General features: G+C 64.8%; 49 protein-coding genes and 1 pseudogene. 26 read left to right on the forward strand and 24 right to left on the reverse strand.

What is annotated here, in order from left to right:
- Window positions 1–198: 198 nt before the first annotated feature.
- Both greA and ACIQTZ_RS09150 read right to left on the reverse strand, forming a co-directional pair.
- Window positions 199–693 (reverse strand): transcription elongation factor GreA, encoded by a 495-nt coding sequence (gene greA, locus ACIQTZ_RS09145; protein WP_400330791.1) that lies wholly within the window; start codon window positions 691–693, stop codon window positions 199–201.
- A gap of 153 nt (window positions 694–846) precedes the next feature.
- Window positions 847–1,305 carry a DUF4307 domain-containing protein gene (locus ACIQTZ_RS09150; RefSeq protein WP_400330794.1) on the reverse strand — a complete coding sequence of 153 codons (459 nt, stop codon included), beginning with the start codon at window positions 1,303–1,305 and terminating at the stop codon, window positions 847–849.
- 66 nt (window positions 1,306–1,371) lie between these two features.
- On the opposite strand from ACIQTZ_RS09150, the gene mca reads away from it, so the two are divergent.
- The 3 genes from mca to ACIQTZ_RS09165 all read left to right on the forward strand — a co-directional run bounded on the left by mca (window position 1,372) and on the right by ACIQTZ_RS09165 (window position 4,792).
- On the forward strand, window positions 1,372–2,274 hold the full coding sequence (gene mca, locus ACIQTZ_RS09155; protein ID WP_402946965.1) for a mycothiol conjugate amidase Mca: 903 nt from the start codon (window positions 1,372–1,374) through the stop codon (window positions 2,272–2,274).
- Window positions 2,275–2,373: 99 nt separating this feature from the next.
- Window positions 2,374–2,655, forward strand: coding sequence for a hypothetical protein (locus tag ACIQTZ_RS09160; RefSeq protein WP_397324735.1), 282 nt, complete (start codon window positions 2,374–2,376; stop codon window positions 2,653–2,655).
- Window positions 2,633–4,792, forward strand: coding sequence for a thioredoxin domain-containing protein (locus ACIQTZ_RS09165; protein WP_402979727.1), 2,160 nt, complete (start codon window positions 2,633–2,635; stop codon window positions 4,790–4,792). The genes ACIQTZ_RS09160 and ACIQTZ_RS09165 overlap by 23 nt, the downstream gene beginning before the upstream one ends.
- 11 nt (window positions 4,793–4,803) lie before the next feature.
- Here ACIQTZ_RS09165 and ACIQTZ_RS09170 read toward each other — a convergent pair whose 3' ends face one another.
- On the reverse strand, window positions 4,804–5,445 hold the full coding sequence (locus ACIQTZ_RS09170) for a hemolysin III family protein (protein WP_400330802.1): 642 nt from the start codon (window positions 5,443–5,445) through the stop codon (window positions 4,804–4,806).
- Between the two features lie 158 nt (window positions 5,446–5,603).
- On the opposite strand from ACIQTZ_RS09170, the gene ACIQTZ_RS09175 reads away from it, so the two are divergent.
- Window positions 5,604–6,365, forward strand: a complete 762-nt coding sequence (locus ACIQTZ_RS09175) for an isoprenyl transferase (protein WP_397324740.1) — start codon at window positions 5,604–5,606, stop codon at window positions 6,363–6,365.
- 274 nt (window positions 6,366–6,639) lie between these two features.
- The gene (locus ACIQTZ_RS09180; protein ID WP_400330805.1) at window positions 6,640–8,034 is read left to right on the forward strand and encodes a PhoH family protein; all 1,395 of its coding nucleotides are present in this window, start codon (window positions 6,640–6,642) and stop codon (window positions 8,032–8,034) included.
- 240 nt (window positions 8,035–8,274) lie between these two features.
- Here ACIQTZ_RS09180 and ACIQTZ_RS09185 read toward each other — a convergent pair whose 3' ends face one another.
- On the reverse strand, window positions 8,275–8,919 hold the full coding sequence (locus ACIQTZ_RS09185) for a GNAT family N-acetyltransferase (RefSeq protein WP_402979731.1): 645 nt from the start codon (window positions 8,917–8,919) through the stop codon (window positions 8,275–8,277).
- A 66-nt stretch (window positions 8,920–8,985) separates the two neighbouring features.
- A complete protein-coding gene (locus ACIQTZ_RS09190; RefSeq protein ID WP_402979734.1) occupies window positions 8,986–9,792 on the reverse strand; it encodes a hypothetical protein in 807 nt (268 codons plus the stop codon).
- A gap of 61 nt (window positions 9,793–9,853) precedes the next feature.
- Here ACIQTZ_RS09190 and ACIQTZ_RS09195 point away from each other — a divergent pair, with 61 nt between their 5' ends.
- Together ACIQTZ_RS09195 and ACIQTZ_RS09200 are read left to right on the forward strand one after the other, a co-directional pair.
- The gene (locus ACIQTZ_RS09195; protein WP_402979737.1) at window positions 9,854–10,384 is read left to right on the forward strand and encodes a prepilin peptidase; all 531 of its coding nucleotides are present in this window, start codon (window positions 9,854–9,856) and stop codon (window positions 10,382–10,384) included.
- 17 nt (window positions 10,385–10,401) lie between these two features.
- Window positions 10,402–10,875, forward strand: coding sequence for an NUDIX hydrolase (locus tag ACIQTZ_RS09200; protein ID WP_402979740.1), 474 nt, complete (start codon window positions 10,402–10,404; stop codon window positions 10,873–10,875).
- A 4-nt stretch (window positions 10,876–10,879) separates the two neighbouring features.
- Here the strand turns inward: ACIQTZ_RS09200 and ACIQTZ_RS09205 are convergent.
- From ACIQTZ_RS09205 to ACIQTZ_RS09225, 5 genes and pseudogenes are all read right to left on the reverse strand, one after another.
- Window positions 10,880–12,475 (reverse strand): annotated as a pseudogene (locus ACIQTZ_RS09205) (MDR family MFS transporter).
- The gene (locus ACIQTZ_RS09210) at window positions 12,472–13,140 is read right to left on the reverse strand and encodes a TetR/AcrR family transcriptional regulator (protein ID WP_402979743.1); all 669 of its coding nucleotides are present in this window, start codon (window positions 13,138–13,140) and stop codon (window positions 12,472–12,474) included. Before ACIQTZ_RS09210 ends, ACIQTZ_RS09205 begins: the two are co-directional and overlap by 4 nt.
- Window positions 13,141–13,294: 154 nt before the next feature.
- Entirely contained in the window at window positions 13,295–14,722 is a 1,428-nt protein-coding gene (locus ACIQTZ_RS09215) for a class II fumarate hydratase (protein ID WP_400330822.1), read from the reverse strand.
- Between the two features lie 87 nt (window positions 14,723–14,809).
- Entirely contained in the window at window positions 14,810–15,424 is a 615-nt protein-coding gene (locus ACIQTZ_RS09220) for a carbonic anhydrase (protein WP_400270509.1), read from the reverse strand.
- Between the two features lie 9 nt (window positions 15,425–15,433).
- Window positions 15,434–16,141: a DUF4245 domain-containing protein gene (locus ACIQTZ_RS09225; protein WP_402979746.1), complete on the reverse strand. Its 708-nt coding sequence runs from the start codon at window positions 16,139–16,141 to the stop codon at window positions 15,434–15,436.
- Window positions 16,142–16,340: 199 nt separating this feature from the next.
- Here ACIQTZ_RS09225 and glpX point away from each other — a divergent pair, with 199 nt between their 5' ends.
- Complete coding sequence (gene glpX, locus ACIQTZ_RS09230; RefSeq protein WP_397324760.1) at window positions 16,341–17,360, forward strand: class II fructose-bisphosphatase; 1,020 nt, start codon at window positions 16,341–16,343, stop codon at window positions 17,358–17,360.
- 154 nt (window positions 17,361–17,514) lie between these two features.
- Here glpX and ACIQTZ_RS09235 read toward each other — a convergent pair whose 3' ends face one another.
- From ACIQTZ_RS09235 to ACIQTZ_RS09255, 5 genes are read right to left on the reverse strand one after another with little or no spacing between them, the layout of a single operon-like run.
- A complete protein-coding gene (locus tag ACIQTZ_RS09235; protein WP_402979749.1) occupies window positions 17,515–18,450 on the reverse strand; it encodes a lipid II:glycine glycyltransferase FemX in 936 nt (311 codons plus the stop codon).
- A 2-nt stretch (window positions 18,451–18,452) separates the two neighbouring features.
- Window positions 18,453–19,718 carry a mannose-6-phosphate isomerase, class I gene (gene manA / locus ACIQTZ_RS09240; RefSeq protein ID WP_402979752.1) on the reverse strand — a complete coding sequence of 422 codons (1,266 nt, stop codon included), beginning with the start codon at window positions 19,716–19,718 and terminating at the stop codon, window positions 18,453–18,455.
- Window positions 19,719–19,766: 48 nt separating this feature from the next.
- Entirely contained in the window at window positions 19,767–21,407 is a 1,641-nt protein-coding gene (locus ACIQTZ_RS09245; RefSeq protein WP_400330837.1) for an LCP family protein, read from the reverse strand.
- A gap of 11 nt (window positions 21,408–21,418) precedes the next feature.
- On the reverse strand, window positions 21,419–21,982 hold the full coding sequence (purE, locus tag ACIQTZ_RS09250) for a 5-(carboxyamino)imidazole ribonucleotide mutase (RefSeq protein ID WP_400330840.1): 564 nt from the start codon (window positions 21,980–21,982) through the stop codon (window positions 21,419–21,421).
- Entirely contained in the window at window positions 21,979–23,166 is a 1,188-nt protein-coding gene (locus ACIQTZ_RS09255; RefSeq protein WP_402979755.1) for a 5-(carboxyamino)imidazole ribonucleotide synthase, read from the reverse strand. The genes purE and ACIQTZ_RS09255 overlap by 4 nt, the downstream gene beginning before the upstream one ends.
- A 191-nt stretch (window positions 23,167–23,357) precedes the next feature.
- On the opposite strand from ACIQTZ_RS09255, the gene ACIQTZ_RS09260 reads away from it, so the two are divergent.
- Window positions 23,358–23,930, forward strand: coding sequence for a GtrA family protein (locus ACIQTZ_RS09260; RefSeq protein ID WP_402979758.1), 573 nt, complete (start codon window positions 23,358–23,360; stop codon window positions 23,928–23,930).
- A 4-nt stretch (window positions 23,931–23,934) separates the two neighbouring features.
- Here ACIQTZ_RS09260 and ACIQTZ_RS09265 read toward each other — a convergent pair whose 3' ends face one another.
- Window positions 23,935–24,630: a TIGR03089 family protein gene (locus ACIQTZ_RS09265; protein ID WP_402979761.1), complete on the reverse strand. Its 696-nt coding sequence runs from the start codon at window positions 24,628–24,630 to the stop codon at window positions 23,935–23,937.
- Between the two features lie 366 nt (window positions 24,631–24,996).
- Here ACIQTZ_RS09265 and ACIQTZ_RS09270 point away from each other — a divergent pair, with 366 nt between their 5' ends.
- The 3 genes from ACIQTZ_RS09270 to ACIQTZ_RS09280 are packed head-to-tail and all read left to right on the forward strand — an operon-like array spanning window position 24,997 to window position 30,570.
- On the forward strand, window positions 24,997–25,542 hold the full coding sequence (locus tag ACIQTZ_RS09270; RefSeq protein ID WP_400330851.1) for a WhiB family transcriptional regulator: 546 nt from the start codon (window positions 24,997–24,999) through the stop codon (window positions 25,540–25,542).
- A gap of 29 nt (window positions 25,543–25,571) precedes the next feature.
- Complete coding sequence (locus ACIQTZ_RS09275; RefSeq protein ID WP_402979764.1) at window positions 25,572–28,895, forward strand: glycosyltransferase; 3,324 nt, start codon at window positions 25,572–25,574, stop codon at window positions 28,893–28,895.
- A complete protein-coding gene (locus tag ACIQTZ_RS09280) occupies window positions 28,888–30,570 on the forward strand; it encodes a DUF5719 family protein (protein ID WP_402979767.1) in 1,683 nt (560 codons plus the stop codon). The genes ACIQTZ_RS09275 and ACIQTZ_RS09280 overlap by 8 nt, the downstream gene beginning before the upstream one ends.
- Window positions 30,571–30,592: 22 nt before the next feature.
- Here the strand turns inward: ACIQTZ_RS09280 and ACIQTZ_RS09285 are convergent, their stop codons facing one another.
- On the reverse strand, window positions 30,593–31,111 hold the full coding sequence (locus ACIQTZ_RS09285; RefSeq protein ID WP_400330860.1) for a metallopeptidase family protein: 519 nt from the start codon (window positions 31,109–31,111) through the stop codon (window positions 30,593–30,595).
- A gap of 121 nt (window positions 31,112–31,232) precedes the next feature.
- Between ACIQTZ_RS09285 and ACIQTZ_RS09290 the strand changes: the two genes are divergently transcribed.
- From ACIQTZ_RS09290 to ACIQTZ_RS09310, 5 genes are all read left to right on the forward strand, one after another.
- Entirely contained in the window at window positions 31,233–31,640 is a 408-nt protein-coding gene (locus ACIQTZ_RS09290) for a DUF3499 domain-containing protein (RefSeq protein WP_402944339.1), read from the forward strand.
- Window positions 31,641–31,753: 113 nt separating this feature from the next.
- Window positions 31,754–31,942 (forward strand): Trm112 family protein, encoded by a 189-nt coding sequence (locus ACIQTZ_RS09295; protein WP_402944336.1) that lies wholly within the window; start codon window positions 31,754–31,756, stop codon window positions 31,940–31,942.
- 45 nt (window positions 31,943–31,987) lie between these two features.
- Window positions 31,988–33,466, forward strand: a complete 1,479-nt coding sequence (gene ahcY, locus ACIQTZ_RS09300; RefSeq protein WP_402979770.1) for an adenosylhomocysteinase — start codon at window positions 31,988–31,990, stop codon at window positions 33,464–33,466.
- A 113-nt stretch (window positions 33,467–33,579) separates the two neighbouring features.
- Window positions 33,580–34,800 carry an Ig-like domain-containing protein gene (locus ACIQTZ_RS09305; protein ID WP_402979773.1) on the forward strand — a complete coding sequence of 407 codons (1,221 nt, stop codon included), beginning with the start codon at window positions 33,580–33,582 and terminating at the stop codon, window positions 34,798–34,800.
- 187 nt (window positions 34,801–34,987) lie between these two features.
- A complete protein-coding gene (locus ACIQTZ_RS09310) occupies window positions 34,988–35,812 on the forward strand; it encodes a pentapeptide repeat-containing protein (RefSeq protein WP_402979776.1) in 825 nt (274 codons plus the stop codon).
- Between the two features lie 3 nt (window positions 35,813–35,815).
- Here the strand turns inward: ACIQTZ_RS09310 and ACIQTZ_RS09315 are convergent, their stop codons facing one another.
- A complete protein-coding gene (locus ACIQTZ_RS09315) occupies window positions 35,816–36,619 on the reverse strand; it encodes an RDD family protein (RefSeq protein ID WP_400330878.1) in 804 nt (267 codons plus the stop codon).
- 118 nt (window positions 36,620–36,737) lie between these two features.
- Here ACIQTZ_RS09315 and ACIQTZ_RS09320 point away from each other — a divergent pair, with 118 nt between their 5' ends.
- Together ACIQTZ_RS09320 and ACIQTZ_RS09325 are read left to right on the forward strand one after the other, a co-directional pair.
- A complete protein-coding gene (locus tag ACIQTZ_RS09320; RefSeq protein ID WP_402979779.1) occupies window positions 36,738–37,733 on the forward strand; it encodes a stage II sporulation protein M in 996 nt (331 codons plus the stop codon).
- Window positions 37,734–37,872: 139 nt separating this feature from the next.
- Entirely contained in the window at window positions 37,873–39,057 is a 1,185-nt protein-coding gene (locus ACIQTZ_RS09325) for a TIGR01906 family membrane protein (protein ID WP_402979782.1), read from the forward strand.
- A gap of 25 nt (window positions 39,058–39,082) precedes the next feature.
- On the opposite strand, the gene ACIQTZ_RS09330 is transcribed toward ACIQTZ_RS09325, so the two are convergent.
- Both ACIQTZ_RS09330 and ACIQTZ_RS09335 read right to left on the reverse strand, forming a co-directional pair.
- Entirely contained in the window at window positions 39,083–40,915 is a 1,833-nt protein-coding gene (locus ACIQTZ_RS09330; RefSeq protein ID WP_402979785.1) for an AMP-dependent synthetase/ligase, read from the reverse strand.
- 82 nt (window positions 40,916–40,997) lie between these two features.
- The gene (locus ACIQTZ_RS09335; RefSeq protein WP_402980125.1) at window positions 40,998–42,752 is read right to left on the reverse strand and encodes a dolichyl-phosphate-mannose--protein mannosyltransferase; all 1,755 of its coding nucleotides are present in this window, start codon (window positions 42,750–42,752) and stop codon (window positions 40,998–41,000) included.
- Window positions 42,753–42,908: 156 nt separating this feature from the next.
- Between ACIQTZ_RS09335 and rsmI the strand changes: the two genes are divergently transcribed.
- Window positions 42,909–43,799, forward strand: coding sequence for a 16S rRNA (cytidine(1402)-2'-O)-methyltransferase (rsmI, locus tag ACIQTZ_RS09340; RefSeq protein WP_400331629.1), 891 nt, complete (start codon window positions 42,909–42,911; stop codon window positions 43,797–43,799).
- A gap of 162 nt (window positions 43,800–43,961) precedes the next feature.
- The gene (locus ACIQTZ_RS09345; RefSeq protein ID WP_402979788.1) at window positions 43,962–45,443 is read left to right on the forward strand and encodes an NAD-dependent succinate-semialdehyde dehydrogenase; all 1,482 of its coding nucleotides are present in this window, start codon (window positions 43,962–43,964) and stop codon (window positions 45,441–45,443) included.
- A 112-nt stretch (window positions 45,444–45,555) separates the two neighbouring features.
- On the opposite strand, the gene ACIQTZ_RS09350 is transcribed toward ACIQTZ_RS09345, so the two are convergent.
- The 3 genes from ACIQTZ_RS09350 to ACIQTZ_RS09360 all read right to left on the reverse strand — a co-directional run bounded on the left by ACIQTZ_RS09350 (window position 45,556) and on the right by ACIQTZ_RS09360 (window position 50,625).
- Window positions 45,556–47,928: a DUF3488 and DUF4129 domain-containing transglutaminase family protein gene (locus ACIQTZ_RS09350; protein ID WP_402979791.1), complete on the reverse strand. Its 2,373-nt coding sequence runs from the start codon at window positions 47,926–47,928 to the stop codon at window positions 45,556–45,558.
- Between the two features lie 113 nt (window positions 47,929–48,041).
- Window positions 48,042–49,514, reverse strand: coding sequence for a DUF58 domain-containing protein (locus tag ACIQTZ_RS09355; protein ID WP_402979794.1), 1,473 nt, complete (start codon window positions 49,512–49,514; stop codon window positions 48,042–48,044).
- Window positions 49,515–49,539: 25 nt separating this feature from the next.
- Window positions 49,540–50,625, reverse strand: a complete 1,086-nt coding sequence (locus tag ACIQTZ_RS09360; RefSeq protein WP_402979797.1) for an AAA family ATPase — start codon at window positions 50,623–50,625, stop codon at window positions 49,540–49,542.
- 173 nt (window positions 50,626–50,798) lie between these two features.
- Between ACIQTZ_RS09360 and ACIQTZ_RS09365 the strand changes: the two genes are divergently transcribed.
- The 5 genes from ACIQTZ_RS09365 to ACIQTZ_RS09385 all read left to right on the forward strand — a co-directional run bounded on the left by ACIQTZ_RS09365 (window position 50,799) and on the right by ACIQTZ_RS09385 (window position 56,883).
- On the forward strand, window positions 50,799–51,695 hold the full coding sequence (locus ACIQTZ_RS09365) for a TatD family hydrolase (RefSeq protein WP_402979800.1): 897 nt from the start codon (window positions 50,799–50,801) through the stop codon (window positions 51,693–51,695).
- Between the two features lie 292 nt (window positions 51,696–51,987).
- On the forward strand, window positions 51,988–53,133 hold the full coding sequence (locus tag ACIQTZ_RS09370; RefSeq protein ID WP_400330904.1) for a transglycosylase family protein: 1,146 nt from the start codon (window positions 51,988–51,990) through the stop codon (window positions 53,131–53,133).
- A 26-nt stretch (window positions 53,134–53,159) separates the two neighbouring features.
- Complete coding sequence (gene rsmA, locus ACIQTZ_RS09375; protein ID WP_402944305.1) at window positions 53,160–54,041, forward strand: 16S rRNA (adenine(1518)-N(6)/adenine(1519)-N(6))-dimethyltransferase RsmA; 882 nt, start codon at window positions 53,160–53,162, stop codon at window positions 54,039–54,041.
- Window positions 54,038–55,021, forward strand: a complete 984-nt coding sequence (locus tag ACIQTZ_RS09380) for a 4-(cytidine 5'-diphospho)-2-C-methyl-D-erythritol kinase (protein ID WP_402979803.1) — start codon at window positions 54,038–54,040, stop codon at window positions 55,019–55,021. The genes rsmA and ACIQTZ_RS09380 overlap by 4 nt, the downstream gene beginning before the upstream one ends.
- Before the next feature lie 32 nt (window positions 55,022–55,053).
- Complete coding sequence (locus ACIQTZ_RS09385; RefSeq protein ID WP_402979806.1) at window positions 55,054–56,883, forward strand: ABC-F family ATP-binding cassette domain-containing protein; 1,830 nt, start codon at window positions 55,054–55,056, stop codon at window positions 56,881–56,883.
- A gap of 153 nt (window positions 56,884–57,036) precedes the next feature.
- On the opposite strand, the gene ACIQTZ_RS09390 is transcribed toward ACIQTZ_RS09385, so the two are convergent.
- Window positions 57,037–57,435, reverse strand: coding sequence for a VOC family protein (locus ACIQTZ_RS09390; RefSeq protein ID WP_402979809.1), 399 nt, complete (start codon window positions 57,433–57,435; stop codon window positions 57,037–57,039).
- Window positions 57,436–57,671 lie beyond the last annotated feature (236 nt).

Raw genomic sequence — 57,671 nt, forward strand, 5'->3', positions numbered from 1 at the left:
CAAATCAACAAACTCCCGCCGGGCGTCCAACGAAAAATTCCTGACCACAACACGCTCCATCAATCAGAGCGTTGCAACGACCCTATGACTCCGCCGGTTCAAAACGCGCACTAATGCGACGCAGTTGGGTGGGGCGGGACGAAAAAACGCCGGCCCTTCCGCGAAACGGAGGGGCCGGCGTTGGTCGTCTAATAAGTGTTAGCCTGCGTACGGCTTGGCGGAAACGATCTCCACGGAGATTTCCTTGCCGTTGGGGGCGGTGTAGCTGAGCTTGTCGCCCTCCTTGTGGCCGATGATCGCAGCACCAAGCGGGGACTTTTCGGAGAAGACGTCGATGTCCGAGTCGCCGGCGATCTCGCGGGAGCCGAGGAGGAACTTCTCCTCGTCTCCGGCGATCCTGGCAACCACCAGCATGCCGGGCTCAACAATTCCGTCGTCGGCGGGGGCTTCGCCAACCTGGGCATCGCGCAGGAGCACGGTGAGCTGGCGGATGCGGGCCTCGATCTTGCCCTGCTCCTCCTTGGCTGCGTGGTAGCCGCCGTTTTCCTTGAGGTCGCCTTCCTGGCGCGCGGCTTCGATCTTCTGGACGATATCCGCCCGGCCGGCGCCGGAAAGGTGGTCCAGCTCAGCCTTCAAGCGGTCGAAAGCTTCCTGGGTAAGCCAAGCTGCTGTGGCGCTGTTGGTGGTAGACACGGATTTCTCCTCTTGATCTGACAAAACAAAAGACCCCGCCGAGGTGGCCACTCGTGAAACTCAGTAACCAACTAAACGGGGGTGAAGGTTCTATCCATTGTAGTAAATCCTTTGGATGAACCCAAACCGGTTGAGTGCTGCGTCACATGATTGTTATTTGCCGCTGTCGGTGATCCAGCAATTGTCAACCACGCCGGACACAGCCGCGGATTCGGTGATGAGGACCGTCCGCTGGGCGGTTGTCCGCCCGCCGTCGGCGTCCTGTTGGGGATCATTCGGTCCGATCTCCACCACTTTCCACCCCACGACGGCGAACTTGGAGTCCATGGCCTTGATGGCGCATTTCGCTGTGGCTGTGGGGGACTTGGTGACCTGGTAATCCACCTCGGCCTGGGTGTCATCCACGGTGCTGTAGCCGATGTCCTTGAAGGTGACGGGAGCCGTGGCGGAGCCGGTGGCGACGTAGGCGGCAAAACCGATGCCCACCACGAGGGCTCCGATGATGATGTTCCTCTTGGACTTCCGGGTCAATCCGCGCTTTTGGCCACCGTAGCGATTGGCTAGGCTGTTGTCTGCCGGAAGTTTGGTGGCCGATGCGTCCTCTGAAGTCACCCATCCAGTTTAGTGCGGATCCCGGCAGTCCCTAATTTGCACCATCCATGAAAGAGGAGCCGTCCCGTGACTGCGTCCACCGAGACAGAGCAGCTTCGCCTGCTTGCCGTCCATGCCCATCCGGATGATGAGTCCAGCAAGGGTGCGGCAACCATGGCGATGTATGCCGCGGCCGGAGTTGAGGTCATGGTGGCCACGTGCACCGATGGATCGCGAGGAGACATCCAGAACCCTGCCATGGAGGATGCTCCGCACCCCAAGCGGGACATGGCGGGTGCACGCAGGTTGGAGATGGCGAACGCCGCGGCAGTCCTCGGCATCCAGCAGAGGTGGTTGGGATTCGTGGATTCGGGTCTTCCTGAGGGTGATCCGCTGCCTGCGCTGCCCGCGGGTTGCTTCGCCCTGCAGCCCTTGGAACGAGCCGCTGCGCCACTGGTACGTTTGGTGCGCGACTTCAAGCCGCACGTGATCATCAGCTACGACGAAAATGGCGGCTATCCGCACCCGGACCACATCATGGCGCACAAAGTGGCCGTGGAAGCGTTCGAGGCAGCCGGAGACCCCGGGCGGTATCCGGGCATCGGCGAACCGTGGGCGCCCAGCAAGCTGTACTACGACCGCGCCTTCAGTCCCGAACGTTTCCGTGCACTGCATTTCGCGCTGGAAGAAGCCGGATTGCAGTCACCGTACGCCGAGCGGCTTGCAGCCTGGCTCGAAGCGGACGCCGAGGGCCACACGCTGCCTGTGCCGGCACACCAGACCACCACGCAGATTGATTGCGGCGACTTCTTCGAGGCGAGGGACGATGCCCTCAGGGCGCACCGGACCCAGATCGACCCGGTGGGTTTCTTCTTCGCCGTTTCTCCGGACCTGCAGCGCACCGCATGGCCGTGGGAGGACTACACGCTGGTCCAGTCCAAGGTCACGTCCGAGCTGCCGGAAAAGGACCTCTTCGCAGGGATAAGATAGGGAAGGCCCGGGTTTCTATCGCTCGTAGAAGTCTCCCGGGGCCAACCAGATCCCAGCCCCCTGGACCGGCATGCATCAGCTCCCATAGAAGGTTTGAACGTGCACCACTTGATCCTCGCCCTGACCGTCAGCCCGTCGCCCGACCCCACCGGCACGCTGCGTCCGGGCCTGTCCGAGGACCAGGTGACGCCGGGTACGTGGGGCTTTGTCCTGACCGCCTTCATCGTGATCCTTACCACTTTCCTTATTGTGGACATGGTCCGGCGCATCCGCCGCGTCCGGTACCGCGCACAGGTGGAGGAAGCGCGACTGGCCGCCGAGTCAGGATCGGCTGACGCTCCGACGGATGAGAACGGCGATGCCGCTCCCGGGCCCCGCTGACCCGCAGGAAAACACGTGGCCCGGGGCGTCCAATGCCTTGGGCTTGGAGCCGAGCGCCTACTTGCGCCAGCATGCCGGCAATCCGGTGTTCTGGCGGCCTTTCGGCGATGAAGCCTTTGCCTTTGCGGCGGAACGCGACGTTCCGGTCTTCCTCTCGATCGGCTACGCGGCATGCCACTGGTGCCACGTCATGGCCCATGAGTCCTTCGAGGACCAGGCCACGGCCGACTACTTGAACGCACACTTCGTTCCCGTCAAGGTGGACCGCGAAGAGCGCCCGGACGTCGATTCGGTGTACATGGCAGCCACCCAGGCCATCAGCGGCGAGGGCGGCTGGCCCATGTCCGTCTTCCTCACTCCGGATGGGCTCGCCTTCCATGCCGGCACTTATTTCCCGCCCACACCCTTGCCCGGCAGGCCCTCCTTCCTCAACGTCCTTGAAGCAGTCCACGAAGCCTGGGCGGAGCGGCGCGAAGCCGTTGAGCAGAACGCCCGCGGTTTGGCGTCGAACATGGCCAACGCCCAGATGTCCGCCGCGGTACGGCTTGATGGGCCGCCCGAAGTTCTTGATGCCGGGTTGCTGTCCGATGCCGTCGGCCTGTTGGCACGGTCCGAGGACATGGCCGCCGGTGGCTTTGGCACCGCCCCCAAGTTCCCGCCGTCGGCCGTCGCGGAATTCTTGATCCGGCACGCGGCGGCACCCTCCGAAACAGCCGAAGCAGCGCGGGACATGGCCGGCCGGACCCTGGCAGGCATGGCACGTTCCGCCTTGCGGGACCAGCTCGACGGCGGTTTCGCCCGGTATTCGGTGGCGGCGGACTGGTCCGTTCCCCACTTCGAAAAAATGCTCTACGACAACGCCCAGCTCCTGCGTGCCTATACGCACTGGATCAGGCTGGGCGGAAATGCCGTGTTCCCTGTTGAGGAAGCCGCTGCCGTTGCGTCGGACTGCGCCGACTGGATGGTGTCTGCCCTTGCCGTGGAAGGGGGCGCCCTGGCATCTTCCCTCGACGCGGATACCGTGGTGGACGGCGTCCATCACGAGGGGGCGGCCTATCTCTGGACGCCTGGCTCGCTGCAGGAGGTGCTGGGCACCGGCGATTCCGAGGCCGTTGCGCGGATCATGAACGTACGTAGTGAGGGCACCGTTTCCGCACTCGGCTCGCCGCTGCATCCCGGGAAGCTGCCGACCGGCCCCGAATCCAGGATGTGGGAACGCGTGCGCCCGGCCCTTCTGGCCGCGAGGAACAAGCGCAACCAGCCCGCACGGGACAACAAGGTGGTGGCCGGATGGAACGGCTTGGCGGTAGCAGCCCTGGCAGAAGCCGGAGCCGTCCTGGAACGGCCGGGACTGGTCACGGCTGCTGAGGGCATCGCCGGCTACCTTGAACGTGTCCATTGGAATTCCGGCGAAAGCCTGCTGACACGCGTCTCGCACGATGCCGCGCCGAGGGGGATCGGTGGACTCCTGGAGGACTACGCCTTCTGCGCGGACGGCTTCTTTGCGCTCTACGCCGTGACAGGCAAGAAACGTTGGTTCGGCCTGGGCGAAAGCCTGGTCCTGGCCGCCAGCGAACGATTTGTGGCAAACGGCCGGCTCGCAGACTCGGCCGGTGAATCTGCCCAGGTCTTCAATGCCCAGGGGCAGCATGCCGCGCTGGATCCGTTCGACAACGCCACGCCCAGTGGTGCCGCCGCGTTCGCCGGTGCGTTGCTGACCTACTCGGCCTACTCGGGATCCCACGATCACCGCCTCATGGCCGGCAATATCCTGGGCTTGCTTCCGCCGATCGCCAGCCGCGCGCCCCGGGTGGCTGGCTGGCTCCTGGCCACGGCGCAGGCCGCCCTTGCCGGGCCGGTGGAGGCCGCCGTCGCCGGTCCGGACACGCCGTCGCGGCGCGAACTCCACCTAGCGTTGCTGGCTTCGGCCAGCCCGGGTCTGGTGGTCGCCGTGCAAACCGCGGACGACGGCGGGTCCCCGGCAGCCGCCGTCGACGTTCCGTTGCTGCGGCACCGCTCAGGCGGCGCTGACGGCTCGGCGCAGGTGTACTTGTGCCGCGGGATGGTGTGTGAAAGGCCCGTGGGGACAGTGGCCGAGGTGGAGGCCAGGCTGGCCGCGATGGTTTCCAGCGACTGAGCCGCGGGGCCCTAGCTTAGGACGGCGATCATGATCGCTACGAAGTGAGCCGCAAAAGCGAACACCGTGAAGGCGTGGAACAGTTCATGGAAACCGAAGTGCTTCGCGCTGAAATTTGGCTTCTTGATTCCGTAGAACACGGCTCCGGCGATGTAGAGGGCGCCGCCAACGCAGATGAGCACGGCGGAGGCCGCGTTGGCGGCGAAGAACTGCGGCAGGTAGAACAGTGCACCGCAGCCGAGGGCAACATAGATGGGCACGTACAGCCACCGCGGTGCGTGGGTCCAGAGCACCCTGAAGAGCACGCCGGCTATGGCTGCGGACCAAATGGTCCACAGCAGCGTGACCGCCGCGGGCCTGTCCAGCAGTGACCAGGCGAGGGGCGTGTAGCTGCCCGCGATGACCAGCATGATGTTGGTGTGGTCCAGCCGCTTGAGCACAATCCGGACCCTGTCATTCCAGTTACCACGGTGGTAAACAGCGCTGACCCCGAACAACATGACTCCCGTCAGGGCATAAATGGCCGAGGTGACCTTGCGGTCCGCGGTGGGCGCAAGAGCTACCAGGACAATCCCGGCCGCAAGCGCAAACGGCGTTGCCACCGCGTGGATCCAGCCGCGCCACAAGGGCTTGATGTTGAGCGTGTCAGCCATTGTTAAAGGGTAACCTACGGTCCGGTAAGTTACTTGCGGGTAATATTGCTTCGCCTTGTTCCTGGGCACCTGCTGCACCAGCCTGCCAGCTCGGGCAGGTAGCCTTGGATGTGCGCGTCGTTCGATTGATCAGAGCAAGGAAGTCAGGTGAGAGTCCGGTGGAGCTGCCCGGTTTCCTCTACGGCTTCTACGAACGCAGGCTCCTCAGATCGCTCGACCACCAGAAGATTCCGCGCCACGTCGGCGTCATGGTGGACGGCAACCGCCGGTGGGCGCGCCAGTTCAACGCACCCACCAGCGAAGGGCACCAAGCGGGAGCGGACAAGATCCACGAGTTCCTGGGATGGTGCCAGGAACTGGGCGTCAAAGTAGTGACCCTGTACATGCTCTCCACGGACAACATGAGCCGCTCCGGCGAGGAGCTGGACCTGCTGATGGGCATCATTGCCAACACCATGGACCGCCTGGATGAGAACGAGGATATTTCAGTCCATGCCATGGGGGCGCCGGAACTCCTTCCCGACTACCTTGCCGAGCGGCTCAACAAGCTCACTGCCCGGACGCCGGTCCACGAGAAGATCCACGTCAACGTGGCCGTGGGCTACGGTGGGCGACGGGAAATCGTTGATGCCGTCCGGGAACTCCTCCAGGACGCCGCTGCCAAGGGCCGTAACATGTCCGAGGTTGCAGATGAACTCTCGGTGGACGACATTTCACGTTTCCTCTACACCAGGGGCCAGCCTGATCCCGACCTCGTCATCCGCACCTCCGGTGAACAGCGGCTCTCCGGCTTCCTGATGTGGCAGAGCGCCTACAGCGAGTTCTACTTCTGCGAGGCCCTGTGGCCGGCTTTCCGCAAGGTCGACTTCCTGAGGGCACTCCGCGATTATGCGGGACGCCAACGCCGCTTCGGTTCCTGAGGCGCCCGATTCCTCATGCTCTTTGCAACCGCCGCTGGGTGAACTTCCGTTAATACCGAATTCACTCGTGGAGAAACGACTTGCCGACGCCACAAAGAGGAATTTCCTGTGGCGGGGATTACGTTAAACCCATCAGCAGGCAAAACCGCCCGCTGATCGGGGAGGCCAGTAGATGGAGCGGATCATCGCACCAGTTACAGGGGAGGCCACGCCCGGCCTTCCGGCCGAGCCGCTTCACCATAAGGCCGGGCGAACGCCCGGGGCTGGAGTCGATGTGGCTATTTCAGAGCAACTGCCCGCAATGGTTTCCGACGGGGAAAGTGCGGCTACCTCTCGCGCCAAGCGCGCCACCAAAGGGACAAAGAAAACCGCGGCTCCCACAGGCCACAGCTACGTCATAGATACCTCCGTCCTGCTCTCCGATCCGCACGCACTGCTGCGCTTCGCCGAGCACGAGGTCATTGTCCCGATCGTGGTCATCAGCGAACTTGAGGGCAAACGCCACGATCCGGAACTGGGCTATTTTGCCCGGAAAGCCTTGCGGCTGCTGGACGACCTGCGGATTGAGCATGGCGGCCTGGACCACCCCATTCCTTTGGGAAACGATGGTGGCCTGCTCAGGGTGGAAATGAACCACATTTCGCCGGACGTCCTCCCAGCGGGCTTCCGCGGCGGCGACAACGACAGCCGGATCCTGGCCGTCGCGAAGAACCTTGCCAACGAGGGCCACAACGTCACCGTGGTCTCCAAGGACCTTCCCATGCGCGTCAAGGCTTCGGCCATGGGCTTGCATGCCGATGAGTACCGGAACGAGCTGGTCAAGGACTCCGGCTGGACCGGTCTTGCAGAAATCGAAGCCAGCGAACAGGAAGTCAGCACCCTTTACGGCCACGAACCGGTCTTCATCCCGGCCGCGGCCGAACTTCCCGTGAATACCGGCCTGGTGGTCCTCTCCAACCGCGGCTCGGCGCTGGGCCGGGTGGGTTCGGACAAGCAGGTCCGGTTGGTCAAGGGAGACCGGGATGTCTTCGGCCTCCACGGCCGCTCGGCAGAACAGCGGCTCGCCATCGACCTTCTCATGGACCCGTCCGTGGGCATCGTTTCCATTGGCGGGCGTGCGGGCACCGGTAAGTCCGCCCTAGCCCTCTGCGCGGGCCTCGAAGCCGTCCTCGAACGCCGCGAGCACCGCAAGGTAGTGGTCTTCCGTCCCCTGTACGCAGTAGGTGGACAGGAGCTCGGCTACCTGCCCGGCTCCGAATCCGAGAAAATGAACCCGTGGGCGCAAGCGGTGTTCGATACCCTCGGTGCGTTGGTCAGCCAGGAAGTAGTGGAAGAAGTCATGGACCGCGGAATGCTGGAGGTCCTGCCGCTCACGCACATCCGCGGACGCTCCCTTCACGACGCCTTCGTCATCGTGGACGAAGCACAGTCACTGGAGAAGAATGTCCTGCTGACGGTCATGAGCCGCATCGGGCAGAACTCCAAGATTGTCCTCACCCACGACGTCGCCCAGCGTGACAACCTCCGCGTGGGCCGGCACGACGGCGTGGCAGCCGTCGTCGAAACCCTCAAGGGACACCCGCTGTTCGGCCACATCACGCTGACCCGGTCTGAGCGGTCGCCGATCGCAGCCCTTGTGACGGAGCTGCTTGAAGGGGCAGAAATCTAGAGTGCCGCCGGCCGCGCGGTGGTTACCACCGCGCGGCAGCGGCCTCCTGTGTGGCCGGGTTCCGGCCGGCCCCGCACTTTCGCCGTCCATCGGTTGGGTCCGCGCGTCAGCGGCCTCCCGCCGTCGCTTAGACACAACGCATAAGGCCCCCTTCGGTCGCTGGGCGACCTTAGGGGGCCGATGCGTCGCGATGCGCTCCTTTCCGGGAGGCCGCTGTCGCGCTCGTGCCGTCGGCGCCGGTCAGAGGCCCAGGTACGATTTCAGTCCTTCGTGGCCTTGGACGTGGAGGGTCCAGTCGGGGCGTTTGAAGGACTCCGGAGTGAGGCGGACTTTTTGGACGTCCTCCACTTCGGCGCCCCAGGTTGTGCGCGTGAGGCCGTTGGGTTCGTAGCCCAAGCTTGTGGAGACGCCCAGGGATTGTTGGTTCCAGGTTGCGGCTTCGGATTCGGCCACTTCCGCTTTCAGGTAATCGAAGGCGTAGCTGACGACGGCGGCCCGCATCTCCTTGCCGACGCCGCGGCCTTGCGCCGCTTGCTTGAGCCATGAGCCTGTGTGCACCGTCCGGAGTACCGCGAACTTCGTGGCCGCCAGGTCTTGGACTCCGAGGAAATCATCGCCTTGCCAAACGCCCAGGAGCAGGGTCCAGTCGTCCGGGGTGAATCCTGCCCGGCAGCGCCAGTACCACTGGGCCATCTTGGGAGCCAGTTCGTTGTCCGGGAGTTCGGCCCACGGCGTGCTGAAAGGGCTCTTTCCAGGCTCGTGGATTCCGGACCGGGCAGCAGCCACGGCGGCGGGGATGTCGGCGTCGAAAATGGGACGCAGGACGAGGCGCGGCGTGGTGAGGGTCAGTCCGAAAGGGGGCCAGATGTCTGCCAGCGAGGTCATCGCCGCAGTCTAGCGTGGCTGGAGCGGGGCTTGCTGTCACACGGCATCCTGCAGGGCCGCGCAGCGTCAGGCCGCCGGGCCGATGTCCCAGGAGATGTGGCGCCTGACATCGGTCAAGTTCATGGACTCGGCAAGGAAGAGGTCATCCAACATGTACTCGTCCACGGCCAGGATCTTGAGCCAATGGCCCTTGCCGGAGGATTCGCCATCCAGCGATTGGCTGGCGACGCAGACTCCCGTGGCAGCGTCTACACGGACCAGCGTCCGTCCCGGGTGCGCCAACGGTTCGGCGGGATCCGAAGGCTTGTAGGTCCGGCCCCGGGTGATTACTGCCTCCAGTGCCAGGCGCCCCTCGTGGTCCACCTCGCGGAGTTCATCGAAGGACACCGGGTTGGTGTCCGGGAACTCCAGGGGTACGGGCGCGTTGCCGGCAAGTTCCACGGGGTCCAGGGCGGCGGCGAGCCGGCCGTTTCCGAACGAAGGCTCACCGTAAGCGGCTTCCGGACGGCGCCGAACCAGGCCGCCGTCGTCGTAAACAGGTGTCACCAGATGCGGCGGAAGCAGCCACGAGCGGCGCGTAGCGCTGACATAGAACTCATCCCTGGAGTCGTTGATCCCCGTGGTGCTGTAGAGGAGTTGGCCATCCGGAGACTCCAGGCGGAGCGCTCCCGGACGCCTGAGCCAGGCCCGCACGATGTTGGCGCCCGTCCCCGGCCGCTCAAGGTATTCGAACCGAAGGCTGGTCCACTTCCAGGGCGATGAACGGCACAGGTTCCGGAACGTGGAGGACAAGTCGGAATGATCCCCTGAATGCCCGTTTGAGGGTCCAAATCCCGGCGGCAGGCCGGGTCCATCTGTACTGTAGCGCCCCATATCCACAGTGTACCCAGAGGTTCACGCCGGGCCCGGAGATAATCCGGGGTAGCATCCGAGGGTGATCCGACGACTCGCCGACCTCTGGGAGGCCGCCCCTTTTGCCTTCTGGCTGGTGCTGTTGGCGTCCCTTTATTTCGTGGTCATGGCGGTGCGGCTCACGGTGATCGACGTTCGAAGCCATTTGCTGCCCAACCGCATCGTCTTCCCGTCGTACGGGGTGGCCGGGATCCTGCTCCTGGCTGCGGCCCTGCTCTCCGGGTCACGCATGGACGGCGCGCTGGCCGGAATTCCGGGGCTCGGGGTGCTTGCCGGTGCCGCTGCCCTGTGGGTCCTCTATTTCCTGCTCCGGCTCGTCTATCCGCCGGGCATGGGATTCGGGGACGTGAAGCTGGCCGGGGTCTTGGGTTTGTATCTGGGCTACCTTGGCTGGGGCCACGTATTCGCCGGAACCTTCCTGGCGTTCCTCCTGGGCGGGCTGTGGGGGCTGGTCATCATCGTGACCAGGAGGGGCAGCCTCGCCTCGGCGATTCCCTTTGGACCGTTCATGCTGGCAGGGGCTGCCGCAGCCATGGTTGTCCTGCCTGCATGACGCCGTAAGCTGGCTGCATGGGTGCACCTGAGTTTGTGCTGAAGCTGCGGGAAAAAATCGGGAATGACCCGTTGTGGCTGCCTGCAGTCCGGGGCATCGTGTTGGATGACGAAGGCAGGGTGCTCCTGTGCCAACGATCGGATAACGGACACTGGACGCCGATTACGGGAATCCTGGACCCGGGGGAGCACCCGGCCCCGGGTCTGGTCCGGGAAATCTTCGAGGAAACAGCCGTGGTAGCCGAGACCGAACGGATCATCGGGGTCGGAGTGGTAGGTCCGGTGACCTTTCCGAACGGCGACGAATGCGATTTCCTCGATATCACGTTCCGCTGCAGGTATGTCTCCGGTGAGGCCCGGATCAACGACGACGAGTCCCTGGATGTCCGGTGGTTCCACCTGGACGATCTCCCCGAAATGAGCCACGGACACCTGCAGGCCATACGGCTCGCCACGGAGCCCGAAGGCCCCGTGGCGTACCAGACGGAGTAGCAGATCAGCGGCGGGCGGCTTCGAGTTCCTCGGCCTCGGCGCCGCCGATCGCCTCACCGCGGGCAACCATGCCGGCCGTGTCCGAGAGCGGGATCTGCTTCAGGGTGATGGCCAGGATCAGGGCGATGGCGATGAACGGCACGAGATACCAGAACACAGGTGCCAGGGAGTCGGCGTAGGCGTTCACGATCGCGTCCCGAAGCTGTTCCGGCAGCTGCGCCAGGGCCTGCGGATCCAGGGTGCTGGTGGACTGCGAGGCCTGCTCGGATGAAGCTCCGGCGCCGGTGAAGGCCTTGGTCAAGGACTCAGCGAGGCGGTTGGTGAAGATCGAGCCAAAGACCGCTACGCCCAAGGACGCACCTACTTCGCGGAAGTAATTGTTGGTGCTGGTTGCGGTACCGATCTGGTCCGCAGGGACCGAGTTCTGGACCACCAGGACAATGACCTGCATGATCAAGCCCAGCCCGGCGCCGAAAATGAACAGTTGTACGCAAATCATCCAGATGGGCGTCTCGGCGGTCAGGGTGGTCAACCAGAGCATGGCAAGGATGGTCAAGGCCGCGCCCAGGATGGGGTAGAGCTTGTACTTGCCCGTCTTGGAAATCCTGATGCCGGAGAAGATGGACGTGCCCATGAGGCCCACCATCATGGGGAGCATGAGCAGGCCGGACTCGGCCGCTGAGGTTCCGGAGGACATCTGCAGGAACGTCGGCACGAAGGCGATTGCAGCGAACATGCCCAGGCCCAGCGTGAAGCCGATGGCCGTGGCGTTGATGAAGATCGGGTTGCGGAACAGGCTCAGCGGAATGATGGGATCCTCGGCGCGGCGTTCAGCCATGACGAAGGCGAATGCGGCCAGGACCACGCCGGCGCCAAAAGCCCACGTCAACGGTGAATCCCAGCCTTCGTCCTTCTTGCCACCAAAGTCGGTGAAGAAGATGAGGCAGGTGGTGGCAGCGGAAAGGAAGACGACGCCGAGGATGTCGATCTTCTTTTCGGCCTTCTTGTTCGGCAGGGTCAGGGTGAACCAGGCCGTGATGAAGGCGGCGATGCCGATGGGGATGTTGATGTAGAAAGCCCACTCCCAGGTCAGGTGGTCCACGAAGAATCCACCCAGCAGCGGACCGGCGACGGCGGACAAGCCGAAGATGGCGCCCAGCGGACCCATGTACTTTCCGCGTTCCTTGGCCGGCACAATGTCCGCGATGATGGCTTGGGACAGGATCATGAGGCCACCGCCGCCGAGGCCCTGGATGGCCCGGAACACCACGAAGCCTCAGAACTCCGTAGCGAAGGCACAACCGACCGAAGCCAGGGTGAACAGGGCGATGGCGACGAGGAACAGGTTCCGCCGGCCAAGGATGTCACCGAACTTGCCGTAGATCGGCATGACGATCGTGGTGGCCAGGAGGTAGGCCGTGGTGATCCAGGCCTGGTGTTCCACGCCGCCGAGCTTGCCCACGATGGTGGGCATGGCCGTGGAGACGATCGTTTGGTCCAGGCTGGACAACAGCATGCCCGCTATCAGGGCAGAGAAGATGATCCAGATCCTCTTCTGGGTCAAGAGCAGCGGCTCGGCTGCCTTCGAGAGTGTACTCATGCGGGGTCCTTCGGTGTCTGTGCGGGGGTGGTGTCCAGCGGTTGCGAAAAGAGTTTCCGGGCCGCGGCGAGGTTCTGGTCAAGAAGCTCGCGGTAGGGCCGGGTGTTGTCCTCCGAGAAGAACTGGTGGGAGGTCTTCTTGGAAACGGCTCCGAATACGGCCGAGGCCATGACGATTTCCGGGTGCCCAGGGGAGAGGCCTTCGCGGTGGGCGATCAGTTCCATGAACTGCATTTCCCGCGCCTCGCCCTCCAAGGTCATGCGGCCAAGGAGCTGGGGTTCGGCCTTGATGGCGGCGATCAGTTGGTGGACTTCGGTGCGGCTGATGGTGGATCGCTCCACAATGTCCACGGTGAGGTGGTAGAGGGCTGCCAGCAGTGTGTCCGAGATGCCGCCTGGGCGACGTTCGGGATGGCGGTTGAAGTCATCCAGCGCATCCTGGGGCAGGTCGTCGGAGAAGGCCCCGATCACGGCGTCTTCCTTGGAATGGAAGTAGTTGAAGAAGGTACGCCGCGAAATGCCCGCCGCTTCGCACACCTCTTCAACGGTGTAGCCGTTCAGTCCCCGTGCGGCGGTCAGGGTACGGGCGACGGCGGTGATCGCCAGCCGCGTGGCAGCCCGCTTACGCTCGCGAAGGCCGCCGTCGATATTTGCACTATTGCTCACAGAGTAAAGTTTTGCACTTAGAAACCAATAGTGCAAAAAGAAAGTGAAGTGTCGTTCCCCACATGCTTCGGTACAGAAGGGGGCGGGGACGACGACGGCCGGCACCTTCCGTGCGGAAGGTACCGGCCGTCGTCGTACTTGCGGGTTGGTGCGCCTAAGCCTTGTGGGCCGGGGACGTCATGGTGGTGACGTCGAGGGCCTTATCGAGGTCGGCCTCGGAAACCTTGCCTTCTCCCTCGCCGACGAAGCCGAGCTTCTCGGTGGCCTGGCGGATGGTCAGGCCTTCCTTGACGGCGATCTTGGCGATCTTGGCGGCGTTCTCGTAACCGATGTACTTGTTCAGCGGCGTCACGATGGAGGGGGAAGCCTCGGCCAGGAAGCGGGCGCGCTCGACGTTGGCGGTGATGCCGTCGATCATCTTGTCGGCCATGACGCGGCTGGTGTTGGCCAGCAGGCGGATGGACTCCAGCAGGTTGGCGGCCATGACCGGGATGCCGACGTTGAGCTCGAAAGCACCGTTGGTACCGGACCAGGCGATGGCGGTGTCGTTGCCGATGACCTGGGCGCACACCATGATGGAGGCTTCGCAAATCACGGGGTTGACCTTGCCCGGCATGATGGAGGAGCCGGGCTGCAGGTCAGGGATGGCAATTTCGCCGAGGCCCGTGTTGGGGCCGGAACCCATCCAACGGAGGTCGTTGTTGATCTTCATGAAGGAGATCGCGATGTTGCGGAGCTGGCTGGAGCCTTCGATCAGGCCGTCGCGGTTGGCCTGCGCCTCGAAGTGGTCCCGGGCTTCGGTCAGCGGCAGGCCGGTGTCGGCTGCGAGGAGCTCGATGACGCGCTCCGGGAAGCCTGCCGGTGTGTTGATACCGGTGCCCACCGCGGTGCCGCCGAGGGGAACTTCGGCGACGCGGGGGAGTGCGGCGTTGATGCGCTCAATGCCGTAGCGGACCTGCGCGGCGTAGCCGCCGAACTCCTGGCCCAGCGTGACGGGGGTGGCGTCCATGAGGTGGGTGCGGCCGGACTTGACGACGTCCTTGAACTCCGCGGCCTTGCGGTCCAGGGACGCGGCCAGGTACTCCAGGGCCGGGATCAGGTCGTTGATCAGGGCAGAGGTGGCTGCAACGTGGACGGACGTCGGGAAGACGTCGTTGGAGGACTGGGAAGCGTTCACGTGGTCGTTGGGGTGGACCACCTTGTCGCTGCCTGCTGCGGAGAGGGCACGCGAAGCCAGCTCTGCGATGACCTCGTTGGTGTTCATGTTCGAGGACGTGCCGGAGCCGGTCTGGAAAACGTCGATCGGGAAGTCGCCGTCGTACTTGCCGGCCGCGACCTCGTCCGCTGCGGAAGCGATTGCCTTGGCGAGCTCTTCATCGAGCACTCCCAGTTCGGCGTTCGCGAGTGCAGCGGCCTTCTTGACGCGTGCAAGTGCTTCGATGTGCGTGCGCTCCAGCGTCTTGCCGGAGATGGGGAAGTTCTCCACAGCACGCTGCGTCTGGGCGCGGTACAGGGCGTTCACGGGGACGCGAACTTCGCCCATCGTGTCATGTTCAATACGGAACTCAGTGGTGGAAGTCATGGGGCTAGCTTAGGGCGATTGCGGGCTCCACCGAAAACCCGGAAGGCAGTGCTACGTGCCCCGGCCGAGGGGCCGGGGCACGTAGTCCTAAACCTGTCCGATCGCGGAAACAAGGGCCGCTTGGCCCTCACCGAGCTTGTAGGAGAGACCGATCACGGCCACGCGGCCGTCCTCAATGGCGTCGGAAATCACACGTGAGCTGTCCGCGAGGCGATCCGCGGTCTGCTTGACGTGTTCCACCACCATGTCGTTGACGTCTTCCTGGCCGTTGCGCTTGGCGGTCAGCACAGAGGGGGTGATGCGTTCCACGAGGTCGCGGATGAACCCCGGTGGCATCTCACCCGTTTCCACGGCTCCCTTGGTGGCCGTCACGGCGCCGCAGCTGTCGTGGCCCAGGATGGCGATCAGGGGAACCTTGAGTTCGCTGATGCTGTACTCCAAGGAACCGAGGACCGCGTCATCGATCACCTGGCCGGCCGTGCGGACCACGAAGGCATCGCCCAGGCCCAGGTCGAAGATGATCTCGGCCGCGAGGCGCGAGTCGGCGCAGCCAAAAATGACGGCGAAGGGATTCTGTCCCTCGAGGAGGGAGGAGCGGCGGGAAGCATCCTGGTTGGGGTGCTGGGATTCGCCGGAGACAAAACGTTCGTTACCCTCGCGGAGGCGTTGCCAGGCCAGGGCCGGAGTCAGATTAGTAGGCACCTGATTACTTTACGGCGCGGGCGTGGCAGGCTGCGAAAGTGTTGCGCCGGGTTGTGGGGAAGTGGAGCCTGCTGCGGGGGCCTGGTCCGCGGACCTTACGACGGCGGCCGCCAGGGTGGCGAATTCGTCGAGGTTTGCCGTGCCGCTCAGGATGATGGTGGTTCCTTTGTATTGCAGCGTCATGCTGCGCTTGTCCTTGCCGGAGTCACGCAGTTCCCAGTCCTGGCCGCCGGCGTTCCGGGTTCCCGTGACCGGGAGGTTGCCCGTCTGTTGCAACACCCAGGTGGGGTTGGCCTGCCGCGTCTGGATCAAGCCGATGAACGCCTCCTTGGGCGTCAGGTAGCCCACCTCCCACGTGGGGACGCCAGTGGCGGTGCCGGTTTCCCACCGGGCATAGTTTGGCGTGAATGTGTCGCCGGTATCCGGGGTGACGGGTGTGAATCCCGCCACATCGGTGGCGTTCCGGGCGATGCCTGCGACGTCCACTGCGGGTCGGAAGTTCTCACCTTTGGGTGCGGGGTTCATGAGAACGACGGGAAGGAAGGCCAGGACACACAGCACCAGCGCGATGATCATGCCAATGACCGAGGCGTTGGCCCGTTTGGCGGCTTTCGCCGGAATGACGGGCTTGTACGGGGCGTCCGGGTTACTGGTGGGGCTGGCCTCATTGGCGTTGGGGCCATTGCCGGCCGCGGGCTTGTCCTGCGTTTCACTCACTCTTCCATAGTCCCTTATCGCTGCTGTGAACACACAACCGGGGACCTCACCAGGCCCAACGGATGCGGTGGTCATCAACCGCCCGGTAGGAGCTCCGGCGACTATGATCAATGGAGAGGGACCACAGGTGGCCTCGTGCAACCGTGTCCGGTCCCGTGAATCGTCACTCGAAGAAGAGGTTCAAGTGTCTCCTGCACCAATGACCCAGCAGTTTTCCACGATTTCGCCGTCGCTCGCCGTCGGAATCGACGAGCCTGACCGTAACCTCGCACTGGAACTCGTCCGTGTCACCGAAGCCGCAGCCATTGCCGGCGGCCACTGGGTTGGCTTCGGCGACAAGAACAAGGCAGACGGTGCCGCCGTCGACGCCATGCGCTCATTCCTCCACACCGTCCACTTCAACGGCGTCGTAGTCATCGGCGAAGGCGAAAAGGACGAGGCCCCCATGCTGTTCAACGGCGAACAGGTTGGCGATGGCACCGGACCGGAGTGCGATGTTGCCGTAGACCCCATTGATGGAACGCGTCTGACTGCCCTGGGCATCAACAATGCCCTTGCCGTCCTGGCCGTGGCCGAACGCGGTTCCATGTTCGATCCCTCCGCCGTGTTCTACATGGAGAAGCTCGTCACCGGTCCCGAGGCTGCCGACATGGTGGACCTCCGCCTTCCGGTCAAGCAGAACCTGCACCTGATCGCCAAGGCCAAGGGCGTCAAGGTCAGCCAGCTCAACGTCATGATCCTGGACCGCGACCGCCACCGCCCCCTCGTGGAGGAAATCCGTGAAGCCGGCGCGCGCACCAAGTTCATCATGGACGGCGACGTCGCGGGTGCCATCGCCGCGGCCCGCAGCGGTACCGGCGTGGATGCCCTCATGGGCATCGGCGGCACGCCGGAAGGCATTGTTGCTGCTTGTGCCATCAAGTCCCTCGGCGGCGTGATCCAGGGCCGCCTGTGGCCCACTTCCGACGACGAGAAGCAGAAGGCCATCGACGCCGGCCACGACCTTGACCGCGTCCTGTCCACCAATGACCTTGTCACCTCGGACAACTGCTACTTCGCAGCCACCGGCATCACCGACGGCGACCTCCTCCGCGGCGTGCGCTACCAGAAGGACCGCGTGCTGACGCAGTCAATCGTGATGCGTTCCAAGTCCGGCACGGTGCGCTTCGTCGACGCCGAGCACCACGCATCCAAGTGGGAGACGTACGCGCGCAGGTAAGCTCTGCACCCAACGCGCCTTAGGCGCAAGAAGCGCCCCATCGCTCTGCGGCTATCTCCTCGTTCCTCGTCGATTTGATGCCGCTGACGCGATAGGGCGCTTCTTGCTGTGTGGCGGACCAGGTGTCGCGCTTTCCTGGCGCTGGAAGAGAGAATCAGCGGAGCCGGTCGCGGACTTTGCGTGCCAGTTGATAAGCGCCGTAGCGGAGTTTGTTGACCGGAAGGTCCCACGTACCGGGGTAGGAGACTTCACGGCCGCCAAAGGACTTCTTGAAGGCCGTGAAGCCCGCCCATTTGTGGTCCGGCTGGTCTTCCGGCGCCACACCCCAGAGATCCACGTGCTTGAGGCCTTTGTCCTTGGCATCGGCCATGAGGGTGACCAGCAGCGGGATGCCTGCACTGAGCTTGCGGTGGGTGTCATCCAAGGCGGCGTGGGCGTAGACGCGCGTATCCGAGGAGTCATACGCAAAGGCCGCCGCGATCGGTTCGCCTTTCAGCTCTGCGATGAAGAGGGTTCCGGCGCCCGCGGGGAGCAGGGACTGCGCCACGCTGGTGAGGTACTCGTCGCTTTGCGGCTTGAAGCCGTTGCGCGCTGCAGTGAGGTGCAGGAAGTGCAGCAGCACGGAAATGTCCGCGGGGTCCTGTGACGCCCGGAAAGTGACACCCTTTTTGTGGATGTTCCGGTACAGGTTCCGGTTGGTGGGCTTCATGCCCGCCAGGACGTCCTTGAAGTCACCTTCAAGGTCCACGATCCAACTCAGTTCCGGTTGCTGGTTGGCCGGCGCGGGCTGCAAGCCGCGCGCCCGAAGGAGGGGGCCGGCGTCGGACGCGGAGAACCCGGCGGAGACGGGCTCCATGCGGACGAACACGGCGCGTTCTTCCTTCGCCAAAGCCACCAAGGCGGCAGTAGCGGCGTCGAAAGCTTCCACGGAGTCCGCCATGGGCCCGTAGGGTGCATAGATCACTTTTCCGGCGGGGTTCTTTTCCTCGATGGCCAGGAAGCTCCAGCCGGGACCGGACTGCTCGTGGACGCGGCGGCCCAGGGATCGTTGCACATCGGCCCAGGCGGACGTTTGGAGGAAGTGGTCCATGCTTAGTTCCCTTTCGCCCAGGATGACAGCCCCGTGGTGACGGCGAAGGCCACGCTGGTTTCGGTGGCCCCCTGGACAGGATGGACGTTCACGGGATTCTCCACCTCGGGGATGAACGCGGCGGCGCCGCGTTCCAGGCGGAGATCGCTCTTGGGGGAGTCGAGGACCACGGACCCGGACACGACCACGACGACGGCGGGCCCGGTTTGCGCCAAGGGCACGGGCTCGGCCGTGGGGCCCAGTTCGATGCGTTGCAGCTGGAACTCCTTGAACGGCGGGCGGTACAGTTCCTGGCCGAACTCGGTGCCTTCAGCCACCACGTGGGGAACCCCGAGGGCCTCGAAACGCACGGTTTTGAGCAGTTCGGGGACATCGACGTGCTTGGGCGTCAGGCCGCCGCGCAGCACATTGTCCGAGGTGGCCATGACCTCCACGCCCAGGCCGTGGATGTAGGCGTGCACGTTTCCTGCGGGCAAGTACACGGCATCGCCGGGCTCGAGGGTCAAGTGGTTCAGGAGCAGCGAAATGAGCACTCCGGGATCGCCGGGGAAGGCCTCGTTGATGCCCAGCATCGCGGTCAGTGCCTCTTCGTGCGGTTCGCGTGGGGCACCCGAACGGAGCACCGATTCGACTTCCACCACGGCCTCGGACACTTCACGTCCGCCCTCGATCAGCCGCGTGAAGGCCGCTTTCAGGGCGGCGGATTCCTCTGCCCGGCAGAGGTCTTCGATCACGCCGGTGATGATGGCCGGTACGTCCATGGCCGCGGAGTCCATCACCGTTGCCAGGTGTTCAAAGATGCTCCGGGACTGCGCCGCGGGCCGGAATCCACACAGCGCCCTGAACGGGGTCAAGGCATAGATCATTTCCGGCTTGTGGTTGTCGTCCTTGTAGTTGCGTTCGGCAGAGCCGGCCGCGAGCCCTGCGGCGTTCTCCCGCGCCCAACCCTCCCGCGCTTGTTCCAGGCTGGGATGGACCTGCAGCGACAACGGCTGCTCGGCCGCCAGGAGCTTGGTCAGGAAAGGCAGCCGCGGACCGAATTCCGCCACGCTCTCCTCGCCCAGGAAATGCCCGGGATCCGAGGCAATGAGTTCATCCAGCGCCTGCCTTACACCGTTCGGGTGGACCGCCGTCGAGGGGGAATCAGGATGCGCCCCGATCCACAGCTCTGCTTCCGGGCCGCCCGAGGCGGGCCGGCCCAGCAACTCCGCGATCGCCGTCGTCGAACCCCAAACATAGGGCCGCAAAACATTCTCAATCTGGTACACGAAAGAAAGTCCTTTAGGTTGCGTGAACGTGGGCGGGAGGCTGCGTGGCTACAGCGGGGCGCACTGGCCGTTGGTGGCCACAAGGTCACGGATGCCTTGTTCGTCGCCTTGCGCTTTGAGCCCGTTGAGCAGCTCCTCGGTGATGGGTGTTCCATCGGGCGTGGTGGTCACCGGCGTGAAGTCCGACGACGACGGCGACGGCTGCTGGCCGGCCGGCCGGACGCTGGACTGCTGGGCAGGAACCGCGCCGGCGGCAGTAACGGTGCCTGCTCCCGGCTTGGTGCCGGGCACCATGGCGTCGTCCGCTTTGGGACTGTTCTGCGAGGCCAACAGTTGCTGGACCCTGGAATGGATAAGGTCGAAGTCCGGAACCGTGGAGAACGAGGCCTCGAAGTCCGGTGGTCCTATGGTGAGCCGCTGGACGGGCTGCCCCTTGGACTTCAGTGCCAGGTCCACGAAGCTGCCCAACTGCGAGGACGAGATGTTGGAATCCACCACCTTGGTGCCGGCGTTGGCGATGTCCTCGAACTTGGTCAGCAGCGTCGCAGGGTCGAGTTGCTTCAGCATGGCCTGCTGGACGCATTGCTGGCGTGCAATCCGGGCATAGTCATCGACGAATTCGCGCGAGCGGCCATACCACAGGGCGTGGAACCCATCGAGGTGGACATCACCCGCGGGGATCCAGCCGTCGGGCATGCCGTGGATTCCGTTGGCTTCGTCGGTGACGGGACCGCTGATGGGTACCCAACCACCTGCCTTGACGCGGATGCCGCCCATGGCATCGATCAGCTTGGCGAAGCCGTCCATGTCCACCAGGACGTAGGCCTGGACAGTGATGCCCAGTGTTCCGGACACGGCCTCCAAAGTCGCCTGCGCTCCGGGATCGGCAACGCCGGGATAGAGGTTCTGGTAGTTGTTGGTGACCTCGGTGTTGACGGCGTTGATGAGGCACTCATCGCCGCAGTTGTAGCCGTCCGGGTAGATCTTCCGCATGGGGGAACCCTCGCTGAACTGTGCGTTCTGGAGGTTGCGGGGGACGGAAATAATGGCGCTTTCACCGGTTTTGGCGTCAACGCTGATCACCGAGAGGCTGTCCGGGCGGCGACCCGTGCGATCATCTCCGGCGTCGCCGCCCATCATCAGGAAGTTGTAGCGGCCGTCCACCGGGTCGATGGCCGGACCGGCGTCGAAAATGCTGCCGATCGCGTTGCGGCTGACATTCAACACGTACGCGAGGTAGCCCAAGGAGCCACTCGCCAGGACGGTGGCGGCCACCAGCACCACGGCAATGATGGGCCGCATTCCCGGGGCGAGCAAGGTGGGGCGGATGATCCGCAGCGTGTTGATGAACAGGAACGCCCAGCCGAGGGCCAACGCCACCAGGACCACAATGAGCAGCAATGAGCCCACGGGATGCGTTGCAATGCTCAGCAGGACACTGCGGTTGACCAACGCAAGGACCAAGGTCAGCAGCAGCAAGGCCCAGACAACCAGGGTGACGCGGAGGGCGATCCGGCCCAATTTGCGGTCGCCCGCGACAATCTGGGCGCTGCCCGGGATGAAAAGGGTGAGCAGGACCAGCACGAAGGCGCGTTTGGTCCGTACCGGGGCGCTCGCCCCGGACGGATAGCGGACAGGATCAGTCAGCGTTGCCCCCGACTGAAACGTATTCTTTTGCATGCTGGTCATCCGCTGCCTTCCTAGCGGGTGCTCCGTGCGGAATCGCCGGCAGGTGCGAAGACTTCTTCGACCTTTCGCCGGAGGTTCTGGCCCTTCTTGGTGGCAACGTCATTGAGTTCCTGCGCGAAGGTGAGGAGGTCTTCGCGGAGGCGGCCGGCGAGTTCGTCCGTGCCGGAGGCCAGCATCCGGACGGCAAGGAGGCCCGCGTTGCGTGCACCTGCGATGGATACCGTCGCCACGGGAACGCCGGCGGGCATCTGCACGATCGAGAGCAGGGAATCCATGCCGTCGAGGGTCTTCAGGGGAACCGGTACACCAATGACCGGCAGGGGAGTGACCGAGGCGAGCATGCCCGGAAGGTGGGCCGCGCCGCCCGCGCCGGCAATGATGACGCGAAGACCGCGCTCATGGGCCGTCTGGCCATAGCGGATCATTTCGGTGGGCATCCGGTGGGCGGAGACCACATCAGCCTCGAAGGGAATGCCGAATTCAGCCAGGGCGTCGGCGGCAGCCTCCATAACGGGCCAGTCAGAGTCCGAACCCATGACGAGCCCAACAAGGGGAGCGGTGTTTTCAGAAGTCATGCGGTCTCCTCGGAGGTGGACTGTGCCGGCAGGCGGCCGTCGCGGATGGTGTTGGCTACGGCTGTGGCCCGCTCGCGCACGGAGTCGACGTCGGAAGCAGAGGTGCCCACCAAGTTGACGTGCCCGATCTTGCGGCCCGGACGGACGGATTTTCCATAGCAGTGGACCTTGGCGGCGGGTTCAAAAGCGAGGGCCATGGGGAAGGCCTCGAACAGGTCCTGGTTTTCGCCGCCGAGGAAGTTCTTCATGACCGTGACCGGAGCCAGGGCATCGGTGGCACCGAGCGGAAGGTCCAGGACAGCCCTCAGGTGCTGTTCGAACTGGCTGGTGATGGAGCCGTCCTGTGTCCAGTGCCCGGTGTTGTGCGGGCGCATGGCGAGTTCGTTGATCAGGAATCCGGCACCCACGCCAGGGGTTTCAAAGAGTTCCGCTGCCATGACTCCGGTAACGCCAAGTTCGTTGGCAATGCGCAGTGCCGCTTCTTCGGCTGCCGCTGCGACCTCCAGGGAGATGTTCTGTGCCGGAGCAATGACTTCGTCGCACACGCCATCCACCTGGATGGTGTGAACCACAGGCCAGGCGCGCGATTCGCCGCTGGGGGTGCGGGCCACCAAGGCTGAGAGTTCGCGGCTGAAGTCCACCTTGGCTTCGGCGAGCAGCGGGCTCATGGTCTGGAACCAGTCAGCCGTTTCCGTGGCTTCCTCTGCGGAGTCCACGATGCGCACGCCCTTGCCGTCGTAGCCGCCGCGCGGAGTCTTCAGCACCACGGGCCAACCGATCTTGTCGCCAAAGGAGACGAGTTCGTCCACCGAGCGAACTGCCGACCATTCCGGGTTGGGCAGGCCAAGGCGGTCAATGGCCGCCCGCATGACCAGCTTGTCCTGGGCGTTGACCAGTGCATCCGGACCGGGCTGGACGTTAACGCCGGCGTCCAGGAGCGCGCGGAGGTGCTGCGTGGGGACATGCTCGTGGTCGAACGTGAGGACGTCCACGTCCTTGGCGAACTCCAGGAGGGCATCGAGGTCCTTGTAGTCTCCAATGGGCGCGGTGGCCACTGCGGCAACGGCCGAAACGTCCTCACCTTCAGCCAAAACGCGGAGTTCGAATCCCAAAGCGGTAGCGGGCGGGGCCATCATGCGTGCGAGTTGGCCGCCGCCAACAACGCCAATAACAGGAAAAGTCACAAGGTTCAGCCTACCGAACCAGTGGCGGGATCATTGATTCTGCGGCTTTTCGTCCCAACTTTTCCGCCTTTAACGTGGTGCGGCGCACAGGGGTATAGGCGTTCTCACAGCCGGCTCCCGGGCAGCCCTTGGAATTCGGCGCTAAAATGGATGAGGCCCATCGGCCCACTTTTCAACGGCCTTGGAGGGTCATGATCACCACACTTGCAGATCGCATCCGCGGACTTGCCTCGCTCTTTTGGCGCGAAGTAGCCAAGTTCGGCGCCGTCGGCGGCGTTGCGTTCGTCATCGACTCGGCCGTCTTTATCTGGCTTTTCTCGGGTCCGATGCACGGCAGTGAAGTGTGGGCCAAGGCGATTGCGACGATCGTTGCAAGTGTCTTCTCCTGGGTGGCCAACAGGTTTTGGACGTTCCGCCACCGTAAGCAGGCGAACGTAGTGCGTGAAGCCGTACTTTTCGCTGTGATGAACTTCGTGGGCCTTCTGATTGCCTCCGGATGCGTTTGGTTCGCCAAGTACATCCTGAACCTGAACGACAAGCCGTCCCTCTTCATTGCGGGCAGCGTGGTGGGCCTGATCCTGGGAACCATCTTCCGATTCTTCGCCTACCGTTTCTGGGTCTTCAACGAAGAACTCGACGCCGAGCCCGCCTACTCCCACGACCACGAGCTCATCGAGGTCCACCACAAGGCAAAGGCAAGCGTTGCCGAGTCGGGCAGCGCAGGGCCGCCGACGGGCGAGGTGCCGTCCATCAAGAACGGCTGACGCGCTACGAACGGCTGACGCGCTCGTTCTCCAGCAGGTGCTGCGTCACGTCCACATCCGGGTGAACCAGGACAATTGAACCGTCTTGGTTCCAGGCGCCCAAAGCGGCCGCAAGGCCGGGCTCCAAGCCTTCGGCCGCGCGAACCAGCAGGCGCACGCCGGGCTCCTGCGCCGCGGCGAAGCCATCCATCAGGGCCTCATGGGCATACGGGGACGTGCCGCGCACTGCGGGATCGTCGGCCGAACCCTCGGTGTGCGCCATGAAAACGTCCCCGTGGGAGCGCACTTCAGCCGCGTAGTCCACGACGCCGGCAGGCAGCTCACCGGGCCAACGCATGGCGAGTGCGGCGAGGGGTACGGCAACCACCGCATCGAAGCCGGCGCCAGCGCCGCCGTCGGGCTCGTTGGTCACCAAAAGGTGGGCGTCCGAACCGTCCAGCACCACCTCCATGCCCAGCTGCCAGGCGGCCAAGGCCCATACGAACGACTTCCAGTGGGCCGGCAGGTCCAGCCGCACGGCCATGCCGGGTTCGGCGTCCAGTTCGTCCTGGAGAAGGTTGCTGGTCTTGGCTACCCAGTTGTCCAAAACCCGGCCCGAGAGTTCCACGCGTTCGGCGTCGGGGCCGTACCACGTGAGCCTGGGGGAGGTGGCGTGGCCGGATCGCAGGGTGGTCATCAGGTTCGCTGCCGGGATGCTCATGGCTCAATCTTGTCACGGCCCGCGGACGGCGTCCCGTGGGTCTGTGAATTGCGGCACACGCGATTTATCAGGTTCCTGTGCATCATGTAGCGCAGATGCGGATTTCCGCGGAAGTTCCGCTGATGTTCACCTGAAGTGATTCGGTGCTTCCGATTTCCCTGACCCGCGTTGTGGCGGGGGTGGAAAACGTTGGGCGTGGCGCATCCCACTTTTCTACAGATTCTTGATTATTATCCCGGCGCGGCTTGACTGGCGGGTAGTTACACACGTGTAATTAGTAATCAAACGCCGCTGCACAGATGACCGGGCACATGATCGGGAATCGGAAAACATCCAGGCAGCAGCTGCAAAATCAGGAGGGACGCCATGGGGCAAGCGTTGCGTATCCAGGAAGATGCAGTCGTCGCAGAACAAGCGTCGGTGAAGTACCGTTCACGGGACGTGCCAGGGGACTGGTATGTGGATCCCGCGGACCCGGAAGCGGCAGAGAGATACAACCAAAACGTGCAGCAGACTTTGGAGGACCAGGCAACAGCCCTCCTCGCAGCACACGAAGCATTGATCGGCGATGTACCCGAGGGTCCGGACGATGACGTGGACGATCCTCCCATGGAGCTTCGACGCCCGCTCGAAAACCCCGGACAGCCGGTGTGGATCGGGCTTCCCAGCCAGGCGGACTTCGATGATGAAGGCGAACTTGGCTGGCAGACGGACGCCTTGTGCGCCCAGACGGACCCCGAAGCCTTCTTCCCTGAAAAGGGCGGCTCCACCAGGGACGCCAAGAAGGTCTGCGGTGCGTGCAATGTCCGCTCCCAGTGCTTGGAATATGCCCTGGCGAATGATGAACGGTTTGGTATCTGGGGCGGGCTCTCCGAGCGCGAACGCCGTCGGCTGAGGAAGCGAGCAGTCTAATTCTTAAGGAAGTACACGTCACCGCCGTCGTGGTAGCCCACGACGGCGGGGCCTATCTCCCCAGGACTTTGGCGGCACTGTCGGACCAGACGCGTTCGGCAGATGCCGCCATTGGCGTTGATGCAGGATCCACGGACTATTCAGCAGAGCTGCTCCGGGATGCACTCGGCGATTCGAACGTGGTGGAACACCACCAGCCCAAGTCAGGCTTCGGTGCGGCTGTTCAGGCCGGCTTGCAGCGGTTGGCCCCGGCAGGAGCACACGGCAATGCGGACGTGGTGGAGTGGATCTGGCTCCTGCATGACGATGCCGCTCCCGCACCCGATGCCCTGGCCGAGTTGTTGCTTGCAGTGGAGCGCACCACCTCGGTCACCATTGCTGGGTGCAAGCAGCTCGACTGGAACGACGAGCGACGCCTGGTGGACGTGGGACTTTCCACGAGCCGCTGGGCCGAGCGGTTGACGCTGATCGATGCCGACGAAGTTGACCAGGGCCAATACGATCCGCGATCGGATACGCTCGCCGTGAACTCCGCGGGCATGCTGATCCGGCGCGACGTGTGGGAACTCCTCGGAGGTTTCGATCCGGCCCTCCCCGGCAGCGGCGACGATGTTGACCTGTGCTGGCGCAACTGGCTGGCCGGCAACCGCGTGGTGGTGGTGCCCGGCGCACGGATGTTCCACGTCGAGAACAGGCCGAACGCCTTGGGCACGTCATCGGCAGCACGCAAGGCCCAGATCCATTTGCGGCTCAAGCACACGCCATGGTGGAACGTACCGTTCCAGGCCGTGGGCGCCCTGTTCGGCGCCGTGGTCCGGCTGGTCCTGAGCATCCTGCTCAAGGAACCCGGCTATGGCTTCACGCAATTCACCGCCACTCTCGCCGCGCTTGCACGGCCCGTGGCTGTATCCCGTGCCCGCCGTTCAGCGGCCAGGACGCGGCGCCGGCAGCGGTCACTGGTTCGCGGCCTGCAGAAGTCCTCACGGGAGGTGCGTGCCCACAGGAGGTCGCTCCTTGAGGCCATCCGCCCGGCTGACGACCGGCAGGTCACCTCGGATCTCCTGGCCGCCGAGCCCAGCGGTGACGCCGTTGATGATTTTGCCGCCTTGGCCACCAATGACCGCGGCTGGGTAGGGACCGGTGCCGCAGGAGCAGCGCTGACTGCCTTGGCGGCTGGCTTGATTGGCTTGCTGGGTCTGTTGCGCACCGGCGTTGTTGCCGGTGGCGGCCTCCTGCCCGTTTCCGGATCTCCCGGAGACATGTGGGACAACGCCTCGGGTTGGTGGATCTCCTTGGGCGCCGGACTGCCCGGGCACGGGGACCCGTTCGGCTATGTCCTGTGGCTTCTCTCGCTCTTCGGTGGGGGCGATGGGAATTCAGCCATCGCCTGGCTTCTGGTCCTGGCCATGCCCTTGTCCGGTGTAGGCGCCTGGTTTGCCGTGGGCGCGCTCACCAAGCGCCGCCGGTTCAGGACCGTTGCAGCCCTGGCCTGGGGCGGTGCGCCGGGCCTGTTGATCGCCATCAACGAGGGCAGGCTGGGGGCCCTGTTGGCCCATCTGGTGATGCCGCTCCTCCTGCTGGCGCTCCTTCGGGCTACCGGGACGGCCATCGGCGGCACTGCCACCCAGGCACCCTTCAGCCGCAGGCCGACGCCGGTGCGTGGGAAGCCGGGCATCAACGGGACTCCATCCTGGACTGCCGCGGCAGCCGCCGGGCTTGCCATGGCCGTTGTGACCGCTGCGGCTCCATCGCTCCTGGCTCCCATCACTGTGGCAATCGTGCTTGCCGCCGTCGTCCTGGGATCCCGCGGGAAAACGCTCTGGTGGTCGCTCCTTCCCAGCCTGGTACTTTTTGTCCCCTACGCCGTCTCGGCGCTGGACCGTCCCCGCTCGCTGCTTGCCGATCCCGGCCTGCCGCTGGACTTCGCGGCCGCCCCGCTGTGGCAGCAGATCCTGGGCCAGCCACTGGCGTTCATGCCCGACGGCGGCCTCACCGGACTTGCGCTCTTTGGGCCCGGTCCCGTGCCTTGGGCACTCATGCTGGCCCTGCTGGTCAGTGTTCCAACGCTTCTGCTCGCAGTGGCGGCCCTCTTCCTGCCAGGAAAGCGTACGGCCCTGGCCCGCGTGTTCTGGCTGGTTGCTTTGGCTACCCTGGCCAGCAGCTGGTTGGTAGGTCACGTGGCAACCGGCGTCAACAGCACCGCCCTGGTGGGTCCGTTCACGGGTCCTGCGGTGTCTGCCGCAGGAATGCTGTTCCTGGGAGCGGCGATGATCGGTGCGGACAGGATTTTCTCGGCGCCGCGATCCGCTCCGGACCCAACGCGCTGGAGGTTGCCGTTGCGGGGCCTTGCGTCTGCCGTGACGGTGGCATTGTTGGTGGCCGGTCCTTTGGCGGCGATGGCGGCCTGGACAGCGCAGAACATCCTGCAGCCTTCCTCGGAAACCGGCGGAACGCCAGTTGCGGCCCCGGCAAACGGTTCCCTCGGCGCCAGTCGGTTGGTGGGGGCGGTGACCAGCGATACTTTGCCGGCCACCGCCGTCGACCGCGGTACGGGACCCGAGCGGACGCGGACGCTGGTGATCACCAGTGGCGAGCAGGGCTCGTTCACTTCGTCCCTCATGCGGGGTTCCGGAACCACGCTGGACAGTTTGTCCACCATTGCCTCGGCACGGACGATTATCGGAGCGCCGGGCCGTGAGGAGATTGTCACCGACGATTCCGCTACCGCTTCCATGCGGCGCGCCGTGGCCACGATCGTGGCGAGCACAGGGGTTGATCCGCGGGCGGACCTGGAACAGCTGGCCGCCGGATTTGTGGTCCTCAAGGCCGCGGACAGTGCTGCCCAACTGACGGCCAGCAGGATCGACGCCGTTCCCGGCCTGGTGGCCGTGGGACAGACGGACGCCGGGTGGTTGTGGAGGGTGACTCCGCGGAACACCGGTGGCCCTGCGGCTCCCGACACCATGAACCGGGTCCGCATTGTTGACGCCAACGGAGCCGTGTTGGGTGCCCTGCCATCGGACGACGTGGCCGTGGATGCCGAGGTGCCCGCCGGTAAAGAGGGCAGGAAAGTGGTGCTGGCCGAGCGTTCGGACCAAGGCTGGAACGCGTGGCTGGATGGCCGGGCATTGACTTCAACGTCTTCCGGCTGGGCCCAGGCCTTCGAGCTCCCTGCCGCTGGTGGAACGCTGGAAATCCGCTATACGGCTCCCTGGGCGCTGTGGTTCGGAATCCTCCAGGCCGTGGTCTTCGGCCTGACGGTGCTGCTGGCCGTTCCCGTCCCCGCCCGCCGTTCGCGCACCGGCATGTCGAGGGACGAAGTTTCCCTCCGTAAGGAGTACAGCAGTGTCTGACGACCAGAAAAACGGCGTCGAAAGAACGACGGATCACGGAAAGCCACGGACGGAATCCGCCAAAGCTCCCAAGCCGTCCAAGGAGCGCGCTGGAAGCCGGCGGAGTTCGAACAAGGGCATCGTTACGGGCGTCTTGTCCGCCGTCGTCATTCTGGCCGCCGGTGGCGGCGCGGTGGCGGCCGCGGGCATGGTTCCAGGACCATCCGGCGGGACCAACCTTGAAGCCCGCCAAGCAGACGTCCCTGCGGGCCGCTCCCTGGGCGTTTGCCCCGAGCCGGCGCGGCTGGTCACGGGCACGGAGGTAGGAACGGACGCGCAGTTCAGCCCGGTCTCCACTACTGCAACCAGCGCCCTTAACGCCGTGGTCCTCAGCACCCCGGCCGGAACCGTCCCCGGCAGCGGAATCACAGCCCTGGGCGGGAAGAACGTGGCCGAGATTGCCAAGGCCCCCACCAGCACACCGTCGCCCACACCTGGTCCGCCCGTGCTGGCCGCAGCGGCGGCATCCGTCAGCCCCGTGGATTCGCCAACCGTGGTAGGCGCCGACCCCATCGGCAACGAAAAGGCCTCGCTGTCGGCGAACCTCAGTTACTCAGCCACGGACGGCGACCTCCGGGGATTGGCCGCAGCACAATGCCAACAGCCCGGCAACGACGCCTGGCTCCTGGGCTCAAACACGGCCTTGGGCCGCACTGCAGTACTGAACCTGAGCAACGCCTCCGAGACCCCGGCCACCGTTAACCTGGACCTGTTCGGCCATCAAGGGCAGATCCAGGCGCCCGGCGCCCGAGGGCTCTTGATCGCCCCGGGAACAACCCGCTCGGTCAACCTCGCAGGCCTCGCGCCGAACGAATCCGAGTTGGCGGTCCACTTGCGCAGCACCGGCGGTCCCGTGGCAGGAACCATCCAGCAGAGCGTCCTGCGGGGGCTGGTTCCCGGTGGGGTCGACTTCCTGTCGCCGGGTGCCGCACCATCCAACCTCCAGGTGATGACCGGCGTCGACATCCAGGACGCGGCAGCCCTGAAGGCGCTGGGTGGCAAGTCCGGCTTCAGCGACGCGGTGCCGGCCCTGCAGCTTGCCGTTCCGGGGTCCACGGATGCCGTGGTCCAAGTGAAGCTATACGGGGCCAATGGCGAGCGGCAGCTTCCCAACGGGGGAGTGGTCACCGTCAAGGGTGGCACCGTCACCAGCCTGGACCTGGACGGAGTTCCTGCGGGGAGCTACACCGTGACCGCAAGTTCCGATGTTTCCTTCGTGGCCTCCACCCGGATTGCACGCGGGGCCAAGGCCGAATCGCCCACCGACTTTGCCTGGTCTCCGTCGTCCGCACGGCTGGGCAGCCAGCATCTCGTGGCGGTTCCCCGCTCGGGCCAGCGCTTCTTCAGTTTCGGCGTTCCGGAGGGGCGGGCAAGCGTCAGTTACGCCCCTGTCACCGCCGACGGGAAAGTGGGGAAGTCCGTGGACATCGACATCTCGGGAGGAACCACGTCGCTGATTGAACTCCCGGCAACCGCGGACGGCGCTGCGGTGGCAGGCTTCGTGGTTTCCGCCTCCGGCGATCCCGTCTACGGAGCCATGTTGCTTGGCACCAAGGACCGTGCCGATGTTTCCGTGCTGGCCATCCAGGACGCTGCTGCCGGCCTGGAGAAAGTTCCGGTCACGGTGGGCTACTGAGCCTTGGCTTGCCGGTAATGGCTTACTGGTAACGCCGCCGGTACACCGGGTCCAGCGTCTCCGGCGGCACCCCGAGCATTTCGGCGGTGTACTCCACCACGACGTCATGGACCAGGTCCTGGAGTTCCTCCTTGGTCCCGGCGGTCTGTTCCACCACGCGCCGGTACACAGTGATCATGGGCGCTGCACCCCGGACACCGGGAGTGTAGGCGCCCATGGGTGCCGGCGTTGCCGCGGCCACCAGTTCTTCGAGGTTTGGCGGTATTTCATCCACGGCGAAGAGCACGCCGTCCAATTGCTTGCCCCACATGTCCTGCAGGCGTTCCGCGGAATCCAGCACGAGGTCGTCGAAGCGTTCCGAGCGGGAGCGGAAACCGGGCAGGTTGGGAAGCATGAGGTCCCCTCGCAACCCCCGACCGTGCCGGTTCCGCCGGCGCGTCCGGAAGCCTTTGGCCTTCGGCGCGGCAAGGTCCGGCTCACCGGATGCTTCGGCGTCTGTCCACCGGATGGAGAAGCCGGGAACATGTGGCTGTGACTGCATATATCGACTGTAGTCCCGGGAATCCGCCAGCGCGACATCATGGGCGGCACCGCGCCGACCATGGAACCGCGGGGCAGAATCCATGCGGCCACACGCCGTCAATGCGGCGTCCAAGGGCCACATGCGGCTAATCTGGGATGTTGTGGGTGCTATTCGCCAGTGTTCCAGATCCGCTTGCCGCCAGTCCGCGGTAGCTACTTTGACGTACGTGTACGCCGAGTCGACTGCCGTGCTGGGTCCTTTGGCGACCTACGCAGAACCCCACGCCTATGACCTGTGTGCGCAGCATGCCGAGACCCTGACGGTTCCCCGCGGTTGGGAAGTCCTGCGGCTGGCCATGCCTACCTCGCCTCCCGAGCCGGGACCCGACGATCTCCTGGCGCTTGCCAATGCCGTCCGCGAGGCTGCCTCCAACGCCAATTCCGCTCCGGAAACGTCCACACGCCAGCACCGCCAGCCCGTGGAGCCACCCGCCGCGGTTGAGGGAACGCGACGCGGACATTTGCGGGTTCTCCGCGAGCCTTCCTGACCGGACGCAAAACGTCGCGGGCTCCGAAGGGCCTGCCCCGGCGCGGTAGGCTGGAGGCTGCAGATAAGTCCGCCAGCGGCGCCATGCCCGGCGCCACCCAGGGAGCATCATCCATGCCAAAGGTCAGTCCTGAATTGTTGTCCATCCTGCGTTGCCCGGTGACAGGTTCACCGCTGCTCCAGGAGGGTGAGGAACTCGTGTCCACCGAGGCTGCTGACACTGGGGAAAAGCTCCGCTACGCGATCGAGGACGGCATCCCGCTCCTCTTGCCCCCGGACCTTCTCGCCGCCGCCAACGCCTGACGGCGCCCCAGACACCAAACGCACACGGTCAACCTAAGGACACCCATGACTTTCGACTACAAAGTGGCTGACATTTCGCTTGCCGAGGCTGGCCGCCACCAGATCCGCCTGGCTGAGCATGAAATGCCCGGCCTGATGTCCCTGCGCGCCGAGTTCGGCGCGTCGCAGCCGCTCAAGGGTGCCCGCATCGCCGGTTCGCTGCACATGACGGTCCAGACTGCCGTGCTGATCGAGACCCTCACGGCCCTCGGCGCTGAGGTTCGCTGGGCTTCGTGCAACATTTTCTCCACCCAGGACGAGGCAGCTGCCGCCGTCGTGGTTGGAAAGGGGACCACGGAGGACCCGCAAGGCGTCCCGGTGTTCGCCTGGAAGGGCGAAACCCTGGAGGAGTACTGGTGGACCGCCGAGCAGATCCTCACCTGGCCTGGCGCGGACGCCAACCCGGAACTCGGCCCCAACATGATTCTCGACGACGGCGGTGACGCCACGCTGCTGCTGCACAAGGGGGTGGAGTTCGAGGCTGCCGGCGCTGTTCCCGCGGCCACGGACGACGACCCCGAGGAATACCACCTCATCCTTGACCTGCTCCGCCGCACGCTTGCCGTAGACCCGCAGAAGTGGACGCGCATTGCCGCGCGGATCGAGGGCGTTACCGAAGAGACCACCACGGGCGTGCACCGCCTGTACCAGCTGGCAGAGCAGGGCAAGCTCCTCTTCCCGGCCATCAACGTCAACGACTCCGTTACCAAGAGCAAGTTCGACAACAAGTACGGCATCCGGCATTCACTGCCGGACGGCATCAACCGCGCCACCGATGTCCTCATGGGCGGCAAGGTCGCCGTCGTTTGTGGCTATGGCGACGTCGGCAAGGGTGCCGCGGAAGCGTTGCGGGGACAGGGTTCCCGCGTGGTGGTAACCGAGATCGACCCCATCTGTGCACTTCAGGCCGCCATGGACGGCTACCAGGTTGCCAAGCTTGAGTCCGTCCTGGCCCAGGGTGACATCTTCATCACCACCACAGGCAACAAGGACGTCATCCTCGCCGAGCACATGCTGGGCATGAAGAACAAAGCGATTGTGGGCAACATCGGCCACTTCGACAACGAGATCGACATCGCCGGCCTCGCCAAGGTCGAGGGCGTCAAGAAGGTGGAGATCAAGCCGCAGGTCCACGAGTGGGTCTTCGATTCCGGAACCGGCGACGAGCGCTCCATCATCGTGCTTTCCGAGGGCCGGCTGCTGAACCTGGGCAACGCCACGGGCCACCCGTCGTTCGTGATGAGCAACTCCTTCGCGAACCAGACCATCGCGCAGATCGAGCTCTGGACCAAGAAGGACCAGCCCGAGGGGGGACGCGAGTACGGAAAGCAGGTCTACGTTCTTCCCAAGATCCTCGATGAGAAGGTGGCACGCCTGCACCTGGACGCCTTGGGCGTGGAGCTCACTGAACTGAGCAAGGAACAAGCCGACTACCTGGACCTCGATGTTGCCGGACCGTACAAGCCGGAGCACTACCGCTACTAGGGCGACATCGCTCTTGACGGAAGCGAAAGGCCGGACGCGCACCATGCGTGGCCGGCCTTTCGGCTAAAATTGGGTGTTCAGTATTGCTTGCCGGGGGACAGGAAGACAGGGCCATGACGGAAGTCGCCAAGCGGAAGACGGGCAAGATCCTTGCCATCGTGGGGATCTGCGCTGCCATTGCCGCGGGCGGAATCGGAGTTGCAACCGTTCCGGGCCTGTTGGCAGGCTCCGCGCAAAACCAGGCCGGAACGGCTCCTTCTACTCCGGCTCCCGAGGCCAAGCCCGTGGAACTGGGGGTCACGCCGCTTGATGGCGCGGTTGAGTGGAACCCGGTGGTTGGTCCGCAAGTGAAGGCTGTCAACGGCAAGGTCAAGGATGTGGTCCTCGCTCCGGTTGGCGGTGGCACGCCCGTTCCAGGCAAGACCAGCGCCGACGGCAGCACGTGGACCACCCTGGAAGTCCTGAAGTTCAAGACGCAGTACAACTACTCCTTCACCGTAGTGGATACCGCCGGCAAGGAAACCAAGAAGTCCCAGACCTTCACCACGGTGTCCGCCGCCTACGAAGCCGATGCTTCCATCTATCCGCGGAACGGTTCGGTGGCGGGATCGGGCCAGCCCATCGAGATCAACTTCAGCGAGCCGGTGCTGGACAAAGCCGCAATGGAGAAGCGGGTGGGCATCACCGTATCCTCAGGGCAGCCCGTGGCGTGGCACTGGTATTCGGACAAGAAGGTCCGCATCCGGCCCGAGGCTTTCTGGGCGTCGGGGAGTACTGTCACTGTTGACATGAAGCTGCTGGGGGTGGACTTCGGCAATGGCATGATCGGCAACGGGAATGTCACTTCCACCTTCACCACCGGACCCCAGCGCATTGCGGTGGTGGATGACACCACCAAGACCATGAACGTGTACATCAACGGCCAGTTGGAACACACTGCCCCCGTTTCGCTCGGCGGGGAGGACTGGCTCTCGCCCACGGGCTACGCAGTGATCATGGAGCAGGAACGCCACTCGAACTTCAACGCAGGAACCATCGGCCTCAAGCCCGGCGACAAGGGGTATTACCCTCCGCTGGTTGTGGAGTATGCCAACCGCCTGACCTGGTCCGGAGTGTATGTTCACCAGGCCCTCGAAGCTGCCTGGGGTGCCATTGGAAGGGTCAATGTTTCCCACGGTTGCGTTGGCTTGCTGCCCGAGGACGCCGCGTGGTTCTTCAACAACATGAAGACCGGCGATGTGGTGCAGATCCTGAACACCGGAGCTCCGCCGGTTGAGCCGCTTGAAGGCTTCGGTGACTGGAACATTCCCTGGGCGAGCTACGCGCAGCGCTAGTACTGCTGTTAAGATCGAAGCAGTGATTATCTCCTGCGCTCTTTGATCAGTCCTTTCGGCGCCGGCCATTCCCCGGCCCCTCTTTCCGTGCTGCCCTCTGTGGTGATTCCGGGTGTCCCGTTGGGGAACCCGTTGATGGGTTCCCCGGCTCCTGCCCCCGGATCCTTTTCACCCCTTTGGAGCACCTGTGACCATTTCACCCATCTTTCGTCCCGACTGCGGCAACTGCTTTGCGCTGTGCTGCACAGCCCTGGGTTTCGCCCGCTCGGCTGACTTTGCCATCGACAAGGCCGCGGCCGCACCATGCCCCAATATGGCGGGCGACTTCAGCTGCACCATCCATGATCGTTTGCGCCCGCGCGGCTTCAGCGGCTGCACCGTGTTTGATTGTTTCGGTGCGGGGCAAGTGGTGTCCCAGCAGATCTTCCGCGGCGTCAGCTGGACGGACGACCCCTCTGCCCGAATGTCCATGTTCGCTGTCTTCAAAGTGGTCCGCCAACTCCATGAGATGCTCTGGTACCTGGAGGAAGTGCCGCAACGCACCTACGACCCTGAACGCGCGGACGTCGCGCTCCAGTTGTCGCGGACCATCCTGGCCATCACGGGCGGTGACCCGGCCGCCGTCGTGCGGGCCGACGTCGAACGCCTCCACGGCGAGGTCCGCAGGCTTCTTCTGGAGGTGAGTGAGGAAGTGCGGGGTTCGTACGGCGCTGAAGGGAGCAGAACGTACGACGGCGGACTTCGGCCGGGTGCGGACCTGGCCGGAGCGGAACTGGGCCGCCGCCGGCTGTGCGGCGCCGATCTCCGGGGAGCTGTGCTCATCGCGGCGGACCTCAGGGGGAGCGACCTCGCGGCCGTGGATCTTCTGGGCGCAGACCTTCGCGGAGCCCGGCTGGAGAACGCCGATGTGTCGCTGTCCCTCTACCTGACCCAGCAGCAGCTCAACGCCGCGGAAGGGAACGGTGCCACGCTGATCCCGGCGCGGCTTGAACGGCCCGGGCATTGGGGGTGAACGTCAGCGGTCCGTGAACGGAAGCTTTCCCAGTCTTTCACCTACGGCAATGTTGCGTTGCTCCGCTTGCCGCAGCCTGACGAACTCGCGGTTCCTCCGCTCGCCCAGGACTGCCCCGATGTAATCCGCGGGGTTGGTTCCAGGCGGCGGGGGAGGAGCGACGTAGCGCGACAACTCGGAGGCCAAAGCGATCGCCATGTTGTTCCGCGAAACGGGGGCCATCCGGTATGCGTGCTGGACGAATGTTCCGGCTCTGCGGGCCGTGGCGTCCGGGACGCGGCCAATGTCCGCCATGGCCACCCAGCCCTGGAGGTACGGAGGGGCCGTGGCGAGAATGTGCGGTTCGGCAGGGACGCGGAGACGCAACGAGTAGGTTCCGGCAACAATATCGCCCAGTCGCTTTGACTTCTCGTTGAACAGGGCCACGCCGATGGCCAGGCCACCAAAGGTCAGGTAGATCTCCAGGAATCCGAGCAGGCCCCGGATCACAGCGTGCCTGAACCGGATGGCGCCGCCGTCATCGCGGACGATCCTCAATCCAGCAGCAAGTTTGCCCAGGGAGCGCCCCCGGGTGAGGGTCTCAACTGTCACCGGAACAATGACGAAAGTGAAGACCACAGCTGCCAGGATCATGGCCCGCATGGCGGCCTCATCAACATCGCCGGCGGCAGCTCCCAGGAGGACGATCAGGAGGATCAGCAGGAGGATGTGCGCGATGACATCGATGATCAGTCCCAACGCACGTGCTGCGAACGAGGCCGGGCGCAACTCAAGGACAACGGCCTCGCCTGTGATGATCGAACTCAAGCCGTCCCCCGGTCCAGTATGCTGACAGGCACTCCTGCGGCGGGCCAAGCGGGCCCACTTCACCGAGTCTAGCGGCGCTCCTGCCTCAACGGGCCACGTCACGGGCTAGGGTGGTGCCGTGGACATCGATGCCTTCTCAGCCGTCAACCAGGGCAAATGGTCACGGCTGACGTACCTGGCCCAGAAGCGGCGGCTTTCCGGAACCGAAGCCGATGAGCTGCTGCGCCTCTACCAGACGGTGTCCGCCCACCTGTCACTCATTCGTTCCGTGGCACCGGAGACGGCCTTGTCGTCGTCGTTGTCCGCGGCGCTTGCGCAGGCACGAACACGGTTCACCGGCGCGCGGTCCAATGTCATGGAGGACCTGGCCCGCTTCTTCGTCATCTCGCTTCCAGCCGCCTTCTACCGGGTCCGCTGGCTCACCGTGTGGTGCGGGGTTTTCTTCGTCCTGGTTGGCGGCGCCTACGCCTGGTGGATCGGCACCTCGCCTGAGGCTTTGCGCGCGGTGTACGGAAGTGATGCGAGCATCCGCCAGTACGTCGAGGACGACTTCATCAATTACTACTCCGAGAACCCCGCAGCCTCCTTTGCCGGAGCCGTGTGGACCAACAACGCCTGGATATCCGCCCAGGCCGTAGCATTTGGCGTGACCGGATTCTGGGTGCCGATGATCCTGTTCCTCAATGCCCAGGGAGTGGGCGTGGCCGCGGGCGTGTTCGCCGCGTCCGGCAAGCTTGACGTCTTCTTCAGCTATATCCTCCCGCACGGCCTGATGGAACTCACCGCAGTCTTCATCGCCTGTGCCGCCGGACTGAAGATCTTCTGGGCGATGGTCCAGCCAGGTCCGCGAACCCGCTTGCAGGCCGTAGCCGACGAGGGGCGTTCGCTGGTGACCGTCGCGCTGGGGCTGGTCCTGGTGCTGCTGGTCTCAGGCGTCGTAGAGGCGTTCGTGACACCGAGTCCGCTCCCTGTCTGGGCGAAGATCACCATTGGTGCCCTGGTCCTTGCCGGCTATTGGGTCTACACGCTGCTTTTGGGCGGACGGGCCGCCCGCGCCGGCGAGACCGGCGACCTGGACATCAACGACGCCGGTTACCGCGGCATTTCGGCGTAGCACCTTACAGTTACGTTTCAATCCGGCCGCAAGCGGGGTGGCTCCTGTCTCGGTGCATGGGCGGACTGTAGGCTCGAAAGCAGACAAGAATGCCGGCAGTCCCCAACCGCCGGTGGATGCCTACGGAAGTGAAACCGCTGTGAGCGACAAGAGCCCGAAACCACAAGAACCGGATACGGACGTCCATGACGACCCCGACGAGCCGGCTTTCGACTGGATGAAGCCCAAAGCTTCCGGTGGAACGTCTCCAGCCGCCGGGTCCGCCGCCGCTTCCGCTTCCAAGGCTTCTGCTGCTCCCGCGACCCCCACGGGCAAACAGCCCCCCACGGGCAAACAGCCAGCCGCGGCGGCTGCCAGCCAGCCATCGACGCCCACCACCGGCCAGCCCGGGAGCCGTGCCGACCGGAAAGCGGCAGAAGCTGCCGACGCCGAGCCGGAGCCACCGCTCTTCGCGGACACCGTTGCGGGCCGCCCGTCGCACTATTCGGAACCGTTGCCGACGTCGGCCCTTTCAGTCCGTCCTCCCGAGGAGGAAGTGGCGCGGCGGAATGCCGAGCGCGAGCAGGCCGCGAAGGTGAAGCCGATCGGTCCTCGTGTTTTCCAGGTCCTGCTGGCGGTTTTCTACCCTGTGATCCTGCTGGTCCTGGCGGTACGTGCCGTGACCAGCCCACTGTTCCTTTGGGTGGAGTACAACCGCCCGGGATTCCCCGGTGACGGTTACGGGTTCAGCACCGATGACCGCATGACCTACGGATCCTACGCCGTGGACTACCTGAGCAACTGGGCCGGGCCACGGTACCTGGGCGGCTTGGTCAACCAGGACGGCGCCAAACTGTTCAAGGACTCCGAAGTCTCGCATATGGCCGATGTCAAAGTGGTCATGCTGTCCTCGTTCGGTGCCGGCCTGCTGCTCATCATCCTGAGCATCATCGCCATCATTTATCTCCGGAAGCGGAGCGCTGGCGGTGTGCGCCGGGGGCTGTTCGCCGGATCCATCGTGACGCTGGTGATCATCATTGGCCTGGCTGTACTGGCCGTCCTCAGCTGGCAGCAGTTCTTCACGGAGTTCCACCGGATTTTCTTCGCCAACGGTACCTGGACGTTCTCATTGGAAGACACGCTGATCCGCTTGTTCCCGGGACAGTTCTGGTCGGACGCCGGAATCGTGATCGGAGGGCTGGTCTTCCTGGCCGCGACGCTGACGTTCATCTTCACGTGGCCAACCCGCCGGCGTCGTGGTGTGGCCACCGAACCCGTGGCCGACACTGGTGGCGAGGAACAGGAAGAAGAGCCGGCATCCGGGGAAGAGGCTGTCCGCCGCTAGGCCGATTGCCCTGCAGGTGGTGGCTTTACTTCGCGTAGAGCCTGTCCACCAAGGCTGAGAAATCGTTGACCACGGCTGCCCGCTTCAGCTTCAGCGAGGGCGTGAGGTGGCCAGATTCGATGCTGAGCTCGGCATTGACGAAGTCAAACTTGCGGATCGACTCGGCGGCCGAGACCAGCTTGTTGGCCTCGTCGACGGCGGATTGCACGGCCGCCCGCACGCGCGCGTCAGCACCGGCTTCCTGGAGGGACAGGGCTCCGGTCTTGTTCTCGGCGCACCAGTCGGCGAGCCCCTCAGGGTCCAGGGACACGAGGGCTGCGACGAACGGACGCCCATCGCCGACCACCACGGCCTGGCCCACGAGTTGGTGTTCACGGAGCTTCTCCTCCAAAGGAGCCGGCGCTACGTTCTTCCCGCCGGCAGTTACCAGGAGGTCCTTCTTGCGGCCTGTGATGGTAAGGAAGCCGTCCTGGTCCAGCTCACCGAGGTCTCCGGTGAGGAAGAACCCGTCAACAAAGGCCTCTTGAGTCGCAGCTGGATTGGCGTGGTATCCCTTGAACACTCCGATGCCTTTGACCAGTACTTCGCCGTCGCCGGCCACACGGATGGTGGTGCCGGGCAGGGGAATTCCTACAGTGCCGATGCGGGACATCGTGGGGGTGTTAACGGTGCAGGGCGCCGTGGTTTCCGTGAGCCCGTAGCCTTCCAGGACGGGAACGCCCGCGCCGTGGAAGAAGTGGTTTTCCCGAAGGCTCAAAGGGCTGGCACCGGAGACGGTGTAACCGACCGCCCCGCCGAACACCTCTCGGACTTTCGGGTACAGCAGTCTGTTGAACACGGCGTGCTTCAGCCGCAGGAGCAAACCTGGCCCCGTTCCCTGCCCCCGCGACGCGAGGTCCACCGCCGTCGAATATTCAACAGCGGTGGCCGAAGCGGCCGAGAAGAGCGCCGACTTGCCGCCCATGGCCGCCTTGTGGCCTGCACCGGCGTACACCTTCTCGAAGATACGTGGCACGGCAAGGAGGAAGGTGGGCTTGAACGCGCCGAGGTCAGCCATGAGGCCGTTGGCGCCGGCACTGTGGCCCAGGGTGACACCGGCTGAGAGGCACACCACCTGCACGGCGCGGGCCAACACATGGGCCAGCGGCAGGAACATCAATGTACGCGCATCCTGCTGCATGAGCAGCTGCGGAAGGAAAGGGATGACGTTCCTGGCCACCAGCACAAAATTCCCGTGCGTGATTTCGCAGCCCTTGGGTTTGCCCGTAGTTCCCGAGGTATAGACGATGGATGCGACGTCTGCCAGGGTTGCGGCGCTGCGTTGCCGTTCCAGCTCCGTGTCCGTAATGCCGCTTCCGACGGCGGCCAGGCTGGTCAGGTTGGGTACCTCGCCTTCGTGCTCCATCCGGATGATGGTCACAGGATCGTCGCCCAGGGTGGCTGACTTGTCCACGACGCCGCGGACCACCTTCGCCTTGCCCGCGTCCTCCACGAAGACCCGGCGGGCACCGGAGTCAACCAGGATCCACTCGATCTGGCTGGGGGAGGATGTCTCATAGATGGGCACGGTCACACCGCCGGCCATCCAGATGGCGAAGTCCACCAGCGTCCACTTAAAGCTTGAAGCGGAGAGGACGGCTACGGGATCGCCGGGATTGAGGCCGCCTGCAATCAGTCCCTTGGCCAGCGCGTTGACGTCGGCCTGGAAGCGGGAAGCAGTGACGTTCAACCAGCCATTGGCGGTCTTGTGCGCGTAGAGCGTCCCGAACGGGTCCTTGGAACACCGTTCCAGCAGGAGGTCCGTGACATTGCTGTTCTCATCGGCCTCGACCAGAAGCTCCGTGCTTGCTTCCCTCACGACCCTCCTCATTTCCTTGCCTTTGCTGCGCACTTGCGGGGGCTTGCCACCCGACCCCGGTGAATTGCCTCCATGGATCAGCCTAGATCCACGAGGGCATCCACATCCTCATCCGCCAGTCCTGGTAACTGATCACTTCGGCCGTCAACACCGGGTAGAAGAAGGCCGTGGCAATGACGGCCAGCACCACGATGAGCGCCACGACATAGAGGCCGGATCTGCGCCGCCAGGGTGGATCGCTGCTCCGGCCCAGCGCCAACCCCAGTACGTACGTCAAGGCCAGCACCAGGAAGGGTTCAAAGGACACCGCGTAGAAAATGAACATGGTGCGTTCGGGGTACATGAACCACGGAAGGTAGCCGGCAGCAACCCCGGCCAGGATGGCACCGGCCCGCCAGTCCCTGCGCCCGGCCCACCAGAACAGCAGGATCACCAGGGCGATGGTTCCACCCCACCACACCACGGGGTTGCCGACCGGGAGGATAGCCGAGGAACAGGTCTCCACTACGCACCCGGCGGTTCCCTGTTTGGGCGACTGGTAATAGAACGATGTTGGGCGGCCCATGATGAGCCACGTCCAAGGACTGGATTCGTAGGGGTGGTCCGAAGACAGGCCCTGGTGGAACTTGTAGGCCTCAAAGTGGTAGTGCGCCAGCGATCGAACGGAGTTGGGCAGCCAGTCCCATCCGGGGGCCGGGTTGGTGGCAGCCCACTGCCGATAGTAGGCGTCCTTGGAAAGGAACCAACCCGTCCAGGTGGCGACGTACGTGACGCACATGGCGGGAATGATGGTGACGAACGCCGCGAGGCCGTCCTTGATGATGGAGGCGCTGGGCCAGCTCCGGATCCCGGCAACGCGGCGGGCGTTCATGTCCCAGAAAACGGTCATGAGTCCGAAGGCAACCACGAAGAAGAGGGCCGACCATTTGGTTCCGACGGCAAGCCCCAGGCAGATCCCGGCCACGAGCCGCCACCAGCGCATGCCCAGCCACGGGCCGGAGAGCAGCTGGACTGGGGAGGGGCGGCCATCGGGTGAAGCAGCCGCTTGCGCGGCAAGCCGGGAAGCAAGACGACGGCGGCCGTCGTCGCGGTCCAACAACAGGGCACCAAAGGCCGCGAAAAGCCAGAAAGCCAGGAAGATGTCCAACAAGGAGGTCCGTGACAACACCAGGTGGTGCCCATCGATGGCGAGGAGGAGTCCGGCGACCAGCCCGAGTATGTGGGACCGGAACAGCTTCAGGGCGATGAGCGAGATCAGGAAGACCGTGAGCGTTCCGGTCAGGGCAGCCCCGAACCGCCAGCCGAAGGGGTTGTCCGAACCGAACAGCCACATGCCGAAGGCGATCATCCACTTGCCCACGGGCGGGTGCACCACGTATTCGGGAGTGTTCAGGAGGACGTCCGGATTGCCGATGTTGAACGAGTCGTTGGCTTTGGCCGGCCAGCTGCGTTCGTAGCCGCTCACCAGGTAGGAGTAGGCGTCCTTGACGTAATACGTCTCATCGAAGACCAAGCTGTGGGGTGCGTCCAGCCGGTAGAAGCGAAGGATGCCCCCGAGCGCGGCCGTCAGGGTAGGGATCAGCCAGAACCACAGTCGCAACGACGGCGGATAATCCCGCCAACTCTGGATGCTGCCGATGAACCGGGACCGCAAGGCCTCCGCGGTGAACGCCTCAGCCGGACGCTCAATCCAGCGGTGGCCTTCCAAGCCACGCTTTGGTCCACGATTGCCGGGGCTGCGCCGGCCAGGGGGCTGCCAAGCGGTCAGTTTACTTACCGTTTGTCCGCCAGCAGCACCCTGTGCTGTCTCTTCGGTCTCTTCAGGCGAGGAACGCATTCCGGAAGTTCCGGAAGCTGTTGCTGGGACGGGCGACTGGTTCACCCGCCCATGCTACCTTTCGATGCTTGATGCGAAGCCGGATGCCTCGCGGGGCGTCCCGGGCATTAGGCTTGGCAGGTGGACGAAGAACGCAGTGTGCCGGCCGAAGCCCCCTTGGATGACGAGTTTCCCGACGACGAGCTCGAAGCGCCGGTACCCGGAGGCACCTCCGGAATCGGAAGGATCGTCCTGGCCGCGACCCCTATTGGCAACGTGGGCGACGCTTCCTCCCGTTTAATCGAGCTCCTGGGGACCTCGGACATCATCGCGGCCGAGGATACCCGGCGGCTGCATCGTTTGGTTCAGGCGCTTGGGGTCCAGGTCACCGGCAGGGTCATCAGCTACCACGAACACAATGAGGTGGCGAAGACCGGCGACCTGCTGGAACAGGTCCGCGCGGGCAAGAACATCCTCATGGTCAGCGATGCGGGGATGCCCGCGGTCTCCGACCCCGGGTTCCGGCTGGTTGAAGGCGCAGTCGCGGCCGGGCTGACGGTGACGGCAGTGCCCGGGCCTTCGGCTGTGCTGACCGCCCTGGCGTTGTCCGGGCTGCCGACAGACCGTTTCTGCTTCGAGGGCTTCCTGCCCCGCAAATCCGGGGAGCGCAGTTCCCGGCTCGGGGAGTTGGCTGGCGAGCGCCGCACCATGGTGTTTTTCGAAGCCCCCCACCGCCTGGAAGCCATGCTGCGCGCCCTGCACGAACGTTTTGGGCCGGACCGCCCTGGAGCCGTCTGCCGGGAACTGACCAAGACCTACGAAGAAGTGATTCGCGGATCGTTGCGGGATCTCTTGGAGTGGGCCGAGGCCAATGAGGTCCGTGGCGAGATCGCCGTAGTGGTGGGTGGTGCACCTGAACAGGCGCCTGCCAAGCCGGAGGACCATGTTGCTGCGGTCAATGAGCTGGTTTCGCAAGGCATCCGCCTGAAGGAAGCCGTGGCGGCGGTTGCCGACGATGCCCGCATCAGCAAGCGTGAACTGTACGCGGCGGTGCTCGCAGCGCGCTGACGAGCTCCTGTGCAGTTGCACAAATTGGGAGGCGCAGGGCAGTGCGCGAAGGCGTAGACACTCCTTCCGGCCGGGCAGTACCGTGGCAGTAATTCAAGCCACTTCTGGCAAGGAACCCTAGTGGTGCAACACTCCAAAAGCACCCAAGACGAAGGAGTCGCCATGACTGTCACGGTTGAACGCGAAAGCGAACTGCTGGCTTCCGTCCCCACTGGCCTGCTGATCAACGGTCAGTGGGGTCCGGCGGGATCCGGGAAGACCTTTGATGTTGAGGACCCGGCCACGGGCAAGGTCCTGCTCAGCATCTCCGACGCCGGCGCGGAAGACGGCGCCGCTGCCCTGGATGCTGCCGCTGCCGCGCAGGCTGATTGGGCCCGCACGGCCCCGCGCGAACGCGGTGAAATCCTGCGCCGTGCCTTCGAGTTGGTCACTGAGCGTGCTGAGGACTTCGCGCTGCTGATGACCCTGGAAATGGGCAAGCCCCTGGCCGAAGCCCGCGGCGAAGTGACCTACGGTGCCGAGTTCCTGCGCTGGTTCTCCGAAGAAGCCGTTCGTGTTTCGGGCCGCTACTCCGCAGCCCCGGACGGCAAGAACCGCCTCCTGGTCCAGAAGAAGCCCGTTGGTCCTTGCCTGCTGATCACGCCGTGGAACTTCCCGCTGGCCATGGCCACCCGCAAGATCGCCCCGGCCGTAGCCGCCGGTTGCACCATGGTCCTCAAGCCGGCCAACCTGACCCCGCTGACCAGCCTGCTGTTCGCCCAGGTCATGCAGGAAGCCGGCCTCCCGGCAGGTGTCCTGAACGTTATCCAGACCTCCACCGCCGGTGCGGTGACCGGTCCGCTGATCAAGGACGACCGCCTCCGCAAGATCTCCTTCACCGGCTCCACGCCGGTGGGCCAGGCCCTCATCCGGGAAGCCGCGGACAAGGTCCTGCGCACGTCCATGGAACTGGGCGGCAACGCGCCGTTCGTCGTGTTCGAGGACGCGGACCTGGACAAGGCCGTCGAAGGTGCCATCGCCGCGAAGATGCGCAACATGGGCGAGGCCTGCACTGCAGCCAACCGCTTCATCGTCCAGGAATCCATCGCTGATGAGTTCGCTGAGAAGTTCGCCGCGAAGATCGCTTCCCTGACCACCGCCCGCGGCACCGAGCCCGAATCCAAGGTTGGCCCGCTGATCGACGGCAAGGCCCGCGACGGCGTCCACGCCCTCGTTGCCGACGCTGTCGCTGGTGGCGCCGAGGCAGTCACCGGTGGTTCCGCCGTCGACGGTCCTGGCTACTTCTACCAGCCCACCGTGCTGAAGAACGTCGCCGAAGACGCCCGCATCCTGCAGGAAGAAATCTTCGGCCCGGTAGCCCCGATCGTCACCTTCTCCACCGAAGACGACGCGATCCGCCTTGCCAACAACACCGAATACGGCCTGGTGGCCTACGTCTTCACCAAGGACCTCAACCGCGGCCTGCGCGTCAGCGAACGCCTGGAGACCGGCATGCTCGGCCTGAACGCCGGCGTGATCTCCAACGCAGCGGCACCGTTCGGTGGCGTCAAGCAGTCCGGCCTGGGCCGCGAAGGCGGCTCCGAAGGCATCGAAGAGTACCTCTACACCCAGTACGTAGGTATCGCGGACCCCTACGCCGACTAAGGGCTGCTCTCCACCAAGGAGCCGCATGCACCGCTCTCGCAACAAGAATGGTGCGGCACCGACGAAGGGCCCGGCCCGGAACCACAAGTTCCGGGCCGGGCCTTTCGCTGTCCTAGCGGCGCTGGGGGAGCAGCCCCCGCATGGCACGCCACGCCCTCGAGATTCCGTAACCGAGGTGCCGGAAGAGGGCCGCCATGGCCCGGAACGGCGCCCCGAGTGCACGGAACCAACGGCGCATCAACGACGGCGGCAGCCAGGTTGCCCGGAAGCGGACCCACCAGCTGGAATTGTTCCGCAACGATTCGCGGACGACGGCGATCCTCGCCGCGGCTGCCTTGCTCGCCTCAGAGGGCCTTCCGTAGCGTTGCCTTTCGAAATCCGAGGTCAGCGACGAGACGGCGCTGTGGGCGGCATCGTCGAGCCCGCCCACCTCACCCAAGGCGGTGCTGGAACGAAGCCGGGAGGAGAAGTGCCTGGGCGTTTCGCTCGGGGTGGACGGCAGCCCAAAATCTGCGGAGAGGTCCAGGAGCTCCGCCCAGGCATGGGCGGCCGACGGGTCCACGTACCCGGGTGGCCGCTCGTCCTCCGGAGGCGGCTTGCGGTTCAGGCGACGACGCCGCAACAGGGTGCGGCTCAGCCACGGCGATCCGAGGAAGGCCGCGAGAACCACGGCAGCGGCCGCAAGGAGGCCGATGGTCGGGAAGGGGTTGCTCTCCACGGGCCCTGTGGCAGGGGTTTCGGCTCCCGGCAGCGGCAGCGGGGTGGGTGCCGGTGTGGCCGGTGTGGTGGGGACGTCCTTCTCATCGGCATTGGTGCTCAGGTTGCCGGTGACCGAGGAATCAGTGGCGTAATCGGGAACAACACCACGGGAAGGAGTTGGTTCGAAGGGAACCCAGCCGAGGCCCTCGAAATACAGTTCGGGCCAGGCATGGGCATCTCGCGCATCCACTTCGTATTCGGGGAACGACCCCTGGCCCACCAAGGCCACCGACTCGCCCGTTAGCCGGCCGGGAGCGTAGCCCACGGCGATACGGCTCGGGATGCCTTCCACGCGTGCCATGACTGCCATGGCCGAGGAAAAGTGGACGCAGTAGCCGGCTTTGACGGAAAGGAAGTCCGCCAACACCGAAAGGCCGTTGCCGTCATATCCGTTCTGCACCGGGGCCTGGAGAGAATAGCTGAACTCTCCCGACCGCAGGAACTTCTGGATGGCCAGGGCCTTGGCATAGTTGTTCCCGGAGGACGCCGTCACCTTGTCAGCTGTCTCGCGGACAATCCCCGGAAGGTTGCCGGGAATGCGAAGGAAGTCGTCCGAAATGGAGCGGGGGGCTGCATTGGCTTGGGAGAGGGCCTGGGCCGTTACTTTGGGGGCGGCAGAAAACACGACATAGCGCTGGGCCAGGGTGCTGGTTTCCGTGCTCATGATGCTGAGCGTGTTGGGGTCCCACGTCCAGCGTCCGTTGAGCCCGTTGACGGACACGGGTGCGAACGGAGCTGGAAGGTACGGGCTGGTGAACAGGCCGGCATTGATGGATGTCACGGCATTCACCACGTCGCCTTGGACTGCGTACCCGGTTTCGATCCTGTCCGCCCCGGCGCGGCGCGTGGCGGTGCGGTCGTCCGGAGCCCAGGTTTCGCCGTCGAAATGGTCAATCGTGACCGACCTCAGGTACAGCGGTGCGCTGGAACTGGTGGCGTACGTGATGCGACCCGAGCCCGTAGGGCTGCGGAGGCTGTTGCCCAAGGTGATCATGGGATTCAGCCCGTTCGATGTGCCCCAGGGGCTGAGCCGCGATCCCTGCGGAAAGGTCCCCGAGTCGAAGCCCGGGATGGCCAGCGGAACCGCCAAGGCCAATCCGAGCGTCAGGACACCGGTCACCAGGGACCGTTTGAACTGTCCGGAACTCCGCGGAGCGCCGGACTGCAGCCTTGAATCAGGGGCGAACCACTGGCTGCAGCCGAGGATGAGCAGGAAGCCGACGGTTGCACCGATGAAGCCCGGCATCCCCACGCTTTGCGGTTTGATGGTGGCGGGAACCACCATCACTGCCAGCAGGCCCACACCGCTGGCTGCCGGCATGGAAAGCGGGACGGCCAGCGCGTCGATGAGGATCACCAGGAGGCCCAGGCACGTGCAGGTGACGAACACGATTCCCGCGTTGGGGGCCACCGGAGCACTCTCCGACACCACCGTTTCGCCCGCCCGCTTGATGAGCCGTCCCACGGCCGCGAACGTGCCAGGGGTGGGAATGAAGCCCAGCAGGCTGTCCGGGCGGCAGAACGTGAAACTCAGGATGCCGGCCAGGGCGGCAAATGAACCGAGCGTGGACACGAGGGGTGGGAGGCGGAGCGAGCGCAGGATGGCCAGTGTCAAGGAAACAGCCACCACGGTGGTGATCAAGGGCAGGAGCCAGGCCCAACCACGGAACACGCCGTTCAGGGACAGGGCGGCACCGAGGACACCTGCCGAGATGGCGCCGGCCATGGCCCAGGGGTACAGGCCGGCGCTTGGCTTGCGCTGGCGCTTCGATGGGGGGCCGGTCGGCCGGCCCCGGAGACCGTCACCGGTGTTAGCGGCGTCGGGCCGGGATGTCACCGTCACCGGGGCACCGCCGCTCCACGCCTGACGTCCATGGCCGCCCCGGCCGCGGCGACGATGCCGCCCTCGTCGAATCCGGACCAGGCCGCTGCCAACGGTGTCTTGGCTGTCACTGCCAGGGCGCGCCACCCGCCTTGCCGCAGGATCTCCAGGACCTCGTCGTTGTTCCGGGCCGGGTCCGTGACCATCAGGGCGAAGGCGTTGGCTCCGTAGGCCGCTGCCGGAGCCAGAGATTTGGCCTCCGCCACGGTCAGCGTGCCAAGGAGGGCCAGGAGCGGCCCGCGCAGGCGGTGGGCGGCCAGCTTGTCCATGAGCCGATCGTCGAAGGCTGCGTCCAGGCCCTCGGCCCCGGGCGCTTCAGGCCCCGGAGTCCCGCGGCGTGGGTCCTGGCGCGTCGGCTCCTTCTGCCTGGCGTCCGCCCTGACGTGCTCGGCCCTGTGATGCCGGGGACCGCCGAGTTCAATGGCCGCAAGGCTCTCGGCAATGGCATGCAATCCGCCGGATCCGATGAATTCCTCGTCTCCCGGGTCGGGCGCCGAGCGGGAATGGGCGAAAGCAGGGTGGCCAAAGGCATCCAGGACCCGGAGGGAATAATTCCGTTCGGAAAGGTGCGCGCTGATGGACATCGCCGCCGTCACCACCCACTCGAAATTGGGCGACGTGACAAGGTCCGAGTCTTCGTCGTGGCTCCCGAAAACCGTCCCGGTCCCGGAGGCAAACGCCGTGAACCTCTGGTCCATGACGATGGTTGCTTCCGGAGTGGTCACCGACTCTTCCTGGCGTACCATGAGCTGCCCGTGGCGTGCTGTCGCCGGCCAATGGACCCTGCGCATGGGGTCACCGTGCCGGTACTCGCGCGTCATGATGTCGTCATCGCTCGGATTCGCCCGGATACGGGTGGCGGTGACGCCGTCGTTGCCGCGCGCCCCGGCCAAGCCCGTTGCGGGAAGTTCGACGGCGGCCGGCGTCACGGTGAGGAGGTCGCCGTCGTCGATTGAATGGTGACGCAACGACAAACCAAAGGGGTCGCTGAACTCGGCGGTGACCGGGCCAATCCTGAACTGCCCGCGCTTTCCCGAACGCAGATGGTACTCATAGCGGCTGGTACCGCCCGAGGCGGAACGGGCAGGGAAGCGGAACGCCGGCGGCTCGCCGAAACGTGGCGGCAGTTGCTCCTCCATGATCACGTGGCCCGTGGCGAACGAGGTGCGGGCCACCGCCAAGCGGACGGTTGTGGCCGTTGCGGTCTCCACAGTGGAGGGATTGAACTCCCGGTACACCTGGAACCGTGGTTTGAGGATCCGAACGCCAGCCAGCGCAACCAGCGGCAGGAGGAGAAGGAACACAGCCAAGGTGAGGAGGTCGCGCCGGCCCATCACTTGGGCGCAGGCCAACGAGGCCATCCCGGCAGCAAGAAGTCCCCACCCGCGGTTGGTGAACAAGTGCTTGGGGAGCCGGTCCACGAGTGCCATGCGCTTCTCCTCTGCGGTTCCGGTCCTACGCGGTCTGCTTGTCCCGGCGCCAGGCGCCGGGTGGTTCCTGGGCAACGGGCAAGGAAGCGAGGATGCCCCGGATGATGGTCTGCGGCGTATCGCCGGCGCTCGCGGCCTTGCGGTCCAGGATGATCCGGTGGGCGAGGACGGACTCCGCGACGTCCACGACGTCGTCCGGCAGTACGAAGTCGCGACCGTCCAAGGCCGCAGTGGCCTTCGCAGCCCGCAGCAACTGGAGGAGGGAACGTGGGCTGGCGCCCAGCCTCAGCCGTGCGCTGTCCCTGGTGGCGCGGCCAATCGCCACCGTGTATTCCTTGATGGCCGTGGAGACGTATACCTGCTGGACCGTGGCGATCATGGCCGCGACGTCGCTGGCTGTGACAACGGGGGTGACCTTCGCCAAGGGGGAGACGGCCTGGTGTGTCTCCAGCATTTCGATCTCGGCTTCCTGGTCCGGGTAGCCCATGGAAATCCTGGCCATGAACCGGTCGCGCTGGGCCTCCGGCAGGGGATAGGTGCCCTCCATCTCAATGGGGTTTTGCGTGGCCACCACCATGAATGGCAAGGAGAGCTGGTAGGAATTCCCGTCCACCGTGACTTGGTGTTCCTCCATGCACTCCAGGAGCGCCGACTGGGTCTTGGCCGAGGCACGGTTGATCTCGTCGCCGATCACGATGTTCGCGAAGACCGCGCCCGGCCGGAACTCGAACTGGCGCGAGGACTGGTTGTAGATGGACACACCCGTCACATCTGAAGGGAGGAGGTCCGGGGTGAACTGGATGCGCGAAACCGTACAGTCCACCGTCCTGGCCAGGGTTTTTGCCAACATGGTCTTACCCACGCCGGGAACGTCCTCCAAGAGCAGATGCCCCTGGGCCAGCAGCACAGTGAGGGCCAGCTTTGCGGCGTCAGCCTTGCCGTCGATGACCTTGCCAATGGCGGTCAGGATCCGTTCGCTGGCATCGTGGAACCGTTCCGGGTCCATGACCTGCGGCTTGTGCCCGTTGAGGACGGCATCCCGGGGCGCAGCGGCGTATGCCTCGCCCTGGAAGGCAGCGGGTTCAACGGTGACGTGTCGCTTGGACTCCATGGATTGCCCTTCAGCCGTGGCCAACGTCCCCCGTGTGGCCTCCTTGTCCGTTCCAGCCTACCCAGAGTTTGGGCGTGGCTCACATAGTGGCAGGCGAATTTATGTACCAACTGGAATTTATGCGAAGTGCTGCGGCGGCACGGGCGGGACCGCGGTCCGGTTAAGGTGGGAGCATGTGCAACTCCCTCGCTCCTGCTCCCTACCGCAGCAACGTTGACGCGGCCGGGGCCAAGGATTCCCGCAAAGAGTACCCGCCGGCCCCGGAACCGCTTCCCGTGCCCGTGATGGACAATCACACTCACCTCGACTTCCGGCACGGACTGATCGCGGTCAACGTTGCCGATGCCATGGACTCCGCGGAAGCCGTTGGTGTCCAAGGGGCGGTGCAGGTTGGCTGTGACCTGGAGTCCTCGCGATTCACCGTGGAGGCCGTGGAAGCCGACCCGCGCCTGCTCGGAGCGGTGGCGATCCATCCCAACGATGCTCCCGTCTACGCTGGCCGGGGCGAACTCGACTCGGCGCTCGCCGAGATCGAGGAACTGGCGCGCCACCCCCGCGTTCGCGCCATCGGAGAGACAGGATTGGACTTCTTCCGGACCCACGGAGAAGGACTGGCCCACCAGCGGTACTCCTTCCGCAGGCACATCGACATCGCCAAACGGCTGGGACTCACCCTGCAGATCCATGACCGGGACGCACATGACGACGTGGTTCAGGTGCTGCGGGAAGAAGGCGCTCCGGAGACCGTTGTCTTCCACTGCTTTTCGGGCGGCGCCGAATTGGCCCGGATCTGCAACGAGAACGGCTGGTACATGTCCTTCGCCGGAACCATGACCTTCAAGAATGCAGACAACCTCAGGGAAGCGCTCGCCATCGCAGAGCCGAGCCGGATATTGGTGGAAACCGACTCGCCGTTCCTCACCCCGCACCCTCACCGTGGCCGGCCGAACGCCAGCTACATGGTTCCGTACACCGTCCGTTCCATGGCGGATGTGACAGGAAGTGACTTGGCCGGGCTGTGTTCGCGATTGGCCGAAAACACCGTCAACGCCTACGGAACATGGGCCTGAGCGCCGCTTCTCCTCGCCCCATGGTGCTGTTCGGCTGAATACCCGGTATGCAGATTTCTTGGCCGCTTTATAACAGATCGGTTACTGTGTACAAGAAATAGCCGGGGTCGGGGAAGGCCTCCGGACAGCTGGTTCGGTTATCCCGGACAACCCAGTTGAATGTTTTGGCGGCACAGATGGCCGCCGCGCGTGTGGGACCAGGCTCGTTTGCCTGGCCCCGTTCCTGCGCGGCCGGGCATGTTTGTTCTGTGCTTATCCCCGTGCCCGGATGGTCTGAGAGTTATGGGCAAACGTGATCAAGTTCTTCACAACGGATGGAAAGTTCAGCTTCCTCAAAGTTGGTGCACAGGCACTGGTTTTGGTGGCCTTGGTGGCCGGCGTTGTTGCCTTTGTGGGCAACAACAAGACCGTCACCCTCAACGTTGACGGCAAAGTGAGCTCCATCCAGACCTTCGGCGGCACAGTTGACCAAGTGGTCAAAGCCGCCAAGGTGGAATTGAAGAACGACGATCGCGTGACTCCTGCCCTGGACACGCGCGTGGAAAACGGTTCGGTGGTCAACGTCAACCTTGCCAAGGCCGTGTCCATTGAACTGGACGGCGCCCGCAAGACCGTGAACACGAACGCCCCGGACGTCGCAGGGCTGGTCAGCGAACTCGGCGTGGCCAGTTCGTCGGAGATTTCCCAGCCCAAGGACGCTTCCCTGGCCGTGGAGGGTTCCTTCGTTTCCATCTCCACCCCCAAGACCATCAGCCTGGTGGCCGACGGCAAGGACACCAGCACCACCACCACGGCGTCCGATGTTGCCGAGGTCCTCAAGGACGCGGGGATCACCGTGGGTGCCAGCGACCGTGTCTCCCAGCCGGGCAACGCTCCCGTTATCCAGGACATGGTGATCAAGGTCTCCCGCGTGGACACCAGCAAGACAGCCGACGCCACCGAAGAAGTTCCGTTCGACAGCGTCCGCACAGACAGCGCCGATCTGTTCAAGGGCGAAGAAAAGGTGACCCAGAAGGGCGTCGCCGGTTCCGTGGTGAAGACGTTCAAGCTGGTCCTGGTGGACGGACGCGAAGCTTCCCGGACGCTGGTCTCCAGCAACGTCACCACCCAGCCGGTCACCGAAAAGGTGGCCGTCGGCACCAAGGCCCGCCCCGCAGCCACCCCCGCCAAGGCTGTCTCCGGTGCCGCTACCGGCGCGCCGAACGAGGCCATGTGGGACAGGATCGCCCAGTGCGAATCCGGCGGCAACTGGGCCATCAACACCGGCAACGGCTACTACGGCGGCTTGCAGTTCTCCAGCCCCACCTGGCTGGCCAACGGTGGTGGCGCCTACGCCCCGACGGCAAACCTTGCCAGCAAAGCACAGCAGATCGAGATCGCCAACCGCCTCTACGCCAAGAACGGCCTGCGTGACTGGGGCTGCGCCGGCGCTGCCTGATCCCGCGCAGGCGATACGATACCTAGGTGACTGAACCGAATTCCGAACCCGCCGCCGTCGCGCCTTTGCTGGGCGCAACTGACATCCGACGGTTAGCCGAGGAAATCGGTGTCCGCCCCACCAAAACGCTGGGGCAGAACTTCGTGATCGACGGCAACACCATTCGCAGGATCGTATCGGCGGCGAACATTGATGCCTCGGAGACCGTCCTGGAAGTGGGGCCCGGCCTGGGCTCGTTGACGCTCGGGCTGCTCGACGCGGCACGTGAGGTTGTCGCCGTCGAAATCGATCCCGTGCTGGCGCAGAAGCTGCCCGAGACGGTGCGTGCTTGGCGTCCGCAGGCTGAAGAGCACTTCCACTTGGTCCTCTCTGACGCCATGAAGGTAACTGAGCTGCCGGTTGAACCTACCGCCCTCGTAGCCAACTTGCCGTACAACGTGGCAGTTCCCGTGGTCCTGCACCTGCTCCAACACTTCCCGAGCCTCCGCCATGGCCTGGTCATGGTCCAGGACGAGGTGGCGGACCGCCTTGCCGCAGGTCCCGGCTCCAAAATCTACGGAGTTCCGTCGGTCAAGGCAGCTTGGTACGGACAGATGCGCAAAGCCGGAGTGATCGGCATGAACGTCTTCTGGCCGGCCCCCAAAATCCATTCCGGACTGGTTGCCTTCACCCGGCACGAGCCCCCCGCCACGCACGTGACGCGGGACCAGGTCTTCGCCGTGATCGACGCCGCATTCGCCCAGCGCCGGAAAACCCTCCGCGCCGCCTTGGCCGGCTGGGCAGGAGGCGCCGTGGAGGCCGAACGGTGCCTGGTCGAAGCCGGCGTGGACCCCACTGCCCGCGGCGAAGTGCTGGACATCTCCGCCTACGTACGCATCGCCGAAGCCCGCCACCCAAGGGACGCATGAGCGCGGGCACCCGTGGTTTGCCTTTCGTGGGGGAGCGGTTCCACCCGCGCACTGTCCGAGTGAAGGCTCCGGGCAAAGTCAACGTCTCCTTGAGCGTTGGCCCACTGAGGCAGGACGGCTACCATTCCGTTGCCAGCGTTTACCTGGCGGTGTCGCTGTATGAAGAAGTTGCTGCCACCAGCACGGAAACCCCGGGAATAACTGTCAGCATCAGTCCTTCCAGCACCCTGGACCTGGACGGCGTGGATATACCGCTGGACGAGCGCAACCTCGCCTACAAGGCGGCGGCCCTCATGGCCGAGATGTCCGAGAAGCCGACGGGTGTGCACCTGGAAATTACCAAGCGCGTACCCGTGGCTGGTGGCATGGGTGGCGGATCCGCGGACGCTGCGGCCACGCTCCTGGCCTGTGACGCCCTGTGGGACAGCGGCCTGTCACGCGAGGAACTGGCCCACGTGGCCGCCGAGCTTGGCGCAGACGTGCCTTTTTCGCTCCTGGGCGGGACCGCCGTCGGGCTTGGCGTGGGCGACAAGTTATCGCCGGCGCTGGCCAAGGCACAAATGGACTGGGTGCTGGTGTTCGCCGACTACGGGCTCTCCACCCCCGAGGTGTTCCGGACGCTCGATGGCCTCCGTGACTCCGAAGGCAGCGAAATCCCGGAGCCCGTGGACGTGGATCCCACGATTTTGCAGGCACTCCGGAATGGCGACCCCGAAACGCTGAGTCGGGTGCTGGTCAACGACCTCCAACGTGCATCGATTGCCCTCGCCCCGGGATTGAGGGACACGATCGGGCTCGGGGAGGCCAGGGGAGCGCTGGCCGGAATGGTCTCCGGTTCCGGACCCACCATCGCCCTGCTGTCCCGGGACCCGGACTCCGCAGCCGTCCTCGCTGAAGAGCTTTCACACCGGGGCCACACGGCCAAGGCGGTCCATGGCCCCGTACCGGGTGCCCGGATCATCTCCGATACCCTCCTTTAGTACGCATTTCCAGCTGTAGAAAGTAGTACCTCTTGGCCCACCTTCTTGGCGGCGAAAACCTGACGGTTTCCTTCGCAACCCGCACAGTCCTCGACGGCGTCACCCTCGGTTTGGAGGACGGCGACCGGATTGGCATGGTGGGCCGCAACGGTGACGGCAAATCCACGCTCATGCGGCTGCTCGCGCAGCGCTCCACCCCGGATTCCGGCCGTGTCACCAAGCGCGGCGACGTCAACGTCGGCTACTTGGACCAGGGTGACGTGCTCGACGGCGACCTGACGGTTGGCGCAGCAATCGTCGGCGACCGCGCGGATCACGAATGGGCCGCCAACCCCAAGATCCGCGAAATCATGGGCGGCCTGGTGGGCGACGTCGACTGGCACGCGAACGTCCACTCGCTGTCCGGTGGCCAGAAGCGTCGTGTGGCGCTGGCAAAGCTCCTCATCGAAGACCACGACGTCATCATGCTTGACGAGCCCACCAACCACCTTGACGTCGAAGGCGTTGCGTGGCTCGCCCGGCACCTCAAGTCACGCTGGCGTGCCAACCAGGGCGCCTTCCTTGTGGTCACCCACGACCGGTGGTTCCTGGACGAAGTCTGCAACTACACCTGGGAAGTCCACGACGCCATGGTGGACATGTTCGACGGCGGATACGCCGCCTACGTTTTGGCGCGCGCCGAGCGGGACCGGATGGCCGCCGTCGTCGAGAACAAGCGCCAGCAGCTCGTCAAGAAGGAACTGGCCTGGCTCCGGCGAGGGGCGCCCGCCCGTACGTCCAAGCCCAAGTTCCGCATCGAGGCCGCCAACGAGCTGATTTCCGATGTCCCGGAGCCACGCGACTCGGTGGCGCTGAACAAAATGGCTACCGCCCGGCTGGGCAAGGACGTGCTGGACCTCGAGGGCGTTTCGCTCGATTTCGAAGGTGGCGAGGCCGGGCAGAAACTCTTCAACAACATCACCCTGCGCCTTGCTCCGGGCGAACGTCTGGGCCTGGTGGGCGTCAACGGTGCCGGCAAGTCCACGCTCCTGAAGCTGCTCAACGGGGACATCCAGCCGAGTGCCGGCAAGCTCAAGCGCGGCAAGACCGTGGTGACCGCCGTCCTGACCCAGGATGTGAAGGAGCTCGACGAAGTCTCGGATCTGCGGGTCATTGAGGTCATTGAACGCGAAAAGCGGTCCTTCAACGTCGGTGGCAAGGAATTCACCGCCGGGCAACTCGTGGAGCAGTTGGGCTTCACGAAGGAAAAGCAGTGGACCCCCGTCACGGATCTCTCTGGTGGAGAACGTCGTCGGCTGCAGCTCTTGCGCCTGCTGGTGGGCGAACCCAACGTGCTGATGCTCGACGAGCCCACCAACGACCTCGATACCGACACCCTGGCCGCCGTCGAGGATGTCCTGGATGGCTGGCCCGGAACGTTGGTTGTGGTCAGCCACGACCGCTACCTCCTGGAACGCGTCACGGACCACCAGATGGCGCTGCTGGGCGACGGTAAACTTCGTGGCCTGCCCGGTGGCGTGGACCAGTACCTGGAACTGCGGGAAGCTGCCTTGGCTTCGGGTGCCGTTGTGGGTGGATCCGGCGCGCCCACAACGTCTGCTTCCGGAGGCACCTCACCTGCTGCCTCCGGACCCAGCGAGGCTGAGAAGCGCGAGGCTCGCAAGGACCTCAACAGGATCGACCGCCAACTGGGCAAGATCGCGCAGCAGGAGGAAAAGCTCCACACCCAGATGGCCGCCAAGTCCGAATCCGGCGACTTCGACGCGCTCGGGGAACTCAATGCCAAGCTGCAGGAGTTGCTTGACGAGAAGGAAGGTCTGGAACTGGAGTGGCTGGAGGCCGCCGAGGTCCTCGGCGAGTAGGACGCTCTCTCACCGAATCGCCCGTTTTGCCGGATGCTCTCTCACCGAATCGCCCGTTTTGCCGGATGCTCTCTCACCGAATCGCCCGGTTCGGCGGATGCTCTCTCACCGAATCGTCCGTTTTGGCGGGCGCTCTCTCACGAACGGGCGTTCCTAACCGCGTTCGTAACCGATCAGCCAGTGCAAGCCGTAGCGGTCGATCACCTGACCGTCGCTGGCTCCCCAGGGTTTGGGGCCGAGAGGGTCGATGACCGTGCCGCCGTCGGCGAGTCGTTCGAACCATCCGTGCAGTTCCGTTGGCGCGGCTGCGCCCAGCAGCGAGAGCATCAGTCCTTCCGTGCGGATGCTCGTCTCGCCTGCCGCCGCGTCTGCGCCGGCTAAGGCAACTGCACCGTCGAGGACGCCGTGGGCGACCGCGTCCTCGGGGCCATCGGTGCGCCCAAACTCTCCGTAGCTGTGGAGGGTGAGTTCTCCGCCGAAGACTCCCTGGTAGAAGGCAAGGGCTTCACGGGCAGTACCGGGGAAAAGGACATAAATCTGCAAGGCAGTCATACGTCCGACCCTACTTCGTCCGTGACAGAGGGTTGGGGTTTTGGGGTGGTTGGGTGAGAGAGGGTTGGGGTTTTGGGGTGGTTGGGTGAGAGAGGGTTGGGGTTTTGGGGTGGTTGCGTGAGAGAGGGTTGGGGTTTTGGGGTGGTTTGGTGAGAGAGGGTTGGTGGTTTGGTGAGAGAGGGTTGGGGTTTTGGGGTGGTTTGGTGAGAGAGGGTTGGGGTTTTGGGGTGGTTTGG

The organism is Paenarthrobacter sp. NPDC090520, from assembly GCF_044769205.1.
Taxonomy (GTDB): domain Bacteria; phylum Actinomycetota; class Actinomycetes; order Actinomycetales; family Micrococcaceae; genus Arthrobacter.

What these genes read in the sequence shown, in the direction of transcription:
- ACIQTZ_RS09165 (WP_402979727.1), top strand. Translation starts at nt 2,633, where the DNA reads ATGCCGCTCCCGGGCCCCGCTGACCCGCAGGAAAACACGTGGCCCGGG.
- ACIQTZ_RS09170 (WP_400330802.1), bottom strand. Translation starts at nt 5,445, where the DNA reads ATGGCTGACACGCTCAACATCAAGCCCTTGTGGCGCGGCTGGATCCAC.
- ACIQTZ_RS09185 (WP_402979731.1), bottom strand. Translation starts at nt 8,919, where the DNA reads ATGACCTCGCTGGCAGACATCTGGCCCCCTTTCGGACTGACCCTCACC.
- ACIQTZ_RS09190 (WP_402979734.1), bottom strand. Translation starts at nt 9,792, where the DNA reads ATGGGGCGCTACAGTACAGATGGACCCGGCCTGCCGCCGGGATTTGGA.
- ACIQTZ_RS09200 (WP_402979740.1), top strand. Translation starts at nt 10,402, where the DNA reads ATGGGTGCACCTGAGTTTGTGCTGAAGCTGCGGGAAAAAATCGGGAAT.
- ACIQTZ_RS09215 (WP_400330822.1), bottom strand. Translation starts at nt 14,722, where the DNA reads ATGACTTCCACCACTGAGTTCCGTATTGAACATGACACGATGGGCGAA.
- glpX (WP_397324760.1), top strand. Translation starts at nt 16,341, where the DNA reads ATGACCCAGCAGTTTTCCACGATTTCGCCGTCGCTCGCCGTCGGAATC.
- ACIQTZ_RS09235 (WP_402979749.1), bottom strand. Translation starts at nt 18,450, where the DNA reads ATGGACCACTTCCTCCAAACGTCCGCCTGGGCCGATGTGCAACGATCC.
- ACIQTZ_RS09245 (WP_400330837.1), bottom strand. Translation starts at nt 21,407, where the DNA reads ATGACCAGCATGCAAAAGAATACGTTTCAGTCGGGGGCAACGCTGACT.
- purE (WP_400330840.1), bottom strand. Translation starts at nt 21,982, where the DNA reads ATGACTTCTGAAAACACCGCTCCCCTTGTTGGGCTCGTCATGGGTTCG.
- ACIQTZ_RS09260 (WP_402979758.1), top strand. Translation starts at nt 23,358, where the DNA reads ATGATCACCACACTTGCAGATCGCATCCGCGGACTTGCCTCGCTCTTT.
- ACIQTZ_RS09265 (WP_402979761.1), bottom strand. Translation starts at nt 24,630, where the DNA reads ATGAGCATCCCGGCAGCGAACCTGATGACCACCCTGCGATCCGGCCAC.
- ACIQTZ_RS09270 (WP_400330851.1), top strand. Translation starts at nt 24,997, where the DNA reads ATGGGGCAAGCGTTGCGTATCCAGGAAGATGCAGTCGTCGCAGAACAA.
- ACIQTZ_RS09285 (WP_400330860.1), bottom strand. Translation starts at nt 31,111, where the DNA reads ATGCAGTCACAGCCACATGTTCCCGGCTTCTCCATCCGGTGGACAGAC.
- ACIQTZ_RS09290 (WP_402944339.1), top strand. Translation starts at nt 31,233, where the DNA reads ATGCGGCTAATCTGGGATGTTGTGGGTGCTATTCGCCAGTGTTCCAGA.
- ACIQTZ_RS09295 (WP_402944336.1), top strand. Translation starts at nt 31,754, where the DNA reads ATGCCAAAGGTCAGTCCTGAATTGTTGTCCATCCTGCGTTGCCCGGTG.
- ahcY (WP_402979770.1), top strand. Translation starts at nt 31,988, where the DNA reads ATGACTTTCGACTACAAAGTGGCTGACATTTCGCTTGCCGAGGCTGGC.
- ACIQTZ_RS09305 (WP_402979773.1), top strand. Translation starts at nt 33,580, where the DNA reads ATGACGGAAGTCGCCAAGCGGAAGACGGGCAAGATCCTTGCCATCGTG.
- ACIQTZ_RS09335 (WP_402980125.1), bottom strand. Translation starts at nt 42,752, where the DNA reads ATGCGTTCCTCGCCTGAAGAGACCGAAGAGACAGCACAGGGTGCTGCT.
- ACIQTZ_RS09345 (WP_402979788.1), top strand. Translation starts at nt 43,962, where the DNA reads ATGACTGTCACGGTTGAACGCGAAAGCGAACTGCTGGCTTCCGTCCCC.
- ACIQTZ_RS09350 (WP_402979791.1), bottom strand. Translation starts at nt 47,928, where the DNA reads ATGGCCGGCGCCATCTCGGCAGGTGTCCTCGGTGCCGCCCTGTCCCTG.
- ACIQTZ_RS09355 (WP_402979794.1), bottom strand. Translation starts at nt 49,514, where the DNA reads ATGGCACTCGTGGACCGGCTCCCCAAGCACTTGTTCACCAACCGCGGG.
- ACIQTZ_RS09360 (WP_402979797.1), bottom strand. Translation starts at nt 50,625, where the DNA reads ATGGAGTCCAAGCGACACGTCACCGTTGAACCCGCTGCCTTCCAGGGC.
- ACIQTZ_RS09365 (WP_402979800.1), top strand. Translation starts at nt 50,799, where the DNA reads ATGTGCAACTCCCTCGCTCCTGCTCCCTACCGCAGCAACGTTGACGCG.
- ACIQTZ_RS09380 (WP_402979803.1), top strand. Translation starts at nt 54,038, where the DNA reads ATGAGCGCGGGCACCCGTGGTTTGCCTTTCGTGGGGGAGCGGTTCCAC.
- ACIQTZ_RS09390 (WP_402979809.1), bottom strand. Translation starts at nt 57,435, where the DNA reads ATGACTGCCTTGCAGATTTATGTCCTTTTCCCCGGTACTGCCCGTGAA.